The sequence below is a fragment of the Pseudomonas sp. IT-P171 genome, from assembly GCF_949767765.1.
GTDB lineage: Bacteria > Pseudomonadota > Gammaproteobacteria > Pseudomonadales > Pseudomonadaceae > Aquipseudomonas > Aquipseudomonas fluorescens_B.
This window is the reverse complement of the sequence record NZ_CATKQN010000015.1, coordinates 1-57,671: the sequence shown is the minus strand read 5'-3', so window position 1 is coordinate 57,671 and position 57,671 is coordinate 1. Positions and strand designations below refer to the sequence as shown.

The window sequence follows — 57,671 nt, the reverse complement described above, 5'->3', positions numbered from 1 at the left end:
CGTGACCCGCTGCTGATCGCTGTCGAACATCTGCTTAAACTGCCGGACAGTCGATTCCCCGTCAGCGAAATCCTCGACCTGCTGGATGTTCCGGCCCTGCGCACTCGCTTTGGTGTGGAGGAGCGAGACCTGCCGACCCTGCATCGCTGGATCGAAGGCGCTGGCATTCGTTGGGGTATGAACGCCGGGCAACGGGCAGGTTTGGGCCTGCCTCAGGAACTGGAACAGAACAGTTGGCGTTTCGGACTGCGTCGGATGCTGCTTGGCTACGCCGTGGGAAGCGGCAGCGCTTGCGAAGGCATCGAGCCCTACGACGAGATCGGTGGTCTGGATGCCGCACTCATCGGGCCACTGGTTGCTTTGTTGGACGCGCTGGAGATTGCCCATCAGGAGCTCTCGCGACCGGCGCCGCCCAAGCAATGGGGTGTACGGTTGCAGGCGCTGGTGCAGTTGTTTTTCCAGGCCAGCAATGAACATGACGACTACCTGCTGGCCCAGCTCGAGGAGTTGCGTGAAACCTGGCTTGAGACTTGCGAGTCCGTCGGTTTGCATGACGAGCTACCGTTGACGGTCGTTCGTGAAGCCTGGCTCGCCGGACTTGATCAAGGTCGATTGTCCCAGCGCTTTCTCGCCGGCGCAGTCAATTTCTGCACGTTGATGCCGATGCGCGCGATCCCGTTCAAACTGGTCTGTCTGCTCGGCATGAATGACGGCGATTATCCGCGCGCGCAACCGCCTTTGGACTTCGACCTCATGGGCAGCGATTATCGACCGGGTGACCGTTCGCGCCGAGAAGATGATCGCTATCTGCTGCTGGAGGCACTGCTGTCGGCATGTGACCAGCTCTATATCAGTTGGGTTGGCCGTAGCATTCGCGATAACAGCGAGCGTCCCGCATCCGTATTGATCGGTCAGTTGCGTGACCATCTGGCCAGTGGCTGGCGATTGCGCAATGCAGATGAAGATCTGCTTGAGGCCATGACTCAGGAACATCCGTTGCAACCGTTCAGCGCCCGTTACTTCCATGAAGGCGATAACCTGTTCAGCTTCGCCAACGAATGGCAGGTGCTTCATCAGTCTGGTGAGCCAGTTATCGATAACAACATCCTGGACGCTTACGTTCAGGAAGAGCCGTTGAGCCTCGGTCAGTTGCAGGATTTCCTGCGCAATCCTGTGCGACATTTCTTCAGCCAGCGATTGAAGGTGTTCTTCGAAGCCGCTGAAGTGCCGCTGGCCGATGAAGAGCCCTTTGTACTTGATGCGCTGCAACGCTATAGCCTCAGCGACAGTTTGCTCGGCGCCGCGCTGGCACAGCTTGAACGTGTGGATGAGGTGTTGGATGCGCATGCCAAACGCCTGCAAAACAGCGGTCTGCTGCCCATGGCCGGTTTTGGCGAATGCCTGCAACGAGAGTTGATCGAGCCGTTACCGGATCTGCTGCAACGCTATCAACAGCTACTGGCGTTATGGCCCACGCCACTCACCAGCGCTCTGCCGGTCAATCTCGAACTTCAAGGTCTGCGTCTGGAAGGATGGCTCAGCGGTCTGCATCAACGCGCAGACGGCGGATTGTTGTCGGTCACTACGATCCCCAACAGCATCGGTTCGATCAAATCCCGCAAGTGGCATCGTCTGACACGACCCTGGGTCAATCATCTGGTTGCCTGCGCCAGTGGTATGGAGATGACCACTGCACTGGTGGCCAGTGACGACAGTCTGTTACTCGGCCCGATTGAAAAAAATACCGCATCCCTAATCCTGGGCGACCTGTTGATGGCCTGGCAAACGGGCATGCGCCAGCCTCTGCCCATTGCGGTGAAAACTGCATTTGCCTGGCTCGCTCAGACCGACCTGGCCAAAGCCGATGCCGCTGGCCGCAAAGCTTATGAAGGCGATGGCATGACCACGGATGGCGAGCGTCGGGAAAGTCCCGCGCTCGCCCGACAGTTCGCTGACTACGACGCACTGATCGCCGACGAGACTTTCCCTGATTGGTGCAACGCTTTGTACAAACCGATGCTTGAAGCTCCGTGGCGCTCATTGAGCAGCGAGGAAGCACGCTCATGACCGCGAAAACACCGCTGGCCCTGGCATTCCCGCTGCGCGGCAGTCAACTGATCGAAGCCAGTGCCGGCACCGGGAAAACCTTCACTATTTCCGCGCTGTACCTACGCCTGGTCCTCGGCCACGGTGGCGAATCGAGTGGCTTCGGGCGTGAATTGTTACCGCCGCAAATCCTCGTCGTGACCTTCACTGACGCCGCGACCAAGGAGCTGCGCGAACGCATTCGAACGCGCCTGGCAGAAGCCGCGCGGTTTTTCCGCGATGAAACTCCGCCGCCGGATGCGCTGATCGCGGAGTTGCGTGATCAGTACCTTCCGGAGCAGTGGCCCGGATGCGCGAATCGTCTGGACATCGCTGCCCAGTGGATGGATGAAGCGGCTGTCTCGACCATCCACAGCTGGTGTCAGCGGATGTTGCGCGAGCATGCGTTCGACAGCGGCAGCCTGTTTACCCAGACCCTGGAAACCGATCACAGCGATTTGCTGGGCGAAGTCCTGCGCGATTACTGGCGATTGTTCTGCTACCCGATGCAAGGCGATGCGCTGAACTGGGTGCGTGGTACTTGGGGCGGTCCGGCGGCCCTGTTGCCACGCGTCCGTGGATTATTCGCCAGTGAGCGCGACAGCGTCGAAGGCAAAGAGCCGGCCGAGCTGATCAACGAATGTCTGCAGGAGCGCCGGGCAGCCTTGATCGAACTCAAAATGCCCTGGCGTCAGTGGGCCGACGAGTTGCTTGCGATCTGTCACGAGGGTGTTGCGAGCAAAAGCGTTGATGGGCGCAAGATGCAGGCGCGTTACTTCGAACCCTGGTTCGAAAAGTTGAAGGCCTGGGCCGAAGACGAATTGCTTGAGCAGTTGGATATTGGCACCGGCTTCACCCGCCTGACCCCTGAGGGCATGGCTGAAGCGTGGAAAAAAGGCGAAGTCCCCCACCATCCGGGACTGGACGCCATGCCGGGCCTCAAGGCCAGTCTCGATGGATTGCCGACTCCCGATGCCGCGGTTCTGCAACACGCCGCCCAGTGGGTGGGCGCACGGTTCGAGGCGGAAAAACGTCGTCGCGCGGAAATGGGCTTCGATGACATGTTGCTGCGCCTCGATGCCGCATTGCAATCCGAGGGTGGCGAACGCCTGGCGACCTTGATCCGCGAACAGTTTCCGGTGGCGTTGATCGACGAGTTCCAGGACACCGACCCGGTGCAGTACCGAATCTTCGAAAGCATCTATCGCATCGAAGACAACAACCCCGAATGCGGCCTGTTCCTGATCGGCGACCCAAAGCAGGCGATCTATGCCTTCCGTGGTGCCGATATCTATACCTACCTGCGCGCTCGTCAAGCCACCGCAGGCCGACTGCATACACTGGGGACCAACTTCCGTTCCAGCCATGGCATGGTCGGTGCGGTGAACCATGTGTTTGCGCGCGCCGAGTCGCGCGAGGCCGGTCGGGGTGCGTTCCTGTTTCGCGAACGGAATGGCGATAACCCCGTGCCGTTTCTGCCGGTCGCCTCCCAGGGACGCAAAGAAGTGTTGAGCATCGGGGGGCAGGTTGTACCCGCGCTGAACATCTGGCATTTGTCCGCCGACCAGCCCCTGTCGGGCGCGGTTTACCGACAGCAATTGGCTGCTGCTTGCGCCAGTGAAATTACCGCGTTGCTGAACGGCGGACAGCAAGGTAAGGCGGGTTTTATCCAGGACGGCAAGGACTTCAGGGGCCTGTTGCCGGCGGATATCGCAATTCTGGTGCGCGACGGTAAAGAAGCTCAGGCCGTACGCGCCGAACTCTCCGCCCGTGGTGTGCGCAGCGTTTATCTGTCGGACAAGGATTCCGTGTTCGCCGCCCAGGAAGCCCACGATCTGCTGACCTGGCTCAAGGCGTGTGCCGAGCCGGATGTCGAGCGTCCGTTGCGGGCCGCGCTGGCGAGCATCACGTTGAACCTGTCGCTGGCAGAACTTGAACGGTTGAATCAGGACGAGCTGGCCTGGGAAGCGCGGGTCATGCAGTTCCGTGGTTATCGCGAGCTCTGGCGCAAGCAAGGCGTGCTGCCCATGCTGCGTCGTTTGCTGCATGACTTCCAGCTGCCTCAGGCATTGATTGCGCGCAGTGACGGCGAGCGGGTGCTGACCAACTTGCTGCACCTGTCCGAGTTGCTGCAACAGGCGGCCGCCGAACTGGATGGCGAGCAAGCGTTGATCCGGCACTTGTCCGAACATCTGGCGCTGTCCGGTCAGGCGGGTGAGGAACAGATCCTGCGTCTTGAAAGTGACGAGCAACTGGTCAAGGTCGTGACCATTCACAAGTCCAAGGGGCTTGAGTATCCCTTGGTGTTTCTGCCATTCGTGTGTTCGGCGAAACCGGTGGACGGAAGCCGTTTGCCGCTGCATTACCACGATGAAGCGGGCAATGCTCGAGTGACCCTCAAGCCCACGCCCGAGTTGATCGCGCTGGCGGATGATGAGCGGCTGGCCGAGGATCTGCGTTTGCTTTATGTCGCCTTGACCCGGGCTCAACATGCCTGCTGGCTCGGTGTCACTGACCTCAAGCGCGGTAATAACAACAGCTCGGTGTTGCACCTCTCTGCGTTGGGTTATCTGTTGGGGGGCGGTGCTCCATTGGTGGAGTCGCAAGGTTTGAAGCGTTGGCTGGAAGACCTGCAGCAGGATTGTCCCGCGCTGAATTACAGTGAGATGCCTGAAAAGGCGGATGAGCATTACCATCCGCCGCAGAACGATGCGAGCTTGCTCGCCCCCCTGATCCCCAAGCGCAAAGCCAGCGAAAACTGGTGGATTGCCTCCTACAGCGCCCTTCGCATAGGCGACAGCCTGAGCGTGGGCAGTGATGAAGCACCGGAAAACCCGCAGGCGCAAAAGCTGTTCGACGACGAGCGCCTCGATCCTGAAGCGCCGCGCGAAGTGATCGCCGGCGGTGCCGATATCCATCGGTTCCCGCGTGGTCCGAATCCCGGCACCTTTCTTCATGGTTTGCTTGAGTGGGCGGGTGACGAAGGTTTTGCCGCCACGCCGCGGGCCGTGGAAGACGCGATTGCCCGTCGCTGCAACCGTCGTGGCTGGGAAGGCTGGATCACCACGCTGAGCGATTGGCTGCAGCACTTGCTCAAGTCGCCGCTGCACATCGGCGCTGGACAGGCGCCCGTGATTTTTGGGCAACTGAGACAATACCGTGTCGAGATGGAGTTCTGGTTCGCCAGCCATAAGGTCGATGTGCTCAAACTCGACGAGCTGGTCCGCCAACATACCCACAACGGCGTCGCCCGTGTTGCAGCCGAACCGGTACTGCTCAATGGCATGTTCAAAGGCTTCATCGACCTGACTTTCGAGCACGATGGTCGCTATTACGTCGCCGATTACAAATCCAACTGGCTGGGCGTCGATGACATGGCCTACACCGAGCAGGCGATGGAACAGTCGATCCTGGATAATCGCTACGACCTGCAATACGTGCTGTACCTGTTGGCCCTGCATCGTCAGCTCAAGGCGCGGCTTGCCGATTACGATTACGACCGGCATGTCGGAGGGGCGTTGTATCTGTTTCTGCGCGGCACGCGCTCATCCAGTCAGGGCGTGTATTTTGCCCGTCCGCCACGGGAACTGATCGAGCGTCTGGACCGGCTGTTCCAGGGCAAGCCGGAACCCAAAGCCGAACCGGCCTGGGAACAGGGAGTATTGCTATGAGCCGCACCTTTGCCGATGTGTTGCCCACGCCGTTGGCAGCCGAAAGCCTGGCAAGTCTGGCGCCGTTGAGTCGCGCCGATGATTTGCTGTCGTTGCTCACGCGCTGGGTCGAGCGCGGCTGGTTGCGAGCGCTGGACAAAGCCTTCGTTGCCTTTTTGCACGAACTCGCCCCCGACGATGATCCGCTGGTGCTGCTGGCGGCGGCATTGACCAGTCATCAACTGGGCCACGGTCACGTCTGCCTGGATCTGTTCGAGACGCTCAAGGCGCCGGATTTCGCCCTGTCGTTGCCGCCGGAAGGCGACCTGCAAAGTGGTGCGATGTTGCTGCCTTCGCAATTGCTTGAGACGCTGGACGGCGCCCACTGGTGCAAGGTCCTGGCCTCCAGCCGGCTGGTCGCATTGGCGGCCGATGGCAGCGAAACGGCGTTGCAAAGGCCGTTGGTGTTGTCGGGAAAGCGCCTGTACTTGCGCCGTTACTGGGTGTACGAGCGACGTATCGATAACGCGCTGCGCCTGCGTCTGGCAGAACACGAATCCACACCGAATGACTTGCCTCAACGCCTCACCGGTCTGTTCGGCCCGGCCCGGCCCGGCGAACTGATCGACTGGCAGAAACTCGCGTGTGCCTTGGCGACCCGCAGTGCATTCAGCATCGTCACTGGCGGTCCCGGAACCGGCAAGACCACCACGGTCGTGCGTTTGCTGGCGCTGTTGCAGGCACCGGCGGTGGAGGCTGGCAAACCACTGCGCATCCGTCTTGCGGCCCCCACCGGCAAAGCGGCGGCGCGGCTGACGGAATCCATCAGCCAGCAAGTCCGGACGCTGGAAGTGGCCGAGGCTGTACGAGAAAAAATTCCGTCAGACGTCACTACCGTGCACCGCCTGCTCGGCAGCCGTCCCGGTACCCGACACTTTCGGCACCACGCCGGTAATCGCTTGCCGCTGGATGTCCTAGTGGTCGACGAAGCCTCGATGATCGACCTGGAGATGATGGCCAATCTGCTCGACGCGATGCCGGCTCATGCACGACTGGTGCTGCTCGGTGACAAGGATCAACTGGCATCGGTGGAAGCCGGCGCCGTGCTGGGCGATTTGTGCCGCGACGCCGAGGCAGGTTGGTACGGCCCGCAGACCCGACAGTGGCTGGAAGCGGTCAGTGGTGAACACCTCGAAACCAGCGGTTTGCAGCAAGACACTCACGGGACTCATCCGCTGGCCCAGCAGGTCGTGATGCTGCGCCACTCGCGCCGGTTCGGCGAGGGCAGTGGCATAGGCCAACTGGCTCGCTGGGTCAATCAGCAACAACCCGAAGAAGCTCGCAAGTTGTTGGCGGCCGGAAACCACGATGATGTGTTTTCCCTGCCTCTCAAAGGTGAGCACGACAGGGCACTGGAGCGCTTGTTGCTCGAAGGCCATGGCGATGGACCGCAAGGGTATCGGCATTACCTGAGCCTGCTGCGCAGTCGGCGACCGTCGCTCGACAGCACCCTCGAGGATCCGCGCTGGACCGATTGGGCTCGCGACGTGTTGCAAGCCTTCGATGCCTTCCAGTTACTGTGCGCCGTGCGCAAGGGACCATGGGGCGTGGAAGGCCTGAATCAGCGAGTGACCGATGCGCTGCTCAAGGCCAGGCTGATCGACAGCAATCAACAGTGGTACGAAGGTCGGCCAGTGCTGATGACCCGCAACGACTATGGCCTGGGCTTGATGAACGGCGACATCGGCATTGCGCTCAAGCTGCCGGAGCGCGAGGGACCCGAGGCGGGGCGCCAAGTGCTGCGCGTGGCCTTCCCGCGTAACGACGGCCAGGGCGGCGTGCGCTTTGTCCTGCCGAGCCGGCTGAATGATGTCGAAACGGTGTACGCCATGACCGTGCACAAGTCCCAGGGCTCCGAGTTCGCCCATACGGCGCTGATTTTGCCGGACGCCCTGAACCCGGTTCTGACCAAGGAGCTGATCTACACCGGCATCACCCGCGCCAAACACTGGTTTACTTTGATCGAACCGCGTAGCGGCGTGTTTGAGGAGGCCGTGCGACGCAAGGTCAAGCGCCTGAGCGGGCTGATGCTGGAATTGGAAGAGGCCATACCGCCGGGGGATTGAGGACGGCAGCGCCAGACGACGGAAACTGTCCGAAGTGCCGTCTTGCGCGGCCTCGCGAGCGTTTCGACGCTATGCTATCGTTGCGGCATCATCCCGTTACGACCGAATGGAATCCCTGCATGAAAGTGGCTGTCTGGACGACAGAGCACATTGTTGCCTGCAAGCGAGTCATGCTGGCAGGCGTTCTCTGTTTGCTCAGTGGCCTCGTGTTCGCGCAAGCGCAAACGCCCCCCGGCATGGCCGATCAACGCGCCCAAGCCGTTACGCAGGTTGTACTCGGCATCCTCAGTTATGCCCGTTGGCCTGTCGAGCCAGCACAACTGCGTTTGTGCATAGTGGGCCCCACCGAATACACCGACGATCTGGTCAAGGGCACGACCCAGGCCACCGGCCGTCCTGTCACCGTGCGTCGGTTGCTGGCGGATAGCCCGTCGATTGTCGGTGAGTGCGACGCGGTGTACATCGGCAAACTGACCAGCGAGGAACGCAGCCGGCTCTTCGCTTCGCTGGCGGGGCGGCCGGTGCTGAGCATCAGCGAAAGCGACGACCAATGCACCGTCGGCAGCCTGTTCTGCCTGCGAGTCGGCGATGAGCAAGTGTCCTTCGAGGTCAACCTTGATTCCGTCGCCCGCAGCGGCGTGAGAATCCACCCCAGTGTGCTGCAACTGTCCCGCCGCAAGCCGGCGGCACCATGACGCTATTCAAACCGGATAGTCGTCCGACCTTGCGCTCCGTCATCGGTCGCGGTCATTTGATCGTCGCGCTGGTGGGCGTGGCCATGGCCAGTGTTTCGCTGACGTTGCTGGGCGTGCTGGCCTTGCGGGTTTACGCCGACCACAACCTGCACCTGATTGCACGCTCCATCAACTACACCGTGGAAGCGGCGGTGGTGTTCAATGACAAGGCAGCCGCCACGGAGGCGCTGGCATTGATCGCGTCCACCGAAGAAGTGGCTGATGCCCAGGTGCTGGACGAGCAAGGCAAGTTGTTGGCCCGTTGGCAGCGACCGGAAACCGGATTTTTCTCGGACCTGGAAATGCAGATGGCCAAGGCGTTTCTGGAAAAGCCGATCAGCATGCCGATTGTCCATCAGGGCCAGGAAATCGGCAGTGTCCAGCTCATTGGTCACGGTGGCAGCCTGATGCGTTTTTTGCTCAGCGGACTGGTGGGGATCGTTCTGTGTACCGCTGTCAGCGCCTGGGTGGCGCTGTATCTCGCACGCCGACAACTTCGCGGGATCACCGGCCCACTGCGCAGCCTGGCTTGCGTGGCTCACGCTGCACGCAGCGACCGTGCCTTCGACCGGCGTGTGCCACCCGCGGCCATTGCCGAACTCGACAACCTGGGCAACGACTTCAATGCCTTGCTCGATGAACTCGAATCCTGGCAGACCCACCTGCAAAGCGAAAATGAAACCCTGGCCCACCAGGCCAGCCATGACAGCCTCACCGGGCTACCGAACCGGGCGTTTTTCGAAGGCCGGCTGAGTCGTTCGCTGCGCAACGCCAACAAACTCAACGAGCGCGTGGCGGTGCTGTTTCTCGACAGCGACCGATTCAAGGAGATCAACGATAACTTCGGTCACGCCGCCGGCGATGCGGTGCTGGTGGCCGTGGCCAATCGGGTTCGTGCGCAGCTGCGCGAAGACGATCTGGTGGCGCGTCTGGGGGGCGATGAATTTGCCGTCCTGCTGACTCCGCTGCACATGACCGAAGACGCCGAGCGTATCGCCGACAAAATCCTAGAAAGCATGGAAATGCCGATCCCGTTGCCGGGGACCAGCCAGGTGCTGACCTCTCTCAGTATCGGCATCGCCGTGTACCCTGATCATGGAACGACACCGGGGGCGCTACTCAATGCTGCCGATGCGGCCATGTACCAAGCCAAGCGCCTCGCCAGGGGTGCTCAGCACACGTCAGGGTCGGAGCACCCTGTCGCCGATGTTCAAACCAGGAGCTAATGCCCGTGTTTTCACTCCCTCTGCGATTTTTCACGATGACCCTGTTCATGGCCGTGCTGGCATTGGCCGGTTGCCAGACGGCGCCGCAAAAAGGCCTGACCCCGGCGCAGGTCGCGGTGCTCAAACAACAAGGTTTCGAGTTGACCGACGAGGGCTGGGCGTTTGGGCTGTCCGGCAAAGTCTTGTTTGGCAGTGACGTCGAAAAACTCAATGCTCAGAGCACCGAGATCGTCGAGCGCATTGGCAAGGCGCTGTTGGGGGTCGGAATCGAGCGGGTACGGGTCGATGGTCACACCGACGCCTCGGGTAAAGAATCGTATAACGAACAGCTATCCGTGCGCCGCGCGAAAAGCGTTGGCATGGTTCTGACCTCGGTGGGCATGAACGAACAAAACATCCAGCTGCGTGGCTTCGGCAGCAGTCAGCCCGTCGCCTCCAACGACACCGCCGCTGGCCGAACCGAGAACCGCCGGGTGTCGATTGTGGTCAGCGCCGATTAGTCGGCGAACACCATGTCCCGTCGCTCACCCATCAACAGACCCTGATTCTGCTCAGTCACCTCCCGGATGTAATCCCACAACAGGGTAATCCGCTTGAGCTTGCGCAGGTCCTCGCGGCAGTACATCCAGAACTGCCGGGTGATGTTGATCTCTTCCGGCAACACCGGCAGCAGACGCGGATCCTGCGCGGCGAGGAAGCACGGCAGAATTGCCAGTGACCGCCCCTGCTGCGCCGCCACGAACTGTGCGATCACGCTGGTGCTGCGCAGATTGGCGCTGGCGCCGGGCAGCACGTTTGCCAGGTACAACAGCTCCGAGCTGAACGCCAGGTCGTCGACATAACTGATGAATGAATGCTTGCCCAAGTCTGCCGGGCGGCGGATGGGCGGGTGTTTGTCCAGGTAGTCCTGGGTCGCGTACAGCTGCAACTTGTAGTCGCAGAGTTTGCAGCAGACATAGGGACCATGCTCGGGGCGCTCCAGCGCAATGACGATGTCCGCCTCGCGCTTGGACAGGCTGATGAAGTGCGGCAATGGCAGGATGTCCACCGAGATCGCCGGATAGGCGTCGACGAAATGACTCAGTTGCGGGGTGATGAAAAAGCTGCCGAACCCTTCTGTGCAGCCCATCCGCACGTGCCCGGACAGCGCGACGCCAGAGCCTGATACTTGCTCGCAGGCCATGTGCAGGGTGCTTTCGATCGACTCGGCGTAACCGAGCAATCGCTGACCTTCAGCCGTCAGCACGAAACCGCTGGTCCGGGACTTTTCAAAAAGCAGCGTGCCCAACGCCGCTTCCAGCGAACTGATACGCCGCGACACAGTGGTGTAGTCCACCGCCAGGCGCTTGGCCGCGGTGCTGGCCTTGCGGGTGCGGGCGACTTCGAGGAAAAACTTGAGGTCATCCCAGTTCAGCGAGCCTAGGGACGTGATGTTTTTTTGCATGATGGACCGGCTTTTATGTGCGTTCTTATTAGAAGTTTGCACATCTATACTCCAAAAACAGTCCGATAACCAATTCGCGACACACGCCTCATCTCAAGGCGACTTTCTCGCCTTGGCTCCCTAGATAGCTCTCTAAATAAGAACAATGTCCCGGAGACCAACATGAACGCATCGCTCACGCCAAACGAAACCACTGTGCAAAAGGTCAAGCTGTTGATCGACGGCGAGTGGGTCGAGTCCCAGACCAGCGAATGGCACGACATCGTCAACCCGGCGACCCAACAAGTGCTTGCCAAGGTTCCGTTCGCCACGGCGCAGGAAGTCGACGCCGCGATCAGTGCCGCCCATCGCGCCTTCCAGACCTGGAAGCTGACCCCGATCGGCGCGCGCATGCGCATCATGCTCAAGCTCCAGGCGTTGATCCGCGAGCACTCCAAACGCATCGCCGTGGTGCTCAGCAACGAGCAGGGCAAAACCATTGCCGACGCTGAAGGCGACATTTTCCGTGGCCTGGAAGTGGTCGAACACGCCTGCTCCATCGGCAGCCTGCAAATGGGTGAATTCGCCGAGAACGTCGCGGGCGGCGTCGATACCTACACCCTGCGTCAGCCCATCGGCGTTTGCGCCGGCATCACCCCGTTCAACTTCCCGGCGATGATCCCGCTGTGGATGTTCCCGATGGCCATCGCCTGCGGCAACACCTTTGTGCTCAAGCCGTCCGAACAGGACCCGATGTCGACCATGCTGCTGGTGGAACTGGCAATCGAGGCCGGCGTTCCGGCAGGCGTGCTTAACGTGGTGCATGGCGGCAAGGACGTGGTGGACACGCTCTGCACGCATAAAGATATCAAGGCCGTTTCCTTCGTCGGTTCGACCGCCGTGGGTACTCATGTCTACGACCTGGCTGGCAAACATGGAAAGCGCGTGCAATCGATGATGGGCGCGAAAAACCACGCCGTGGTTCTGCCAGATGCCAATCGCGTACAAGCACTGAATGCGCTGGTCGGCGCCGGTTTCGGCGCAGCGGGCCAACGTTGTATGGCCACGTCCGTGGTGGTGCTGGTGGGCGCGGCCAAACAATGGTTGCCGGACCTGAAAGCGCTGGCGCAAAAACTCACCGTGAATGCCGGCAGCGAGCCGGGCACTGACGTTGGCCCGGTGATCTCGAAAAAAGCCAAACAGCGGATTCTCGATCTGATCGAGAGCGGCATCAAGGAAGGCGCCAAGCTGGAGCTGGATGGTCGCGACGTCACCGTTCCAGGCTTCGAGAAGGGCAACTTTGTCGGCCCGACCCTGTTCTCCGGCGTGACCACCGACATGCAGATCTACACCCAGGAAATTTTCGGCCCGGTGCTGGTAGTGCTGGAGGTCAACACGCTCGACGAGGCCATCGCACTGGTCAACGCCAACCCGTTCGGTAACGGCACCGGCCTGTTCACCCAAAGCGGTGCGGCGGCGCGCAAATTCCAGAGCGAAATCGATGTCGGCCAGGTCGGCATCAACATCCCGATTCCGGTGCCGGTCCCGTTCTTCAGCTTCACCGGTTCGCGCGGTTCCAAACTCGGCGACCTCGGCCCGTATGGCAAGCAAGTGGTGCAGTTCTACACTCAGACCAAGACAGTCACCAGTCGCTGGTTCGATGACGACAGCGTCAACGACGGTGTGAACACCACCATCAACTTGCGTTAAGGAGCCGGACATGAAAATCGCTTTTATCGGTCTCGGCAACATGGGCGCGCCGATGGCGCGCAACCTGATCAAGGCCGGCCATTCGCTGCGGCTGGTCGACCTGAACAAAACCGTTCTGGCCGAGCTGGAACAACTGGGCGGCAGCATCAGCGCGACAGCCCGTGAAGCCGCTCAAGGTGCAGAACTGGTGATCACCATGCTGCCCGCCGCTGTGCACGTGCGCAGTGTGTGGCTAGGTGAAGACGGCGTGCTGGCGGGGATCGCCAAAGGTGTGCCGGCCGTGGATTGCAGCACCATCGATCCGCAGACGGCGCGTGATGTGGCCGCTGCGGCAGCCAAACAGGGCGTGGCGATGGCCGACGCGCCGGTGTCTGGTGGCACTGGCGGCGCAGCGGCCGGGACGCTGACCTTCATGGTCGGCGCCACCCCCGAACTGTTTGCCACTCTGCAACCGGTACTGGCGCAGATGGGTCGCAACATCGTCCATTGCGGCGAAGTCGGCACCGGGCAAATCGCCAAGATCTGCAACAACCTGCTGCTGGCGATCTCCATGGTCGGCGTCAGCGAAGCCATGGCGCTGGGTGATGCGCTCGGAATCGACACCACGGTGCTCGCCGGGATCATCAACAGTTCCACGGGGCGTTGCTGGAGTTCTGAGATGTACAACCCGTGGCCGGGCATCGTCGAAACGGCGCCGGCCTCGCGTGGTTATACCGGTGGTTTTGGTGCCGAACTGATGCTCAAGGATCTGGGGCTGGCCACGGAAGCGGCCCGTCAGGCGCACCAACCGGTGGTGCTCGGCGCGGTGGCCCAGCAGTTGTATCAGGCGATGAGTCAGCGTGGGGAGGGTGGCAAGGACTTCTCGGCGATCATCAACAGCTATCGCAAACCCCAATAAGGGCTTTGGTGAGGGGCTTTGGTGGCGAGGGAGCTTGCTCCCGCTGGTTCGCGAAGCGGACCCGATCCAGGCTAATGCGGTGTATCGGTTAGGGCGCATTGGCTGACTGTACGACGGCTTCGCCGCCGAGCGGGAGCAAGCTCCCTCGCCACAGGTACTGCATGTACGCATCGACATTTACCGGGAAATCACGTCGGGTGATCTCCCGGTTTTTTTGCATCAGGCAAACACGAAATACTTGCGCACGGTTTCAACCACTTCCCACATGCCTTTCATGCCCGGCTCAATGACGAAAATATCACCGGCACGCAGATGGATCGGCTCCTTTCCTTCCGGGGTGATGATGCAGTAGCCCTCGCGGAAATCGCAGTATTCCCACTTCACGTATTCCACATACCACTTGCCCGGCGTGCAGATCCAGGTGCCCATGATCTTGCTGCCGTCTTCGCTGGTGTAGGCATTGAGGTTGACGGTGTGCGGGTCGCCTTCGAGTTTTTCCCATTTGCAGGCGTCGAGGACCGGCAGGGGATGGGTGTCGCGAAGAACGGTAATCGGTGCGGACATGATGACTCCGAGCGTGAGGGATAACTGAAGTCGCACCGTATAGGGCTTGTTGCGGCATCAGTTGTCTGTGCTCGACATCGGGGTGTCCAGAAACGCTCGTTCATGAGCGCGTCCCATAAAAAACGCCCCGGTATTCATCGAATGCCGGGGCGTTTTTTTATCAGTGTTTATTGCGCCAGTGGCAGGTTTCGATGCCGCGCCATGCGCAACCGGTAGCACCCGAAGATGACCAAGACCCACACCGGCATGGCGTACACCGAAGCGCGCACCGGTGGAATCATCCAGATGACACCGATGATCACGGCCATGAACGCCAGGCACAGGTAATTGGTGTACGGCGACCAGAAGGCCTTGAAGCCTGGCACGATGCCGCGCTGAACCATGGCCTTGCGAAACTTCAGGTGCGTGAGGCTGATCAGCGCCCAGTTGATCATCAGCGAGGCAACCACCAGGGCGAACAGCAACTCAAGCGCTTCATGCGGAGCAACGTAGTTGACCAGCACGGCCAGCATGGTGATCAGCGCCGACACGCCCAGTGCCAGCAACGGTACGCCTTGCTTGTTCAGCTTCATCAACACCTTGGGGGCATCGCCTTGTTCGGCCAGGCCGTAGAGCATGCGGCTGTTGCAGTAGACGCCGCTGTTGTAGACCGAGAGCGCGGCGGTGAGTACCACGAAGTTGAGGATTTGCGCGGCGGTGTCGCTACCGATCAAGGCAAAAATCTGCACGAACGGACTGCCGCTGTAGGCGTCGCCCGAAGCGCCCAGTGTTTGTAGCAGTTGGTCCCAGGGGTACAGCGACAGCAATACGGTGAGTGCGCCGACGTAGAAGATCAACACCCGATAAACCACCTGGTTGATGGCCTTGGGAATGACCTTTCTTGGCTCGCTGGCTTCAGCGGCGGTGATGCCGACCAGTTCCAGGCCGCCGAAGGAGAACATGATGAACGCCATCGCCATCAGTAGTCCGGTGGTGCCGTTGGGGAAGAAACCGCCGTGGCTCCACAGGTTGCTCACCGATGCTTGCGGGCCGCCGGTGCCGCTGAACAGCATGTAGCAGCCGAGGAGGATCATGCCGATGATGGCCACGACCTTGATGATCGCGAACCAGAATTCCATCTCGCCGAAGACTTTGACGTTCAAGGTGTTGATCAGGTTGACCAGCACGAAGAATACCGCCGCGCTGACCCAGGTCGGCACCTCCGGCCACCAGAACTGCACGTACTTGCCGACGGCTGTCAGCTCGGCCATGCCCACCAGCACATACAGCACCCAGTAGTTCCAGCCGGACAGGAAACCGGCAAAGCCGCCCCAGTAATTGTGAGCGAAGTGGCTGAACGAGCCGGCCACCGGTTCTTCGACAATCATCTCGCCCAGTTGGCGCATGATCAGGAACGCAATGAAACCGGCAATCGCGTAGCCGAGGATCATCGACGGTCCGGCGGACTTGAGCACTCCGGCAGAGCCCAGGAACAGCCCCGTACCAATGGCGCCGCCCAATGCGATCAGTTGAATGTGTCGATTTTTCAACCCCCGCTTGAGCGTTGCCGGTTGCAAGATTTCATCCGCCATCTGGTTCCCTTTTTGGTTGTTGTGGCCAGGCCTGATTTGAAGGGGCAGATATTACTCTGCGCGGCCTTCGTCATACAGGTGCCAGTTGGGCCAAACACTGGTTTTCAAGGCGCGCGTAACGCGTCGAGCAAGGCTCTCGCATAACCGGGCAGGCCAGTGAATGAACGTGCGCACAACAACAGTTTGCGCTGTGCCCAGTCTTCCTTCAGGGCGAAGCTCTTGAGCGGTTGATCGACGGCCCGGCGCTGGATCGCTGCCAGCGGCACAATCGCCAGCCCGGCGCCGCGAGCGACCATGCGCATCACACCGTCGAAACCTTCCGCACGGATGCGGATTTGCAGGCGCATCCCCGCGTGCAGCGCCTGTTCTTCGAGGTACACCGCCAGTGCACTGTTAGCGCTCAGGCCAACGTAATCGTGATGCAGGGTGTCGCTGAAGTTCGGTGTCACGCCGTTCGCCAGGGGATGGTCGGGCGGCATGATCAGCACCAGCGGATCATCGCGAAAGGGCAGGGTCTCGAGGGCGTGGGTGTCCACGGCGTCGGAGACGATGCCAAGGTCTGCAGCGCCCTGGCGCAGGGCGTGAGTGATACGGGCGCTGGGCAGCTCCTGCAGGTCAATGTCGAGGTTGGGATGACGGCACAGAAAGTCTGCCAGCACTTCCGGCAGGTGCTCGGTGATCGCTGTGGTGTTGCACAACAAGCGCACCTGGCCTTTGACGCCGTTGGCATATTCGGCCAGGTCCTGCTGCATGCGTTCGGCCTGTTGCAACAGGCGTCGGGCGTGTTGCGCCAGGGCTTTTCCGGCGGGCGTGGGGGTGACGCCGCGCCGACCGCGTTCGAGAAAATCGATTCCCAGCGATGACTCCATGGCGCGGATTCGTGCGCTTGCCGCCGCCAGGGATAAATGGCTGCGAGCGGCGCCGGCGGTGATGTTGCCGGTGTCGAGGATGTTCAGGTAGAGACGCAGGTCGGTCAGGTCGAAGTGCATTACAGCAACCTCAGAATATGTGTTGTCTGGACGGACGCCATCGCGAGCAGGCTCGCTCCCACATTTGTCCGCGTCAGACCGGACGACGCGTTTAACTGTGGGAGCGAGCCTGCTCGCGATGGCGTCAGTGGAAGCAATGAATTTTAAGCCTCTGAAAAAACAAGAGGCACCCTCAGTGTATGGCAGATTTTCACGCAGCCATTCCGGGCTCAGGATAAGCCCATGAATACACTCTCTGCGTTTTATCAAAACCTCGGCCTGGCCCTTTCCCTGCTGGTCATTGCGACCTTCCTGCTGGCCGGCATGATCAAGGGGGTCATCGGTCTCGGCCTGCCGACCATCGCCATGGGGCTGCTCGGTCTGGCTATGGCGCCGTCGCAGGCTGCGGCGTTGCTGATCATTCCCGCGACCCTGACCAACGTCTGGCAACTGGCATTCGGCGGGCATTTGCGTGGGCTGGTCAAACGGCTGTGGCCGATGCTGCTGGCGATCTTCATCGGTACCGGCGCCGGTACGTTGTGGATCGGCATGGCCGGCGGTCATTGGGTGGTGCGAGGCCTGGGCGCGGCGTTGCTGCTCTACGCGCTGAGCGGGTTGTTCCTGCCGACCTTGCGCATCGGCAACCAGGCCGAACGCTGGTCAGGGCCGCTGTGCGGCGTGCTGACCGGCGTCATCACCTCGGCTACCGGCGTCTTCGTGATTCCGGCGGTGCCGTACCTGCAAGCACTGGGTTTGAGCAAGGATGAACTGGTGCAGGCGCTGGGCCTGTCGTTCACGGTGTCGACCCTCGCACTCGCCGCTGGCCTGTTGTGGCGTGGGGCGTTGGGCAGTGGCGAGCTGAGCGCGTCATTGCTGGCACTGATCCCGGCCGTGCTGGGCATGTTGCTGGGCCAGTGGCTACGGCAGCGGATCAGCGCCCCCTTGTTCAAGCGCGTGTTTTTCATTGGCCTCGGTGTACTTGGCGGCCACTTGCTGGTCAGCGGGTAGCGGACGACGGGCTGAGCATCTCGATGGCGCGGATCTCGAAATCCCGCTCCAGGTATTCCTCGCGTTGCTCAAGGAACTGCTTCATGTGCGGCAGGTTCGAGTGCACATCGAGGTGGGCCTGGGATTGCCAGATCTCGAAGAAGATAAACAGCGTCGGGTCCTGTTTGTCGCGCAGCATGTGGTACTCGATGCAGCCGGGCTCGGCGCGGCTCGCTTCTACATAGCCACGGAAGAACGCTTCGAAGGCGTCGGATTTTTCCGGGCGGGTCTTGGCGTGCAGGATGAAGCCTTGCATTTCACTCATCAAAAATCTCCTCAAGTTCAGAATCGGCGCAAGTTTATGGCAACAATCGCCTGTTGATTCGTGCGTATGGGTCAAATGAGTTTTGTGAATTCAGGGCTTATTCCGCGCGAGGCGGGCCATTAACCTGCCGCCATCCAATTTCTGACCCTTCCGAGATTTCCCATGAAAAAAGTCCTGTTGCTCAATGGCGGCAAAAAGTTTGCTCACTCCGACGGCCGCTACAACGCCACCCTGCATGAAGCCGCGTTGAGCGTGCTGGATCGCGGCGGCGTTGACGTGAAGGCCACGTTCATCGACGAGGGTTACGACGTCGCCGAAGAAGTCGCCAAATTCCTCTGGGCAGACGTGATCATTTATCAGATGCCCGGCTGGTGGATGGGCGCGCCGTGGACGGTGAAGAAGTACATCGACGAAGTTTTCACCGAGGGCCACGGCAGCCTCTACGCCAGCGACGGTCGCACCCGTTCCGACGCCTCGCAAAAGTACGGCAGCGGCGGTCTGGTGCAGGGCAAGCAATACATGTTGTCGCTGACCTGGAACGCGCCGCAGCAAGCCTTCGACGACCCGACCGACTTCTTCGAAGCCAAGGGCGTGGACGCGGTGTACTTCCCGTTCCACAAGGCCAACGAGTTCATCGGCATGACAGGTTTGCCAACGTTCCTGTGCGTTGACGTGATGAAGCGCCCGAACATCGAAGCCGACGTGGCGCGTTATGAACAGCATTTGAAAGAGGTGTTTGGCCTCAAGGCTTAAGGCTCGGCTACTATCGATACCTGTAGCAGGCACTGAACTGTGACGAGGGCTTTTTTGTGGCGAGGGAGCTTGCTCTCGCTGGTGCGCGAAGCGGACCCCAAATCAGCGAACGCGGTGAATCAGGCGGACCCAGCAGGCTGATTCACGACGGCGCCGCCGCCGAGCGGGAGCAAGCTCCCTCGCCACATCAGGCTTCTTTTGCACAGTGAATTTGCGCCGGACTATCGATAAGGGACACATGTGAAAGCCAGATCCGATGAGTTGCAGATTTTCGTCTGCGTGATTGAGTGCGGTTCGATTTCGGCTGCGGCCGAGCAGGTCGGGCAAACGCCTTCGGCGGTCAGTCGCACGCTGTCGCGGCTGGAGGCCAAGCTCGACACCACACTTATCAACCGCACCACGCGACGCATGGACCTGACCGAGGAAGGGAAGTATTTCTTCGAGCACGCCAAGCTGATTCTCGATCAGATGGACGAACTCGAAGAGCGCCTCAACTCACGCCAGCAAACCCCGTCCGGGCGTCTGCGGATCAACGCCGCCTCGCCGTTCATGCTGCACGCCATCGTGCCGTACATCGATGAGTTCCGCCGGCTCTACCCGGACATTCAGCTGGAGCTCAACAGCAACGACCTGATCATCGACCTGCTCGAACAGAGTACCGACATCGCCATCCGCATCGGCACCCTGGCCGACTCGACCCTGCACGCCCGTTCGCTGGGTTGCAGCCCGCTGCACATCGTCGCCAGCCCGGCCTACCTTGAGCAACATGGCACACCGATGGTGGTCGAGGACCTGACGGGGCACGCGCTGCTGGGCTTTACGAATAACGAAGGGCTCAACCAATGGCCGTTGCGTTATGTGCATGGCGATCGCTGGCCGATTCAAGCGTCGATCAGCGCGTCCAGCGGCGAGACGATCAGGCACCTGGCGCTGGAGGGCCAGGGCATTGCCAGCCTCTCGCATTTCATGACCATCGACGACATCCGCGCCGGGCGCCTGAAGGTGCTGCTGGCGGATTTCAACAGCGGCTATCGCCAACCGATCAACGCGGTGTACTACCGCAACTCGCAACTGGCCTTGCGGATTCAATGCTTCCTGGACTTCATCCAGGGCAAATTGGCGGTCTACGCGAACTCGGATTTCAAGGGCTGATTCGTGATCCCTGCGCAAGAGTGAATTGGGTCAACGGGGATTTTTCGTCCGCGATGACTACTTGATACTCGTTGCATCACTTATTCACGCAGGGAGTTTCTCCATGAACGTATTCGTTACCGGCGCTGCCGGTTTTATCGGCGGCTCCATCGCCACGGGCCTGGTCCGCGCTGGCCACACAGTTACCGGCCTGGTGCGCAGCACCGAACAGGCCAATGAATTGCGCGCTTTGGGCATCACCCCGGTCATCGGTACTCTTGACGACAGCGCACTACTGGCTGAACAGGCCCGCGCTGCCGACGCCGTGATCAACGCCGCCAGCAGCGATCATCGCGGCGCGGTGGAAGCGTTGCTCAATGCCTTGCGCGGTTCCAACAAAGTGTTCCTGCACACCAGCGGTTCGAGCATCGTCGGCGATGCGTCGGGCGGTAAATCCAGCGACGTCATCTATGACGAAGACAGCTTGCCGGAGCCGACCGTCGACAAGGCTGCACGCGTGGCCATCGACAACCTGATCCTCGCCGCAGCGAAAGACGGCGTGAACTCGGCCGTGATCTGCAACACCCTGATCTACGGCCACAGCCTGGGCGTCAAGCGTGACAGCGTGCAGCTGCCGCGCCTGCTGAAACAGGCGCGCAAAAGTGGCGTGGTTCGTCATGTCGGCACGGGCCAGAACATCTGGTCCAACGTGCACATCGAAGACGTTGTTTCCCTGTACCTGCTGGCGCTGACCAAAAACGTACCGGGCACGTTCTACTTCGTTGAAAGCGGTGAAGCGTCGTTCATCGACATGACCACGGCGATTGCCGAAGCGTTGAAGCTGGGTGAGCCACAAGACTGGCCACTGAAGGATGCCGAGGCCGAGTGGGGTTATGAAATGGCCAACTATGGTTTGGGTTCCAACAGCCGTGTGCGCGGCAAGCATGCGCGGGAACTGCTGGGTTGGGCGCCGCAGCGGACGTCTGTGGTTGAGTGGATTCGGGACGAGATGGTTTGAGTTCGCTGTAGACCGCGTCATCGTTCATTGCGGGCAAGCCACGCTCCGCCAGGATTTGCGTCGTTCACACATTGGGTGAACGACGCAAATTCTGGCGGAGCGTGGCTTGCCCGCGATTGCTTTTTCAGCCGCACGGCAACTGGCCGGGCCAGGCTCAATTCCGTAACATCCGCCCCCTCTATCCCTGCTGTGTTCTGTTCCCATGAAAGCAAAACGTCTGCGCGCCGATCTCCTGGCCGGGCTCACCACCTCATTTGCCCTGCTTCCCGAATGCATCGCCTTCGCGCTGGTGGCCCACCTCAACCCGCTGATGGGGCTTTATGGAGCGTTCATCATTTGCACCCTGACTGCGCTGTTCGGCGGCCGGCCGGGCATGGTGTCGGGCGCGGCCGGTTCGATGGCCGTAGTGATCGTCGCGTTGGTGGTGCAGCACGGTGTGCAATATTTACTCGCGACGGTGTTGCTGGGTGGCCTGATCATGCTGGCGTTCGGGTTGCTGAAACTCGGCAAGCTGGTACGCATGGTGCCGCACCCGGTGATGCTCGGCTTCGTCAACGGCCTGGCGATCATCATTGCGTTGGCGCAACTCGAACACTTCAAGAGCGGTGACGCCTGGCTCAGCGGCACGCCGTTGTATGTGATGACGGGGCTGGTGGCGCTGACGATGGCGATTGTCTATCTGCTGCCGCGTCTGACGCGTGCGGTGCCACCGGCATTGGTGGCGATTCTTGGCGTGGGGCTGGCGGTTTATCTGCTCGGCCTGCCGACCCGCACGCTCGGCGACATGGCACACATCGCCGGCGGCTTGCCGACGTTTGCCTGGCCGGACATTCCATGGACGCTGGACACCCTGCGCATCATCGCGCCTTACGCGATCCTGATGGCGCTGGTCGGTCTGCTGGAAACCCTGCTGACCCTGAACCTCACCGATGAAATCACCGAAAGCCGTGGCTTTCCGGATCGCGAGTGCGTGGCGCTGGGCGCGGCCAACATGGTGTCCGGTGTGTTTGGCGGCATGGGTGGCTGCGCGATGATCGGCCAGACCGTGATCAACCTCAGTTCCGGAGGTCGTGGCCGGCTGTCCGGCGTGGTGTCCGGTGTGCTGATTCTGCTGTTCATCCTGTTTTTATCACCCTTGATCGAGCGCATCCCGCTGGCGGCACTGGTCGGGGTGATGTTCGTGGTGTCGCAGCAAACCTTCGCCTGGGCTTCGCTGCGGGTCGCGAACAAGGTGCCGTTGAATGACGTGCTGGTGATCGTCGCGGTGACGGTCATTACCGTGTTCACCGATCTGGCGACCGCCGTGCTGTGCGGGATCATCATTGCCGCGCTCAACTTCGCCTGGCAGCAGGCTCGCGAACTGTATGCCGACAGTCACCTCGAAGCTGACGGCAGCAAGCTTTACTTGCTGCATGGCACGCTGTTCTTCGCCTCGACGACGCCTTTTCTCAATCAGTTCGACCCGGCCAATGACCCGTCCGTGGTGACGATCGACTGCCGTCACCTGAGCTTCGTCGATTACTCAGCCATCGCGGCGCTCAAGACCCTGCGCGAACGCTACGCCAAGGCCGGCAAGCACCTGCGCGTGCTGCACCTGTCCGAGCGTTGCAAGAAGTTGCTCAAGCGTGCGCGGGTGAGTCACGACTGAGTAACATCGGGCAGGCGCGATGAAAATCCGCCTGCCCGATTTTCATATCCGCCGACCTCGCATGCCTCTGCGCGACAACCCTTACCCCTTTACGAAAATTACTTTCACCTCGTTTGAGTTTCACGCTTCGAAATGTTTTAAGAGTTTCACAAAACGTTCGACGTGACCCTTTCGAGGAGTACCGCATGACCCTGTCCTTCGGCTATTGGCTGCTGGTGTATGCCGCCATCGCCATCATTGCCCTGATCGTTCTGATCGCCCGTTACCGGCTTAATCCCTTCATCGTCATCACCCTGGTGTCCATCGGCCTCGCGCTGCTGGCCGGCATGCCGCCGTCCGGGGTGGTCGGTGCGTACGAGGCCGGCGTCGGCAAGACCCTGGGGCATATCGCGCTGGTGGTGGCGCTGGGCACGATGCTCGGCAAGATGATGGCCGAGTCCGGCGGTGCCGAGCAGGTGGCGCGCACCTTGATCGACCGTTTCGGCGAGAAGAACGCGCACTGGGCGATGGTCTGCATCGCGTTCCTGGTCGGGCTGCCGTTGTTCTTCGAGGTCGGTTTTGTGTTGCTGGTGCCGATCGCCTTTACCGTGGCGCGTCGCGTTGGCGTGTCGATCCTGATGGTCGGTTTGCCGATGGTGGCCGGGCTCTCGGTGGTGCATGCCCTGGTGCCGCCGCACCCGGCGGCGATGCTGGCGGTGCAGGTGTATGGGGCGTCGGTCGGGCAGACTTTGATGTACGCGATTCTGATCGGCATTCCGACCGCGATCATCGCCGGTCCGCTGTACGCCAGGTTCATCGTGCCGCGCATTCAATTGCCGGCGGAAAACCCGCTGGAGCGGCAGTTCCTCGAACGCGAACCACGCGACAGCCTGCCGGGTTTCGGCATCACCATGGCGACCATTCTGCTGCCGGTGGTGCTGATGCTGATCGGCGGCTGGGCCAACCTGATTTCCACGCCGGGCAGCGGCTTCAACCAGTTTCTGCTGTTCATCGGCAACTCGGTGATCGCCTTGTTGCTGGCAACCTTGCTGAGCTTCTGGACCCTCGGCATCGCCCAGGGCTTCAACCGCGAATCGATCCTCAAGTTCACCAACGAATGCCTGGCGCCGACCGCCAGCATCACCCTGCTGGTCGGCGCTGGCGGCGGGTTGAACCGGATTCTGGTGGACGCCGGGGTGACCGATCAGATCGTCAGCCTGGCCCATGAATTTCACCTGTCGCCGCTGCTGATGGGCTGGCTGTTCGCCGCGCTGATGCGCATTGCCACTGGCTCTGCCACCGTGGCCATGACCACCGCCTCGGGGATCGTCGCGCCGGTGGCCATTGGGCTGGGTTATCCGCATCCGGAGTTGCTGGTGCTGGCGACGGGCGCGGGGTCGGTGATCTTTTCCCACGTCAACGACGGCGGCTTCTGGTTGATCAAGGAATACTTCAACATGAGCGTCGCCCAGACCTTCAAGACCTGGACCGTGCTGGAGACCATCATTTCAGTGGTCGCCTTTGCGTTGACCGTAGGTCTTTCTTACCTGATTTAACCGGAGCCGCCTGCCATGGACATCCTCTATCAGATCCGCGCCCGTCAGGATTCCTTCAGCGCCGGCGAAGGACGCATCGCCCGGCTGATGCTCGACGACGTAGGGTTTGCCTCTGCCGCCAGCCTCGATGAGCTGGCGCTGAAAGCGGAAGTCAGCACCGCCACGCTGTCGCGTTTCGCCCGCACCGTGGGTTGCCGCGACTTGCGCGACCTGCGCCTGCAACTGGCTCAGGCCAGCGGCGTCGGCAGCCGTTTTCTCGACCCGGCGGGCACGCCCGATCAGTCGGCGTTCTACGGGCAGATCGTCGGCGATATCGAGTCCACTTTGCGCCAGCATCTGGCGGCGTTCGACGAGTCGCGTTTTGCTGATGCAGTCAAACTGCTGGGCAAGGCGCGGATGATTCACGCCTTCGGCATGGGCGGTTGCTCGACCTTGTGCAGCGATGAACTGCAAGTGCGGCTGGTGCGGTTCGGTTACCCGATTTCGGCGTGCCACGACCCGGTGATGATGCGCGTCACTGCGGCCAGCCTGGGCGCGGAACACGCGGTTATTGTGTGTTCGCTGACCGGCATCACTCCAGAATTGCTCGAAGCCGTCGCGCTGGCGCGCAACTACGGCGCACGGATTGTCGCCATCACCCGGGCCGACTCGCCGCTGGCGCAATTGGCCGATGTGCTGCTACCGCTGCAGGGCGTCGAAACCTCGTTCATCTACAAACCCACCGCGGCGCGCTACGGCATGCTGCTGGCCATCGACGTGCTTGCCACCGAACTGGCGCTGGCCAATCCTGAAGACAATCAAGAGCGTCTGCGGCGGATCAAACTTGCCCTGGACGATTACCGCGGCGGCGACGATCACTTGCCGCTGGGAGACTGACATGAAGTACGACACGCTGATTCGCAACGCTCTGATCATCGACGGCAGCAACGCCCCCGGTTACCCCGCCGACCTGGCGATTCTGAATGGCCGCGTCGAGCGCATCGGCGACTTGCACGACGCCACAGCCACTGAAGAAATCGACGCGGCAGGGAGGGTGCTGGCGCCAGGTTTCATCGATGTGCACACCCACGACGACACGGTGGTGATCCGCCAGCCGCAGATGCTGCCCAAGCTCAGCCAGGGCGTGACCACCGTCATTGTGGGCAACTGCGGGATCAGCGCTTCGCCGGTAAGTTTGAAAGGTGATCCACCCGACCCGATGAACTTGCTCGGGACCTCGGCGGCCTTCGTTTATCCGACCTTCCGCGACTACCGCACGGCGGTCGAGGCGGCGAACACCACATTGAACGTCGCCGCACTGGTGGGCCACACCGCGTTGCGCAGCAATCACCTCGACGACCTGTTCCGCACCGCCACGCCGGATGAAGTCAGTGCGATGCGTGAGCAACTGCGCGAAAGCCTTGAAGCGGGCGCTTTGGGCTTATCCACAGGCCTGGCCTACGCCAGCGCCTTCTCGGCCTCCACCGATGAAGTGATGCAACTGACCGAAGAACTGACCGCGTTCGGTGCGGTGTACACCACCCATTTGCGCAGCGAATTCGAGCCGGTGCTGGAAGCCATGGACGAGGCGTTCAAGATCGGTCGCCATGCGAAGTCACCGGTGATCATTTCCCACCTCAAATGTGCCGGCGCTGGTAACTGGGGGCGGAGTCCGCAACTGTTGGCATCGCTTGAAGAAGCGGCGAAAACCCACCCGGTGGGCTGCGATTGTTATCCCTACGCGGCGAGCTCTTCGACCCTGGACCTCAAGCAAGTCACCGACGCCCATCGCATCACCATCACCTGGTCCACACCACACCCGGAATTGGGCGGTCGCGACCTGCTGGACATTGCTGCGGAATGGAGCGTGCCATTACTCGAAGCTGCTCGCCGACTGCAACCGGCCGGCGCGGTGTATTACGGAATGGACGAGAACGATGTGCGAAGAATCCTCGCGCATCCGCTGTCGATGGTCGGCTCTGACGGACTGCCGGAAGACCCGTTTCCGCATCCGCGGCTGTGGGGCGCATTCCCTCGCGTGCTCGGACATTTCAGTCGCGATGTCGGGCTGTTTCCGCTGCACACGGCGGTGCACAAAATGACCGGATTGTCCGCGGCGCGATTCGGCTTGAAACAGCGCGGCGAAATCCGTGAAGGGCATTGGGCGGACCTGGTGTTGTTCAATCCTGCAACCATTCGCGATGTCGCCGATTTCAGTGACCCGCAACGCGCGGCAGAAGGCATCGACGGCGTGTGGGTCAACGGGGTGTTGAGTTACAGCGAAGGGCAGGCAAACGGCAGAAGGGAAGGGCGGTTTCTGGCGCGGGAAGGGGATTTGCGTGACGGGTTTCAGTAAGCATTTCGAGTGCTGCGTCACAGTGGTGGCACATTGCAATTAAAGAAAGCCCTCGCCAAGCCGAAGCGCTGACACTAGCCCGGCTACACTCTGGGCCTTTCCAGTCTGGGAGCAACTTTATGAGCTGCGGCAAAACCACCCCGATCCTGCGGATTTTCGACGAAAACAAAGCCGTGGAGTTCTACGTCGACTTCCTCGGTTTCAAGATCGACTGGCAGCATCGTTTCGAGTCGGATTTTCCGTTGTACCTGCAAGTGTCCCGTGGCGAATGCGTGCTGCATTTGTCCGAGCACCACGGCGACAGCACACCGGGTTCGGCGCTGCGCATCGAGACCGATGAACTGGAAGCGTTCCAGCAGCAATTACTCGCCAAGGAATACAAGTTTTCGCACCCACAGATCCAGGCCATGCCGTGGGGCAGCCAGGACATGACCATCGCCGACCCGTTCGGCAATCGGTTGGTGTTTACCAATGCGATCAGTGTGTAACGCGGCGGGGTCGAGTCAGATCTGCCTTGGCGCCAGATAGAGCGGTGAATACCAGGCCGGGCGGATCCGAATTATCTGTTGCTTGTCGAAAGCCATCGCGGGCTTGCCCGCGATGGGGTCAGTGATTCAATGCTGACTGAATGTCAGACGCGGAAATGGCTGACCATCATCTGCAACTGATTACCCAACCGTGCCAGTTCAACACTGGACTTGGCCGTTTCGTCGCTGGCCGCGGCGGTCTGTTCGGACACGTCGCGCACATTGATGATGCTGCGGCTGATCTCTTCGGCCACGGCGCTTTGCTGTTCGGCAGCCGCGGCGATCTGCTGGTTCATCGACTGGATGTTGGACACTGTGCGGGTGATGTTTTCCAGTGACACACCGGCCTTGCGGGTCAGGGCGACGCTGCTGTCGGTGAGGGCGCGGCTGTTGTTCATCACCGTCGACACTTGTTGCGTGCCGTTTTGCAGACCCGCCACCAGGCCTTCGATTTCCTCGGTGGATTTCTGCGTGCGCTGGGCCAGGCCACGAACCTCGTCGGCCACCACCGCAAAACCACGACCGGCTTCACCGGCACGGGCGGCTTCGATGGCAGCGTTGAGCGCCAGCAGGTTGGTCTGCTCGGCGACGGCCTTGATCACGTCCATGACGCTGCCGATCTTGTCGCTTTCCTGTTGCAACACGCTCATGGCTTCGGTGGAACGCGCCACTTCGCTGGCCAGGCGTTCGATCTGGGCGATGGCTTCGTTGACCACCTTGTCGCCTTCGCGGGCTTCGCCGTCGGCAGCGGCTGCGGCTTGCGAGGCTTCTTCGGCGTTGCGTGCGACTTCCTGCACGGTGGCCGTCATTTCGTGCATGGCGGTGGCCACCTGATCGGTCTCGATCTTCTGGCTGTTCACGCCGGCGCTGGTCTGCCCGGTCACGGCCGACAGTTCTTCGGCAGCGCTGGCGATCTGGGTCACGCCGTCGCGGATGCCGCTGATCAAGTCGCGCAGGGTCACGCCCATGCGTGCGATGCCTTGCTGCAACACACCGAGTTCATCGCGGCGAGTGACCTTGACGTCCTGAGACAGGTCGCCGCTGGCGATGCGTTCAACCACGGCCAGCGTGTCGCGCAGCGGGCCGGTGATCTGACGGGTGATGATCACGGCGGCAATGACGCCCACCAGCAACGCCAGCAAGGTACTGATCAGTTGCAGGGTGCGGGCCTGTGCGCTTTCGGCGTCACGACGGTCGAGCTGGATCTGATACAGCTGCTCGCTGAGGCTCACGATGGCGCCGCCCTGGTCGGTCATCTCCTTGCGTGCCTGCACCGCATCGACGCTCGCGGTCTTATAGGCCTGCAAAGCGCTGCGGTAATTGTGCAGCGCGGTTTCCAGTTGACGCAGGGCGTCCTGCTGAGAGTCGGCGAAATGCACATTCAGTTGTTTCAGGCTGGCGATGGCCGCGTCCAGTTGGCCGACGGCTTTCTGCTCGGTCTCGGCGTTGGTGGTCGCGGTGTAGCCGCGCACTTCGTAGCGGGCCAGCATGAACGCTTCCTTGGCGGCGGTGATGGCCTGGAATTGTTCGAAGCGCTGATCGCTCAGTGGCATTTGCTGTACGTGGGTGTTGATGGCGTTGATCAGCGAGTACGCGTTTTCCGCATTGGCGCCCATGGCGTCGCGTGCGCTGTTGCCGGTGCGGTAGGCGCTGCGCATTTTGTTCAGGGACGTTTTGTACGCCTCAATCTGCGTGCCTTGCTCTTTGAGCAGCTTGATGTTTTCCGGGCTCTTGAATTTCACCAGCAGCGCTTGTTGCTGAGCGGCAAATGCATCCAGGGTGGTCTGTACATTCTGTGCGGCGGTTTCATCGCCGTTGGTCAGCATGTATTGCAGGCGAACCACACGCAGTTTGGTCAGGCCGGCATTGAGCTGGGTGATGTCGCTCATCCAGTTGCTGCGGTCAATCAAGCCGCCCAGGCTTGTCCAGCCGGTGAGGGCGAGGATGCAGGTCAGTGCCAGGACCAGGCCAAACCCCAGGCCCAGTTTCATGTTCACGCTGATGTTGCCGAACCAGCTATTCATCAAATTCCTCCAGGAACGTTGCGCTTTTTGGTCGTCGGTTGGCTGGAAGATTGTTGTTTTTGGTAGCCAAGGATATGTAGCAGGTCTGTATCGGCAGCAAGCACGAGAGCTGAAAGGATTTTGTTGGAGCGATGTGTAACAAGGTTTTTGAGGGTGAATTAAGCTTTTTTTCACATCGGTTTCACCCCTAGCGGACGCCAGGCTCCCTACCCTCTCGGCATCGAATCAAGGGATGCATGCCGGTGAGGCGGCCTGATGTGGAACTGAGACTGAATCTGTTCGGGGTAACGCGCTCGATTGATCTGAGCCGTTTGACCCGCTATCGAAATACTGCGGTAGTGCTGGCCTCTGTGCTGTTGGTGATTCCGCTGACAGTCTGGCTGTTGCGGCCCGCCGCGGTGCCAGACCTGGCCCACGGCAATGTCGCCGGCGCCCAGGCGTTACTGAGCGGCTGGGCCAAGGGGGACCTGATTGTGCTGGTGCGTCATGTCGAGCGCTGCGATCACTCCAAAGCCGCGTGCCTGAGTGGCAATGACGGCATTACCGATCGCTCCCGCAGTGTCGCGGTGAGTGTCGGTGCGCAGTTCGAACAGTTGGGACTGGAAAAGGCAGACATCTACAACAGCCCGATGATTCGTACCGCACAGACCGCCGGCTATATGTTCAACAAGGTGAGCGCCAATGAAGACTGGCTGATCAGCTGCAAGGGCACGATGCTGCGCGACGCGCTGGCGCACAAAGTGGCAGGTCGCAATCTGATTCTGGTGACTCACAGCGAATGCATGGCGCAGATTGAGAAAGACCTCAAGTTACCGGCTGCCACCCTCGGTTACGGTGCCTCTTTGTTTATCTCCGCCGCCACACCACAAACACCGCAAATGCTCGGTTTCATCGAAGCTTCCGACTGGCGCACGGTGACCTCCCAATGAGTAAGTCCCTACGCTTTTACGGCTTCAATTTCGGTATTCCGCTGGCCTGTGCGGCGATGGTTTTCCTGTTGTTCGACATGACGAAAATCGACATCGCGTTCAGCAATCTGTTTTTTGATCCGGTGACCCAGACGTTTCCGCTCGACCAGGTTCACTTCTTTGAAAAGCTCACCCACAAGTGGGCGCGCATCATTCCGAACTGGACCGGTGAACTCGCGTTGATCGGCGCGATGTTGTCGTTTGTCTGGCCGCTGACCAACCCGCAGAAGCATCCGCGCCTTGGCCGTTTTCTGGTGCGGAGCAAAGCCGCTTCGGTGCTGCGATTTGCCCACGACCATCGTCGGGACTTTCTGTTTGTAGTGTTCGCGTTTGCCATTTGCACCGGTGTGATTCATTTCCTCAAGTCGCACACCAGCGTGTATTGCCCGATTGAAACGACCCTCTACGGCGGAAAAATTGCCCATATGGAGTGGTACAGCAACTTCCAGTTGTTCAGGGAGGCCGGCGATGGCCGCTGCTGGCCGGGCGGGCATGCTTCGGGCGGGTTCACCATGCTTGCGTTGTACTTTGTTGCGCGCCGTTACCGCTGGCGCCATTCGAAAGCGCTGATGTACGGCTCGCTGTTCCTCGGTTTCGTCTACGGCACGACTCGGGTTCTGCAAGGCTGGCATTACATGTCCCACACCCTCTGGGCCGGGATCTTCGTCTGGCTGGCGTGCTTGCTGACCGCGTTGGCTTTTTATGGGCGAGCGCGCCTGGAGTTGCCCGTGCTGCAAAAGCACAAAGAGCCGCTGGTTTTAATCCAGTCGACCAGTGTTTCCTGAAGGCAAAAAAAAGCCCGCGGGAGGGCGGGCAAACCGTAGTTTCTTGAATGAGCGAGGGCAATGTACCGGTTGGCGAGGTGTGTTGGGGTGAAGAAAAATTTATGTGGCGCAATGGCCTTGTGCTGCGAAAGGTTATTGGCTTTTTTATAAACACACCATAAATGCCATGCCACTCCCCCGACGTCACCGTGTGCCTGACATGATGCTCCCACCGCCGCACGCCCAATCCCTCCCGCCGATCCAGCGACGCCCGACCGTCAGGTCCATGATCAGCGTCGGTTGCGACCCCGCGTCAAGCAGCGCACCCCCCGCCGTCAGGCAACGGATCCCGGCCTGAAGTCCGCACACCAGCACGTGTCCCACTTGCAAACTGGACAGATAATCTATGGCCATCAGGCGATGGCGCGTAGCCATGCCTGATGAAAATGCGATCAGCCTGGATCAGGTTTTCATCGTCCGGTGTGGGGGGGCGCCGAGTTATTTCTCGAAAAGTGGTTCCAGAGGCGGTGTCGCCTGAGTCATTGGATGTCGATATGTCATTTATTAATGTCGTCAATAAAATGGCGAATAATCGTTGTCGAGAGCCGTATGGCGGCTCAATGGACAAACTATTGACAGTTCGTCGCCGATCTCACATTATCTGCGCCGCATTAATGGCCTTGCGCCATAAAATCGACGTTGCCGGACAATGCCGACAGAACCTTTGAGATTGAGAAGATGTCGCAGTCTCAGGCGTTAGAGGCTAAGTGCCATCAGCTCGAATCAATGATCTACAGAGTCACCGTTTGGCGGACTTTACATACGAAGTGTCCGTGTGAATCTTCAGGAATAAACTTCATGCTTGATGGGCGAATACTGGTTACCGGCGGTGCAGGATTTATTGGGTCACACCTTGTGGAAGCGTTGCTTGGCAAAGGCTACAAGGTTCGCGTACTGGATAATTTGTCGACCGGAAAGGTCGGTAATCTGCCGGTGGGTAACGCCAATCTGAACCTGGTCGTCGGCGATGTAGCGGACGATGCCGCGGTAGAACAAGCCATGCGTGATTGCACCGCAGTCGTGCACCTGGCGGCGGTGGCCTCGGTACAAGCCTCGGTAGATGATCCGGTCAGCACCCATCAAAGCAACTTCGTTGGCACGCTCAACGTGTGTGAGCACATGATGAAGGCCGGTATCAAGCGCGTGGTATTCGCGTCCAGCGCGGCCATCTACGGCAACAATGGCGAAGGCTCTGCGATCGACGAGGACACCCCCAAGTCCCCGCTCACGCCTTATGCCAGCGACAAACTGGCCAGCGAGTATTACCTGGACTTCTACCGCCGTGAACATGGCCTGGAGCCGGTGGTCCTGAGGTTCTTCAATATCTTCGGCCCGCGCCAGGACCCTTCGTCGCCGTACTCCGGCGTGATCAGCATTTTCACCGAACGGGCCATGGCCCGGCAGCCTGTGGCGATTTTCGGCGACGGTGAACAGACCCGTGACTTTGTCTACGTCCAGGACCTGGTAAGCATCCTCGTCCAGGCCGTGGAAGCCAACGAACCGAGCCCCGGCGCGTTGAATGTCGGGCTCAGTCGTTCCACCAGCCTCAACGATCTGATCACTGAACTGGGGAACGCCACCGGCAACCCTCTGACGGTGACTTATCAGGCGCCGCGTCAAGGCGATATTCGCCATTCACGCGCTAATAACGCTCGCCTGCTCGAGCGTTTTACGCTGGCGACACCGACCTCCATTGGTGACGGTTTAGCACAGCTTTTGCGCAGTTTGTAACCCGCCCGTTCCACCCATTGGTGTGCAGGCAGTCTCGGTCCAGTTCCTTTCAAGAGTGAATTATGGAAATCGTTTTTCGCAGGACGCGTGTCCGCTTAGTCGCCAGGCGTCTATTCGCTGCCGTGGCACTCTTCGTGAGCGGACCAGCCGTCCAGGCTGCAGCGGTACAGTCTCCATCCAGTGTGGCTTTCTGGTATGCCGAACAGCCACCGCTGTCTGAACTGGCTCAGTTCGAATGGTCTGTAGTCGAGCCGGGTCACATGACGGCCAACGATGTCAAAACCTTGCGCAAATTAGGCAGCCAGCCGTTTGCATATGTGTCCGTCGGCGAGTTCGATGGCAACAAGGCTGAAATCGACAAGGCGGGGCTGGGCAAGGCGGTCACGTCGGTGCGAAACGACTCCTGGGACAGTCAGGTCATGGACCTCACTGCGCCAGCCTGGCGGGAGCACTTGCTCGGCCGCGCCAAAGCGCTGCAAGCGCAAGGGTATGCCGGTCTGTTTCTGGACACCCTCGACAGTTTTCAGTTATTGCCAGAAGCGTCGCAGCAAGCCCAGCGTGTTGCCCTTGCCAGTTTCCTGCGCGAACTGCACAGCCGTCAGCCAACGCTGAAGCTGTTTTTCAATCGTGGATTTGAAGTGTTGCCCGAGCTTGATGGCGTGGCGGCAGCAGTGGCTTTTGAATCCCTGTACGCCGGCTGGGATCCTGCCGCCAAGCGTTATCGGCCGGTCCCGGAAGCTGATCGCCAGTGGCTGATGGGTGAGTTGCAACCCCTGCGCGCCAAAGGCATACCGCTGGTTGCGATCGACTATCTGCCGCCGGAGCGTCGTGAAGAAGCACGCAAGCTGGCCAAACGCCTGCGCGATGAGGGTTTCATTCCCTTCATCAGCACGCCTGAATTGGACTCGATGGGTATCAGTAACATCGAAGTCCAGCCGCGGCGGATCGCAATGATCTACGATCCGCGTGAAGATGAACTGACCAGCAACGCCGGCCACACAATGCTCGGCGGTCTGATCGAATACCTGGGATACCGGGTTGATTACCTGGCTGTGGACAGCTTGCCGGAGCATCGTTTCAGCGGTCTGTACGCGGGCATTATCACCTGGATGGCCAGTGGTACTCCGCAGGACAGCGCCGGGTTCAACCGTTGGCTCAACAAGCGCCTCGACGAGAAGGTGCCGTTAGCGTTTTTCGCCAGCCTGCCAATTGAAGACAAAGTGTTGCTCAAGCGTCTGGGGTTGAATCTGTCCAGCCCGCCGGGCACTCAAACCTTGAACATCACTTATCAGGACAAGTCGTTGATCGGGGCCTTCGAAGCACCGGTACAAGCCCGATCCCGCGACCTGAGCGCTATTTCCGTACTGCCCCAGGGGCCAAAACCCGCGCTGTTGCTGACGGGCAAAAACGGCCAGACGTTCGCGCCGGTGGCGGTTGGCGAGTGGGGCGGTCTGGCACTTTCTCCGTATGTCCTGGAAACGAACAGCGAACGCAGCCGCTGGATCATCGACCCGTTCGCCTTTCTCCAGGCGGCCCTGCACTTGCCGGAGCAGCCTCGTCCGGACACCACCACGGAAAACGGTCGGCGAATCGCGACGGTGCATATCGATGGCGATGGTTTCCCTTCGCGCGCCGAAGTGCGTGGTTCGCCGTATGCCGGCAAGCAAGTGCTCGACGATTTCATTCGGCCCAACCCGTTTCTGACCTCGGTATCGATCATTGAGGGGGAGATTTCGCCGCGCGGCATGTTCCCGCATCTGGCTCGTGAGCTGGAGCCGATTGCGCGTGAGTTGTTCGCCAGCCCTAAAGTCGAAGTCGCCACGCACACCTTCAGCCATCCGTTTTTCATGCAACCGGAACAAGCCCGGAAACGGGAGGACTTTAACCCTGAATACGGCTTGAAAATGGCCATCCCGGGTTATGACACGATCGATTTTCGCCGCGAGATCTTCGGTTCGCGCGACTACATCAACCAACGTCTCACCACCCCGGAAAAACCGGTAAAGATGGTCTTCTGGCCGGGCGATGCCTTGCCGTCGGCAGCCACCATAAAACTGGCCTACGACGCTGGCCTGAAAAACGTCAACGGCGCCTCGACCATGCTGACCAAGGCCAAGCCATCGCTGACCGGGTTGTATCCGCTGTTGCGTCCCACCGAAGGTGGCTTGCAGTACTACGCGCCGATCATCAATGAGAACGTCTACACCAATCTCTGGAAAGGCCCGTATTACGGCTTCCGCGAAGTGATCGAGACCTTTGAACTGACCGACAGCCCGCGCCGATTGCGCGGTCTGCACCTCTATTACCACTTCTACTCGGGCACCAAGCAGGCCTCGATCAAAGCCATGAACGACATCTATGCGTTCATGAAAGACCAGCAGCCGATGTCATTGTGGATGAGCGATTACATCGATCGGTTGCACGGCCTGTACCAGTCGAGTCTGGCGCGTACGGCCGAAGGCGCCTGGCAGGTTCGAGGGATGGATGCATTGCGCACTGTGCGGCTTGACCCGCAAATGGGTTGGCCGGATCTGCTGCGCTCCCAAGGTGTCGCCGGGGTGCGTGATTTGCCTCAGGGACGCTATGTGCATTTGAGCAGTGACCAGGCGCTGTTGGTCTTGCGTCCTGACCGGGATGACAGACCTGCGCTGGAGGAGGCCAATCTGCCGTTGGTGGACTGGCGTTATCTGGATGATCGGCGCGTGAGCTTTTCGTTTGCCGGAGAATTCGATCTGAGCTTCTCGGTTCGCTCCTCGAGCGCTTGCCGGGTGGAAGTGGATGGCCAGCGTTTCACGGGCAAGGCATCCGCCGGTCTGTGGACTTTTCAGTTACCCATGAAGCAGGTGAGTAATGCTCAACTCCTCTGCAACTAACTCCTCGGTAACTAAAAGCGGCCGTCTGCTCAATCCCTGGGCATTGGCGGCGGTAGCGGTCGCAGTGGGGGGAATACTGTGGGCGACTTTCCAGCGTGAGGAAGTGTTCCAGCCCGATGGTCGAGAGCCGGATGCAGTGTCGGCCAACTATGCCGAGTTGCTGCTGGCGGCCCACCCGTCGGACGACCACCTGCGCCTGCAACTGGTCGATCTGTTGATTCGTCTCGGTGACTACACGAAGGCGCGCCAGTATCTGGAGAGTTGGCCTGATCCTGCGCCGGAGGTACAGGCGTACTACCGGCTTGAGCTGGATACATTGGTGGCGGTGAACAGCGAAGATCCTGCTGTGCGGCTGGCGCTGGTGGAGCGGCTCAAAAGCTTGGACCATCGCAAGTTGTCACTGCCGCAATTACAGAACCTGGCCCGCCTGGCGTTGTCGTTGCAGGCACCCGCCATGGCGGCCAGCGTCTATGAAGAAATCGCCGACCGTGACCCCACGCTGCGTACCGAGGCGTTGAGGTCTGCTGCCCAGTGGCATTTGGCGGGCGAGCAGCCGGGCCTGGCGGCAGACATCTATCTGCGGCTGAAAAGAGACAGCGTGCAGCCCGCTGAACGTCGAGAGTTTGCCCAATTGGCGTTCAACAGTCTGCTGGCTGATGGTCGCGGCGAACAGGCAACGCAAGTACTGGCCGATGAACTCGGTGGGCTCAAGGATCCGCAAGGCGATTCGGTCTGGCTGGAGCAGGGCGTTGACGTCGCGGTTGCGAACAACCGCTTCGACCTGGCTCAGCTGTTCCTCGAGCAGTGGCGCGTTTTTCAGCCGGACAATACGCAACGCCTCAGAAAAGAATTCAGCCTGCGTCTGGCATTGAACGAACTCAACGGCGCGTGGGAGAGCGGCCAGCAATTGCTCGTCAGTTTTCCCGATGAGCAGGCATTGCTGGAACAAATGGCGCACCTGGGCGAATGGCGTGGCGACAACCGCGCGGCACTGGATTACTGGATTCGTTTGCTCGAGCTCAACGAAACGGCGCCAGTCCGTGAGCACGCCTGGCGTCTGGCAAGCCAGGAGTTCGATTTTGACCGGTCGATTCCATTGCTTGAAGAAATCATGGACCAGCGAGCGCTGACCGACATCGAGCTGGATGCCCTGATCTATGGCCATGAGTCGCGGGGTACACCGCAGCAGGCCGAATCATGGCTGCGCCAATACCTACGCAAATACCCGGCCCATCGTCTGGCCTGGACACGATTGCTGCAAAATCTTGAAAACACCGGGCAGTTTGCGAAAAAGACCGAGGTTTATCAGGACATGTCGAAACGTTTCACGCTGACTGGCGCCGAACGGGTCGAATGGGCTCATACCTACCTTCTGCTGTTTGACAATCGCCAGGCCTGGGAAGTCGTTAAGGCGAATGACCCCGCCATCTCCGATCAGGATTACTGGCGTGTGCGGGCCTTCCTGGCCTGGGAGCTGGAGCGTGACGATGAGTTGCAGTTGTCCATGGAGAAACTGCTGACCCTCAAAGGTGCGCTGGACAGTAACGAGGAGACTCAGTTGATCTCCAGTTATCGCATCAGCAATCCACAGCGCGCGCTGCAATTGACCGTGGCCAGTTGGGAGCGCACCCACAATCCGCTGCGGCTGGTCGACGCGCTGCTGATGGCTCAGGAGTTGGAGGATTGGCCACTGGTAGAGACGTTGCTCAAGGACGCCAGCCAGAATCCGGAGATTGACGAGCAGGCTCAGGTGCTGGCGGTGCGCGCCGCCCTGGCCGTGCAGCAGGGGCAATACGAAGAGGCAGAGCGCTTGTACCTGTCGGGTTTATCGCGTTATCCCAATGACAATCTGTTTCGCGAGCGTCTGATGTGGCTTTACATCGACCGAGGTAACACGGCGGCGCTCAAGCCGCTGCTGACCCGGTGGCGGAGTCAGGCGCGGAACGACCAGACCCTTTGGCTGGCGTTTGCCAGTGCCAGCCAGATATTCGGTCGCGACAGCGAAGCGTTGGCCTGGTATCGCATGTACCTCAAGAACAACTCGCAGGATTGGCTGGTTCAGGCGGCTTATGCCGATGCGCTTTACAGCGCCGGGTATCAGGATGCGGCCCAGCGTCTGCGCTTGAAGCTGTTGCGCAGCCCAGAGGGTGAAAACCTTCAGCCATCGTCTCAGCGCTACACGACCTGGCTGCGCCTGATGGCCAGCAGTTATTCGCCACGGGCGGCACAGCGAGAAGTGTTGAAGTGGAAAGATGGTTCGCCGGCCATGTTGCAATTATGGTTCGAACGCCTGTTGGCGCGTCTGGATGCGACAAACCAGGAGGCGCAAAAAGACGAGTGGCTGGCGTGGGCGCAGAGCCAGGGCCTGAAGGTCGAGCGTTACGAGCAGATTCAACAGGCCCTGCGCAGCCGTAACAAAGCCCAGGTCGAAACACTGTTGGCCGGTAGCGATCTGAACCCGGCCCAGCGGGCCCAGGCTTTGACCCGTCTGGGGCGTCTGGGTGAAGCTCTCGACACCAGCCTCTCTGCGCTGGGTGACGATCAGCCTGCCGACGTGCGTGAGCAACTGCGCAATCAGGCGGTAGAACTGCAGGAGCGCACGCCTCAGGGTATGTTGTTGTCCTGGCAGGCGCAGAACTTCGGCGGTGTGCAATTTGATGCCCCGACGTTGCAGATCGCGCACAACCTGGGTGATCACTGGTACGCCGATCTCGAATTGGAACAGGGTTCGTACAACGACGAAGATATCGAGTCATCCAAGCTCGGCCAGGAGCGTAACGCCGCCCTGACCCTGCAACGCTCGGTTGAAGACGGCAGTTACAAACTGTTCGCCGACACCAGTCAGCGCAAGGACGATGACCGTAATGGCCTGGGGCTGTCGCGCACCTGGGAATTGGGCGTGAGTGATGAACTGGAAACGGGTGTGGGCTGGCATCGCAAGAGCGAGGACAGCGGGCTGATGCGCGCTTTCGGTCAGCAGGACAGCGTTTGGCTGGGCGGTCGTCACAGCCTGACGGCCCGCGACCAGCTCAGTTGGGAAGTCTCGCAGCGTTCGTTTTCAACGCGGGCGGGCGACAGCCTCGGCGATGGTCACGCCCTGAAAATGGAGTTGAACCACACGCTGGAGTTCGCCGGTCCCAACTGGACCGTGCGCAGCGGTGTCGACTATCAGAAAAACCGGGTCAAGAACACCAATCTGGACTACCTGTCGAGTAACTATGGCGGCGCGATAAAACAGTTGGCGCCTGAAGTGGTCATCGATGAGGACACCGGTTTGCCCGAGCCGATCGATCCACTCGACATCGAAACGGTCACCGCCAAGGACCTGCTGCAAAGCCGCTACGGCCAACTGTATGTCGGCAGCACCTGGCGTCGCGGTATACCGGGCGCGCTGGTGCGCACCAAGCCGCAATACACCTGGCTGGTGGACGCGACGGCCGGTTGGCAATGGACCGATCAAACCTTCAATTACGGCCTCAACACCGGCATCGGTTTTGAAGTGCTGGGTGACGACGAACTGGCCCTGACCATCGGTTACCAGTCCGCGCCACAAGGCGGGGATGGTAAATCGGGCGGAACACTGGGTGTGAGCTACGGCGTGCGGTTTGGACGCTGATCATGGAATGTCTACGGAGAAAAACTATGCAAGCAATTCGTAATCTGGGCCTGGCCCTCGCCGTCCTGTTCGTCGCCGGTTGCGCCAGCTTCACCGATGAATCCAGCCCGAACCTGCCGCGCAACGCGCAATGGGGCATCGTGCCGATGGTCAACTATTCGCAGACGCCGCAGGCCGGTGAGCGCAGCGAGCAGATCCTGCTCAGTGTCCTCAGCAGTCACGGTCTGCAACCCCAGGTTTACCCGGCCAGCACCCAGGGCGAACAAGCGCTGATGGATGACAACGAGCGTCTGGCCGGAGCCCTGGAATGGGCGCGCGAGCAGAAACTCGATTATGTGATCGCCGGCAGCGTGGAAGAGTGGCAGTACAAGAACGGTCTGGACGGCGAGCCGGCGGTGGGCATCAGCCTGCGCGTACTCGAAGGCAGCAGCGGTCGCGTACTCTGGAGCAAGAGTGGCGCACGTGCCGGTTGGTCCCGTGAAAGCCTCGCGGGCACCGCTCAAACGGTGCTCGACAAACTTGTCGGCGCCCTTCGGTTCGAGTGATTGCAATGAATTCTCCCCACATGGATTACAGCCTGGCGCCTCAAGCCAGCGGCCCGGTGTCTTGGCTGGAAACGTTTCTGGTCACCGGCGCGGCGATCGGCCTGGGCTTGTGGCTGACCCCTGAAGACCCGTTGCAGGTACACGGCGGGTTCCCCTGGCCGATTCTGGCGCCGCTGTTGTTGGGCGTGCGTTACGGTTTTGTGCGTGGTCTGTTCAGCGCCAGCCTGTTGGTCCTGGCGATGTTTGCCCTGCGCTACAGCGGTCTTGAAGGCTACGCCCGGATCGATCCGTCATTCATTGTCGGCGTGCTGGTTTGCGGGATGCTGGTGGGTGAGGTTCGCGATCTGTGGATGCGGCGTCTGGAGCGGCTGCAGATGGCCAACGAATATCGTCAGTACCGTCTCGACGAGTTCACCCGGTCGCACCAGATTCTGCGGGTCTCCCACGACTTGCTCGAACAGCGCGTGGCCGGTAGCGACCAGAGCCTGCGCAGCTCCTTGCTGGGCTTGCGCGAAAAGTTGAGGGTGATGCCGGACGCGGGCGATGCATTGATCGCGCTGGCAGATCCGATCGTGGCGATGCTTGGGCAATACGGTGCATTGCGCGTGGCCGGTCTGTACCGCGTTGACGAGCGTGAAGAAAATGTCTTGCCTGACGCGTTGGCAACGATCGGCGTGATGGGGCCGTTGGGCACCGAGGACGGCCTGGTCAAGCTCTGCCTGGAGCGCGGCGAACTGGTGAGCGTACGTCAGGAGTTGATCGATTCCGGCACCTCGGCGCAGTTCTCGTCGTTGCAGGCGTGCATCCCGTTGATCGATGCCGAGGGTCGTCTGCTGGCAATTCTGGCGGTTCGGCAGATGCCGTTCTTTGCCTTCCAGGATCGCACCCTGAGCCTGTTGGCGCTGCTCGCCGGGCACATCGCCGACCTGTTGCGCCGTGACCCGCAAGTGCTGCAACTGCCCGACGCCGATGCGCAGCAGTTCACCCTGCAGCTCAAACGCTCGCTGGTGGATGTCGAGAAACACAAATTGCCGGCCGGTTTGTTTGCCTTTGAAATGACCCGCCCCAACGACGAGCTGACGCGTCTGCTGGAACGCAGCCAGCGCGGCCTCGATTTGCACTTGCCGGCGCGCAACAATCGCGATCATCAACTGTTGCTGGTGCTCTTGCCGTTGACCAGTCCGCAGGGCACCGAAGGTTATCTGGCGCGGATCAGCCTGTTGTTGCATGAGCACTTTGGTATTGAAAGTGACATGGCGAGCCTGGGTGTGCGGGTGATGCCTTTCAATCTGGAGCCTGGCTGTGAACGCGACGGGCTGCGTAATTTCCTGTTCAACGAGTGTGGCCTGAATGATCAGCAAGTGGCTGTTTAGCGGAGCCTTGTTGTTTGAGGCGGGCAGTTGGGCCAGTTTGTGGCTCGCGGCGCCCGAGTTGCAACAATTGCTGGTATTCACCCTCAGCCATGGTCTGGCATGCGTGCTGCTGTGCGCCGCGGTGTGGCTGTTGTTGCCGGCACGCTACCGTGCGCCGTTGCCCTGGAGCCCGCTGTTCATTTTCAGCCTGGCGTTCTTTGTGCCGGTGATCGGCATGGTCGGTGTGGTCGTGTCGATCTTTCCAGCCCTGTACCTGCCGCGCAAACGCGACAAACAAGCCTGGCAGGCTGTCGGTATTCCGAGCCTGCCGTATCGCGCGCAGCTGCAATTGCATTCGCCGATCTTTGCCGACGGCGGTTTGCAGGATGTGCTGCGCCATGCGCCCGATCCGGACCAGCGTCTGGCCGCATTGCTGGCCACGCGACGCATGCCGGGCAAGGAAGCGGTGCCGATCCTCAAACTGGCGCTGGGTGATCCCAGCGACGACGTGCGGCTACTGGCGTACTCGATGCTCGACAAGCAGGAAAGCGACATCAACCTGCGCATCCAGATCGCCCTCGGGCAACTCAGCGGCGCCAATGCCAAAACCGCGGGTGCGCTGCATGGCACGCTGGCGCGCTGGTATTGGGAGCTGGCGTACCTCGGCCTGGCGCAAGGCAGTGTGCTCGAGCACGTGCTCGACCAGGCCAGCGAACACGCCGAGCAAGGGCTTGAAGCGGGCGAGGGCGGCGAGCTGTTCTTGCTGGCCGGACGCATTGCGCTGGAGCGCGGTGATATCGAGCGCGCCGAAGTGCTCTTGCATCAGGCCCAGGACAACGGCATGGGCGCAGCGCAGGTTCTGCCGTTCCGCGCTGAACTGGCGTTCGAGGCCGGTCGTTATCACGAAATTCCCGGGTTGCTCGAGAAACTGCCCGAGAAAACCCGTCAGCGGCCACCGTTCGCTGAACTGGTGAGGAGCTGGTCATGAATCACAAGGAAGCGGCGCCGACGGCCGACATCTGTCTGCTGCTCGAAGGCACCTGGCCTTACGTGCGCGGCGGCGTGTCGAGCTGGATTCATCAGATGATTCTCGGCCTGCCGGAGCTGACCTTCTCGGTGATGTTCATCGGCGGCCAGCGTTCGGCCTACCCGTCGCGACGCTATGAAGTCCCTTCGAATGTGCTGCACATCGAAGAGGTGTTTCTCGAGGATGCGACCCATCCGGCCAACACGCGCGGAACGCCGCGAGAGGCCGACCCGCAGCAGTTGCTGGACCTGTATCGCTTCCTGCACCACCCGGATGCGCCGGAGCCTGAGCTGGGCGAACGCCTGCTCGACTGCATCGCGCAGGGCCGCATGACCCTCGACGACGTGCTGCGCAGCCGCGCCAGCTGGGAAGCGTTGAGCGAAGGGTATCGGCTGCATTGCGCCGACCCCTCCTTCGTCAATTATTTCTGGACCCTGCGTTCGATGCAGTCGCCGTTGCTGATGCTCGCCGAAGCGTCGCGGAAAATGCCGCGAGCACGGATGCTGCATTCGATTTCCACCGGTTACGCCGGGCTGCTGGGGTGCATTCTCAAGCAACGCTGGAACTGCACCTACCTGCTCAGCGAGCACGGGATTTACACCAAGGAACGCAAGATCGACCTGGCCCAGGCCAGCTGGATCGCCGAGAGTTCCGGCCAGGCGCTCAATCGCAGCCTCGACGCCGGCTCGGGTTACATCCGCACGTTGTGGATACGCTTCTTCGAACGCATTGGCCAGCTGACTTACAACAGCGCCGACAACATCATCGCGTTGTATGACGGCAACCGTCAGCGGCAGATCAAGGACGGCGCCGACCCGGCCCGCACGCAGGTCATTCCGAACGGCATCGACCTGCCGCAGTGGACCGCGGCACTGGAGTCCCGTGCGCCCGGTATCACACCCGTGGTGGGCTTGATCGGGCGTGTGGTGCCGATCAAGGACGTGAAAACCTTCCTGCGGGCCATGCGCGGTGTGATCAGCGCCATGCCGGAGGCCGAAGGCTGGATCGTCGGTCCCGAAGAGGAAGACCCGGAATACGTCAGCGAATGCCGCAGCCTGATGGCCAGCCTGGGGCTGGAGGGCAAGGTGCATTTCCTGGGCTTCCAGCGCATCCAGGACATCCTGCCGAAACTCGGCCTGATGGTGCTGACCTCGATCAGCGAGGCGCAACCACTGGTGATCCTCGAAGCCTGGGCCGCCGGTACGCCGGTGGTCAGCAGTGATGTGGGCTCGTGTCGTGAATTGATCGAAGGCGGCAGCGCCGAGGACCGCGACCTCGGCCTGGCCGGCAAAGTGGTGGCGATTGCCGATCCACAAGCCACCTGCGCCGCGATCCTCGAACTGCTGCGCAGCCCGCAACGCTGGCAGGCCGCACAGGCCAGCGGCTTGTTGCGGGTCAATCGTTATTACACGGAAGCCTTGATGCTGCAGCGTTATCGCGACTTGTATCAAGCAGCCATGGAGAACAGTTAAATGGCCGGCATTGGCTTCGAACTGCGCAAGATCCTTTCGCGCGACTCCTACACCGCGACCTTACACGCTTATGTGTATGCCGGCCTGATCAGCTCCGGGCCCTGGGTGTTATCGATCATCAGCGTGATGCTGGTGGGGATCATCAGTCTGGGGCTTGTGATACCCAACACGCTGGTGGGGCAGTTTCTGGTGACGGTGACCTACCTGATGGCCACCTCGCTGATTCTCACGGGAGGCTTGCAGCTGTTTTTCACCCGGTTCGTGTCCGACCGTTTGTTCGAGCACAAATACGAACAGATCCTGCCCAACTTGCTGGGCATCCTGTTGCTGGTCACGCTCGCGGCCGGCGTGCTGGGCATCATCGTGCTGGCCGTGTTGTTCGATCAACCACTGATCTACCGGGTGCTGGTGCTGTCGAATTTCGTGGTGCTGTGCAACTTGTGGCTGGTGATCATCTTCCTGTCGGGGATGAAGGCCTATAACCGCATTCTGCTGGTGATGCTGGTGGGCTACACGTTGATGGTGGCAAGCGCCTATGTGCTGGCTTTCCTGCAGATACCGGGCCTGCTGCTGGCACTGTTGATCGGGCACAGCACGCTGCTGTTCCTGTTCCTCTATGACATCTTGCGCGAGTACCGTGCGGAGAAACTGATCGCCTTCGATTTCCTTGATCGTCGCCACGTCTTTCTCAGCCTGCTCGCCACCGGTTTCTTCTACAACTTCGGTATCTGGATCGACAAGTTCCTGTTCTGGTTCAACCCCGGCACCTCGAACATCGTCATCGGTCCGCTGCGTGCGTCGATCCTGTATGACCTGCCGATCTTCCTTGCCTACCTGGCGATCATCCCGGGGATGGCGGTGTTCCTAGTGCGCATCGAAACCGATTTCGCCGAATGGTATGACCGTCTGTTCCGGGCGATCCGCGAGGGCGAAACCCTGCAGCACATCGGTTCGCTGAAAACCGAGATGACCTTGTCGATCCGTCAGGGGCTGCTGGAAATCTGCAAGGTGCAGGGGCTGACGGTGGTGCTGCTGTTCCTGTTCGCGCCGCGTCTGCTGGATTGGCTGGGTATTTCCAGCTACTACCTGCCGTTGTTCTACATCGACCTGATCGGCGTCAGTATCCAGGTGGTGTTCATGGCGTTGCTCAACGTGTTCTTCTACCTGGACAAGCGCACCGTGGTGCTGGAATTGTGTGTGCTGTTCGCGGTGTTGAACGGGGCGCTGACGATGTTGAGCATGTACCTTGGCCCAAGCTTCTTTGGCTACGGGTTCACCCTGTCGTTGCTGGTCTGTGTGCTGCTGGGGCTGCACCGACTGTCCACGGCGCTGGAAGACCTGGAGTACGACACGTTCATGCTGTCATCGCGCTGACCGGTTGTTGCCGGTATAAAAAAGGCACTGGCGATCATCGCCCAGTGCCTTTTTTTTCGCCTGATGGCTTCCGACTGACGTCACTTGAAAGGCCAGGTTGCGCTGCTAACCTTGATCATTCGGAGCTGCCGACGACAGACGATCTGTTCCGGGCTACTTCTTGATGCGAGTGCCACTCGATCGATCAAGCCGTCCCCGCCCCCTCCCATCGACTCCTGCGATATCTCCGACACGTGTCTTTCGATAGCGCTCTGGAGATGCCACATGAAACTACAGTTGCTGAGTTCTGCGCTCATGCTCGCCGCAATGGCGACGGCCAGTCTGACCTTCGCCGGTGAGACGGCCCCAGCCACCCCCTCGAAATCTGCCACCCCCGCCGTCAAACAGGAGATCAAACTCACGCGTGTCACGCCCGAGTACTGGCGCGTCACGTTCCACAATCCGCCGTACAACATCTACGGCCCGGAAACCATGCCGCAATTGAACGAGGTCATCACCGCGCTCGAGACTGATCCGAAGGTCAAGGTGGTGGTGTTCGACAGCGATGTTCCGGATTTTTTCCTTACCCACTATGACTTCGTGCCGCCACTGACGGACACGACGAGCCTCCCCAACGGCCCCACCGGCTTGCCTCCGCTGCCGGACATGCTGGTTCGCCTGAGCAAGGCGCCGGTCGTATCGATTGTGTCGATTCGCGGTCGCGCCACCGGTGTCGGCAGTGAGCTGTCACTGGCCAGCGACATGCGCTTTGCCAGTCGCGAAAAGGCCATCCTGTCGCAATGGGAGATCGGCGCTGCCCTGGTGCCAGGCGGTGGCCCCATGGCTCGATTGCCGCGGCTGATGGGGCGTGGGCGCGCACTGGAAGTGCTGTTGACCGGTAACGACATCGATGGCGACCTGGCTGAACGCTATGGCTACGTCAATCGTGCGCTGCCCGACGCCGAACTCGACGCGTTCGTCGACACCATGGCCCGCCGAATTGCCCGGTTCGACAAACAGTCGATCACCGACATCAAACGCCTCGTCGACGCTTCAAGCCTGCCACCGAACGACGCCATCGCTGCCGAATGGGACGGGTTCATCGGCTCGGTGAAACGTCCGGCGGCACAGCAACGGATCAAACAGTTGATGGAGCTTGGCTTGCAGAAGAATGCGGATGTTGAAAAGCGCCTGGCGCATCACACGGGCACTCTCGGGGACTGATCAAAAAGACCCTCACCTATCAGGAGTTACTGTCATGAGCACTGCACTGGAAACCGTTCTGTACACCGCAAAAACCCACACTGTCGGCGGCCGCACGGGCACCGGAAAATCCAGCGATGGCGAGCTGGACGTGAAATTCAGCTCACCGGGCTCGGGCAAACCGGGGACCAATCCGGAGCAGCTGTTTGCACTGGGGTATTCAGCCTGCTTTATCGGTGCAATCCAGGTGGCGGCGGGCAAAATGAAAATCAAACTACCGGAAGACACATCGGTGGACGCCGAAGTGGACCTGGGCAAAACCGGTGGTGGGGATTTTCAGTTGGCGGTCAGGCTCAACGTCAACATTCCCGGCCTGGAGGAGGGCGTGAAACGGGAATTGGCAGAGGCTGCGCATCAGATCTGCCCGTATTCGCGGATGACGCGGGGGCATGTGGCAGTGGAGTTGAAAGTCGTTTGATCGCCGGATAAAAAATCAAGGCAAAAAAAAGCCGTGAAGCTTCGATTTCTCGATGCTTTACGGCTTGGTTTTACTGACTCAGGCAGGCCATGGCCTTGGTGATAAGGTGGCGCGATTGAGTCCTCCCACTCTGGTGATCAAGTCAGACGGGGCCAGCACAAATTGTTCGTTGTTAACCAATACGCCTACAACTTGAACGTATCTACGACGTTTCTGAGTCGCCCAGCTTCTGAATCCAATGCTGCACAGGCTCTGAGGGTAGAGCCCAGATTGTCAGTGGTCTGGCGATTCAACTGGCTGATCTCATGCACATCCCTTGTCAGTTGATCGACGGCTGTTGTTTGCTCTTCAGTCGCGGCAGCGACCGTAAGGCACATCTCATCGATCTCACCGATTTTCGAGACGACGTTCACAAGGCTGGCCCCAGCCTGTTTCGCGACGAGCACGCTTTGGCTGCCGATTTCATTGCTGTGCAGCATGGTTCGGGAAGCCTGGGCGCCGCCGGCCTGTAACGCTTCGATGACCTGGCGAATTTCTTCGGTCGCATTCTGGGTATGGTGGGCAAGGTTTCTCACTTCGTCCGCCACGACGGCAAAGCCGCGTCCCGCCTCTCCGGCTCTGGCCGCCTCGATAGCCGCATTCAGGGCCAGCAGATTGGTCTTTGCGGAAATCGTCGAAATGACCTCCAGGACTGTTCCGATGTTGATGGTTTTGGCGTTGAGGTCTTCGATCTGCGAGCGGGTCAGTTCGATATTTGCCTGCAGGTCGCTCATGGCTGTGACTGTGTTCTCGACCAGTTCGCAGGTCGACTCGATCTGCAACCTGGCGCTGGAAGCACCTTTGGACGCCGCCGAGGCGCTGGAAGCGATCTCCTGCGCCGCTGCACCCAACTGTTCGATTGCGGCAGCCACGCTCGTGGTGTAACCCGACTGGTGTTCCGACTTTTCCACCGAGGAGTCGGACGCCGACAGTACCCGCCGCGTCGCTTCACCCAAGGCATCCGTCGTCGAGGATACTTCGCTGATAGAAGCGTGGATACGATCGCTGAAGCGGTTGAAGCTCATGGCCAGTTGCCCGAATTCGTCCTTCGACAGGATCGACAATCTACGGGTCAAGTCGGCATCGCCTTGGGCGATATCTTCCATCGCGTGGCTGATCGAATGCAGGGGCCTCATCAGCACGCGAATCAGCAGCCCGAGCAGCAGCAAAGTGGCCAGGCCCGCAACCGCCGTCGCGATGATCGCGGAGTTGCGGAACGCGGAGACACTGGCCAGGGCCGCTTGTTTGTCGAGCACGATACCGATGTACCAATCCTGCGAAGGCAGGCCGTTGACCGGTGAGAACAGGGTGAATTTGCTGCCATCAACCGACGTGGCTTCGACCAGCCGGTCGCTCAGGGTCAAGGTGTTGCCCGGAAACAGATCGGCCACGCTTTTACCTATCAGCGCCTGGTCAGGGTGAACCAGGATCTTGCCCTCCTTGCTCACCAGAAAGGCGTAGCCGTTGCCATCGAACGCCTGGGCATTGAGTGTTTGCGAGATCGTTTCGATTTTCAGGCTGGCGCCCAGTACCCCGAGTGTTTGCTGCCCGGAAGGGATGGCGACCGCCTGGGTAATGATCCGGTAATCGATCCCTGCGCCTACGTAAGGTTCGGTCATCGCGGCTCCGTTGGCGATGGCGTCCTTGTACCACTGGCGCTGTCGGGCGTCGTAGTCCGCAGGCATTTCCCGTGGCGGATAGATCTGAAACTTGCCGTCACGGGTGCCGGCATACGTGGCAATGAACTGCTCCATCAGCACTTGGTTTTGTAATGTGGCCAGGACGTTTTCGGCCGTAGGGTTGTGCCCGATAAACTCGGCGACGCTTTTCATCAGAATCAGCCGGCCGGTCAGCCAGCTCTGGATGTCATGCGCCATGGAGGCGGCGAGGGCGCGTGTGTTTTGTTCGATTTTCTGCGCGTTGTCTTCGCGCAGGCGAATGTCATTCAACACGGAAAATGCGCAAAACACCGTCATGATCACCAAGGAGGCGATCAGCAATATCTTCTGATTAAATTTGAGATGTCCCATCGTTCACTCTCCGGGTTTGAATCGGTACACCACGTATTCAGGCTGAGGATTCCGGGGTTGGATTATCAACCCCGGGACCTTGTTACTTGCGAACGCAATTGCCTCCTTGTAAAAACGGAGCTGTCAGTTATCCGAAGTTTGCTTTGTTGTACCTGTTAAAACATCGCGTCAGGATAAAAGCGCCCCTGCGGCAGCCAATTTCATGGCGAGCCAGATACTTTGACTTGCGCTATTGATTGGTAAATTTGTAAGGCGTCCAGCACAGGTTGTGGCTGAAAGTTGTCTGGGTGTTTTGCCGTTACCACAATGCCAAGGTGTAACTAAGGATCAGGCGTGTTTCATCCAGATCATTACCAAAGTTTGACCTGACGGTTGCGTTTCTGACTTTCAGTCCGACGTTTTTCAGCGAGCCTGACTGTATGACATAACCAATGTCGGTGTTGCGCTCCCACTCTTTACCGGTGTTGTTGCCGGCGACCAACGCGTTGTCTCCCTGGACATAACGACTCATGAACGTTAGCCCCGGGAGGCCCAGCGCGGCGAAGTTGTAGTCATAGCGCAGCTGCCAGGAGCGTTCCTGGGTATTGGCGAAGTCATTGATCTGGACGAAGTTGACCAGGTACGGATCGCTATTGGCAATGTAGGGGAAGGGGTCGTCACCGCTCATGCGTTGATAGGCTGCGGTGAATACGTTGGAGCCCAGGGTGTAGGCCACCAGGCCGTTCGCTGCCCGGTTATCGAGGGGGCGAAAGTTGCCGTCGTCGGTGCTTTTCGAATAGCGCAGGTCGAACTTCAGCGACTGTTGCTCGGCGAGGGGGATCTCGTAGACCACGCCGCCAAAGTACTGCCGATAGACGTTTTCCAGGTTGCCGTAGTACAGGCTGGTGCTCAGGGCCTTGTTGAAACTGTAGGTGCCGCCGGCAAAGCGAAAGTCATCGCTGACGCCGCCAATACGGTTACCCGTGAAGTCTTGATAATTTGAAGAGCTGTTGAACTTGATTTGCTCCAGCTTGCCGCCTTGCAACATGAGCTTGTCGATGTCCTTCGACGTCAGCAGTGCGCCTTCGAATGTCGACGGCAGTAAGCGCGTGTCATTGCTCGAGACCACGGGCGTACGGAAGGCGAGTGAACCGACCTTCAGAATGGTTTCCGATACCTTCGCCTTGGCCGTCAGCTCGAGTTTGGAGTATTCGTCCTGTGAGCCTCGGCCGTTTTTCGAACCAAGGTCCGCCGGCAGCAGGCCCGTGCCGCCGGAACCATCACCGCCGTCAAGCTTGATACCGAGCATGCCGACAGCGTCGACGCCCAGGCCCAGAGTACCTGCGGTATAACCCGACTCGAATCGCAACATGGCTCCCTGCGCCCACTCCGCCGCAGAGTCACGTTGGGTGGTGGGAGGTCCGTTACGAAAGTCACGGTTGAAGTAGAAGTTGCGCAGCTCAACGCTAGCCTTGCTGTCGGCAATAAAATCTGCAGATGCCGGAAATGGGAAAACCAACGCGCAAGTACCCGCGACAGCGAAAGTCGTTTTGATCAACATGCTCTTTATGCTCCAGATAACGGCAGATTTATTGGTTGAGTTTTTATCGTTATTTTGAATGCGCAGTTACATCTACAGTTTTCTGCAGGCAGCACGCGGCAACGGAGTTATTACCCCGTTGTGCGTACTACCGGCGAAAAGAAGAGTGTTTAAATCAATTAATGGTCTTGATGCGGCCAATCACGGAGCCGGCTTCAAAATAGTCACCGGCCTGTTTGGCGATCTGCACCTGACCTTCACAAGGTGCCAGGACCGAGGTTTCCATTTTCATGGCTTCTACAACCGCGATCACTTGCCCGACGCTCACCGACTCGCCGTCTTCGACGACCCAGGTATGCAGATTCCCCGCTACGGGTGTCAGTATCGCCTGAGGATCAGAGACTTCGGAGGGGGCCGTGCTTTCGCTGACGGTGTCCGCTGCGTTCAGGCTGACGCCTCGCAGCAGCGCAGCCGGAAGGCCGAGTTCGTGGCGCTTGCCGTCGATCTCGACAAACGTGCGCAGGATGCCAGGGTCGGCCGATACAACGGCACGGGGGGCGAGAGTGATCTGTTCGGCGAAATCGGTCTCGATCCAGCGCGTGTGTACGGCGAATTTCTCGGCACCGGTGAAGTCGTCATGGTCCATCACGGCTCGGTGGAACGGCAACACCGAGGCGATGCCCTCAATGTTGAACTCAGCCAGCGCGCGCCGGGCGCGGACGATGGCCTGTTCGCGGGTGGCGCCGGTGACGATCAGTTTGGCCATCATCGAATCGAAGGTACTGGGCACTCGCGAGCCGCTTATCACGCCGCTGTCCAGACGCACACCCGGGCCAGACGGTGGCAGGAAATCAGTAATCTGACCGGGGGTGGGCAGGAAGCCCTTGCCCGGGTCTTCCGCGTTGATGCGAAATTCGAAGCTGTGGCCACGCGGGGTCGGCGTCTCACTGAAGGACAACGGGAAACCGTCGGCGATCCGCAGTTGTTCGATCACCAGATCTACCCCAGTGGTCTCTTCGGTCACCGGGTGCTCGACCTGCAAACGGGTATTGACCTCAAGGAACGACAGGGTGCCATCCTGGCTCAGCAGGAACTCCACCGTGCCTGCACCGACATAGCCGGCTTTGGCGCAGATATCCTGCGCAGATTGATGAATACGCTGGCGCTGTTCGTCGCTGATAAAGGGCGCTGGCGCTTCCTCCACCAGCTTCTGATTGCGCCGCTGCAAGGAGCAGTCCCGCGTGCCGACGACGACGACCTTGCCGTGCTTGTCGGCAAGGATCTGCGCTTCGATGTGCCGAGGACGGTCGAGGAACTGTTCGACATAGCATTCGCCACGACCAAAGGCTGCTTCCGCTTCGCGCACGGCGGAGGCGAACAATTCGGCCACTTCATCCATGCGCCAGGCGACTTTCATGCCGCGTCCGCCGCCGCCAAAGGCCGCCTTGATGGCAATTGGCAGGCCATGCTGTTCGGCAAAGGCCAGTACTTCGGCGGCGCTTTCCACCGGGCCAGGCGTACCGGCCACCAGAGGCGCACCGACCAGTTGGGCAATTTTCCGCGCCTCGACCTTGTCGCCGAGCACGTCGATGGTCTCCGGGTTGGGACCGACCCAGATCAACCCTGCGTCGATCACCGCCCGGGCGAAGTCGGCCCGTTCAGACAAAAAACCATAGCCGGGGTGCACGGCATCGGCGCCGCTGCGTTTGGCAACGGCGATCAGTTTGCCGATATCCAGGTAGGTCTCGGCCGGGCGCTGGCCATTCAGTGAGTAGGCTTCGTCGGCTTGGCGCACATGCAGGGCGTCGATGTCCGCGTCGGCATAGACCGCGACAGACTGCACGCCGTAGTCGCGGCAGGCGCGGGCGATGCGGACGGCAATTTCACCACGGTTGGCAATCAGTAATTTTTTCATGGAAGTTTTTTCACATCGGCAGTTGAAGAAGAGGCTTCCGTAATGGCTTGGATCTCTTTGAAGCCGTCCAAAGGGTTGAAGCGAATCTGCGCATTGACAGGTATCTGGCCAGCCAGGTCGAGATGGTAGCTGGCGACTGCGGCGATCACCGGATAGCCACCGGTCAACGGGTGATCGGCGAGAAACAGAACCGGTTGGCCGCTGGCCGGAACCTGAATGGCTCCGACGGAAGTGCCTTCGCTGGGCAACTCTTGGTGGTTGGTGCGCTCCAGCGGGGTTTCACCGGCCAGACGAATACCGACGCGGTTGGACTGTGAGGTGACGCGCCAGAGTTGGCTGCTCAGGCGCTGGATAGCTTCTTCGGTAAACCAGTCGGTGCGCGGCCCCATCACCACGTCAAGGGTGACGATGTTTGCCGCCGTCGGTAGTTCAAAGGCCGGGGCTTCGTTCAGCGATACGCTGGTGCCGGTGGTCAGTGTGGCAAAGCCCAGTCGGTCGCCGACGGCGAGCGCCGGGGGGCCAACCTGGGCCAGTGTGTCTGTGGACAGGCTGCCGAGCACCGGCGTGACCTCAAAGCCACCTCGAATCGCCAGGTAGCTGCGCAGCCCCGCCAGCGGTGAGCCCAGGCTGACACGGTCACCCACATCCAGCTCGATGGGCTGGTAGTTGCTTGCCTGCCATTGCAGGCCACTCGCGTTGGTGATGGTGACCGGGGTTTGCGCACCGGTGACGGCGATCATCGCACGGCCATGGCAAACGAAGCTCAGGCCGCCGAGTACCGATTCCACACAGGCCATGTCCGAGCGGTTGCCGACCGCGCGGTTGGCTGCCCGCAGGGCGCCCAGGTCCAGCGCGCCGGAACGGGATACGCCTTGGCCGGTCTGGCCGGGACGGCCCATATCCTGCAGTACGCTGTGCAAACCAGGGGTCATGATTTCCAGATAGGCACCGGTGGGCGTAGCGGCACTTGCCGGTACCGAGGGGGCAGGCAGGCCGCCCGCCGGGAGCGGGCCAGCATCGGTGAACCGCACTTTATAGCCTGGGCGCAGCAAGGCCGATTCAGCGCGGTTCAGGTCCCACATTTGCAAAGGCGTTACGCCGATGATCTGCCAACCACCGGGGCTGGCTTGCGGATAAACACCGCTGAATTCCCCCGCCAGAGCAACCGCACCTGCGGGTATGCGGGTGCGTGGCGTTTGTCTGCGAGGCACCTGGAAATCGGCACCGCCGGTGAGGTAGGCGAAGCCCGGAGCGAATCCGCAAAAGGCCACGCTGTAGTCCTGGGCGGTGTGGCGTCGGACCACCTCGGCGCGGCTGATCCCCAGCAGCGTGGCGACCTCGTCGAGGTCTTCACCATTGTAGTGGACGGGAATTTCCACCCGGCGATGCTCGATCGCGCGGCGCTGGCTCAGGTCCTGGCCAGCGATACAATCAACGAGCGCCTGCTGCGTAATGGCGCTGGGGCGAAACTGGATCAGCAGGGTCCGTGCGGCAGGAATGATTTCTTCCACGCCCGCAATAGACTCCGCGATCAGGGCGTCGAACAACGCCAGGGTCTCGTCCAGGTCTTTCAATTCGACGAGCAGGGCGTCCAGGTTGACCGGTAGAAAGCGCACGGGAGACTCCTAGACGTGGTAAGTGCTGTCGGGCACATCGGTGATGAACATGTGGCCGGGCGCATGCGTGATCGCAAAGGGCACACCCGAAGCCGCTACCGCAGCCTGTGGCGTCACACCGCAGGCCCAGAAAACTGGAACCTCGCCAGGCTCAATGCGCACGGCGTCGCCAAAATCGGGTCGGCTCAGGTCCTGTATGCCCAGCAGCGCAGGCTCACCGATGTGCACCGGGGCGCCGTGAACGGAGGGATAACGCCCGGAGATTCCACTGGCCTCTGCCACGCGATCGGGCGGGATCGGGCGCATGGACACGACCATTTCACCCTGAAGGCGTCCCGCCGGACGGCAGGCGCGATTGGTGCGGTACATGGGCACGTTGCAGCCATCTGCGATATGCCGCACTTCGATGCCCGCTTCTTGCAAGGCGGTTTCAAAGGTAAAGCTGCAACCAATCAAAAACGCCACCATATCGTCGTGCTCAGCCCAGGCTTGGGTGGCGTCGCTGACTTCCTCGACCATTTTTCCGTTCCTCCAGATGCGATACAGGGGGATATCGGTGCGCAGGTCTGCGCCTTCAGCCAGCACTGTTCTCGGACTGCCCGCATCGCTGACGTCGAGGACCGGACAAGCTTTCGGATTGCGCTGGGCATATAGCAGAAAGTCATAGGCCCATTCGCGCGGCAAGGCGATCAGGTTGGCCTGGGTCATGCCCGGGGCGATACCGGCTGTGGGGGTTACCAGTCCGCCACGATAGGTTTTGCGTGCTTCCTGGGCGGCGGCAATGGCCGACTGGCGGGCGCGGGCGAAAGCATTCATGGACGATCTCCTGCAAAAGGCCGCAGGGACAGGTTGGCGTGCTCCAGAACTCGGCGCAGTTCGCGAGCCATTTCCACGGCAGCGGGGCTGTCGCCATGAACACAGATTGAGTCAGCCTGGATTCGGGTTCGACTGCCATCAATGGCCTCGATGGTGCCGTCTTCGACCAGGCGGAGCATGCGTTGGGCCACTAGCTGGGGATCGTGCAACACAGCCCCCGGCTCGCGTCGTGAAACCAGGGTGCCTTGCGGTGTATAGGCACGGTCGGCGAAGGCCTCCGCGACACACTGCAAGCCCTCGTTACGCGCCAACTCAATCAGATCGGAGCCGGCCAACGCCACCAGTATCAGCGTGGGGTCGATGGCGCGGATAGCGGCGATCACCGCCAGCGCCTGGCGGCGGTCGTGGGCGATGGTGTTGTACAGGGCGCCGTGGGGCTTCACATAGCGCACCGAGGTGCCCGCGGCCTTGGCCAGGCTTTGCAGCGCGCCGATCTGGTAGATCACGTCGGCAGTCAGCTCATCGCTGGCCAGGTCCATGTTTCGTCGGCCAAAGCCCACTTTGTCCGGGTACGCGACATGGGCGCCAATGGTGACGTTTTTGGCTGCTGCGGCTTTCAGTGTCCGCAGGATGCCCGCCGGGTCTCCGGCGTGAAAACCGCAGGCGACATTGGCGCTGGTCACGATATCGAGCATCGCGTCATCGTCGCCCATGCTCCAGGCGCCGAAGCTTTCGCCCAGGTCACTATTGATATCTATCGTTGGCATTCACGTGACTCCTTTTTCGTTATCAGGCTCAGACGACGTTGAGGAAGGCAAAGATCGGCCCGACGGATTTGATTGCCATGTACCAGGTCAGCATGCAGGTCAGGGCGCCCAGCACCAGGAGCCAGCGTGGGTAATGGTAACCGTCCATGAGGTCGGATCGGCGCCAGCCGACGTAGATGAAGATGCTCAGGCCGATTGGCAATATCAGGCCGTTGAAACCGCCTGCGAAGAGCAGCAGTGCGGCAGGAGCAGTACCCATCAGGACAAAGATCAGCAGCGATAGGGCGATGAACACTGTGGTGGCGCGGTTGCGCCCCTGCTCAGTGATGTTCGGCTTGAACACGGTGATAAAGGAGATGGAGGTGTAAGCGGCGCCGATCACGCTGGTGATACTGGCGGCCCAGAGGATGAGACCGAAGACGCGCAGGCCGATCTGCCCGGCCGCTGCCTGGAAGGCTTGTGCGGCCGGATTGGCGCCCTGACCCGAGGTGTCGATGATTACGCCGCTGGCAACCACGCCGAGGATGGCGAGAAACAGGATGTAGCGCATGAGGCCGGTGACCAGGATGCCGCTCAGGGCTGCTTTGGTCACTGCCTGGAGATTTTCTACCCCGGTAGTGCCGCGATCCAGCAGTTTGTGAGCCCCCGCATAGGTGATGTAACCACCCACCGTACCTCCGACAATGGTGGTAATGGTGGCGAAGTTGATCTGGTCCGGAAGAACGGTCTGGTAGAGGGCTTCACCCAGTGGCGGGTTAGAGGCAAAGGCTACGAACAGCGTCAGGCCAATCATCACCAGGCCCAGCACGACGATCAGCCGGTCGACCGCCAATCCGGCGCGGTGGGAGAGGAAGATGCCGATGGCCAGCAGGGCGCTCAGACTGCCGCCCCATTTTGCATCAAGCCCCAGCAGCGCGTTCAGACCCAGCCCGGCACCGGCGATGTTGCCGACGTTGAATACCAGCCCGCCGAAGATCACCAGCACCGCTAGCAGGTAACCACTGCCTGGAATCGCTTTGTTGGCCACATCTGCGGCCCGCATTCGGGTCAGGGAGACGATACGCCATACGTTAAGTTGAACCACGAAGTCGATCAGAATCGACGCCAGGATACCGAACGCAAATGCCGCCCCCATCTTGGCTGTGAACGTGGCGGTCTGGGTGATGAATCCAGGACCGATGGCAGAAGTCGCCATCATGAAAATCGCGGCGATCAAAGAAGCGCGCCGAGCTTTTGTAAACTCTTGAGTGGTCTGTGTCACGGCATCCACGGCATCATTCCTACGGTGAGAGATACCTTGACAGAGCAATGAGCATGCCAAGAGTCAAGCAAACACCACGCAATGTAGGTAGATCAATGCTTCTTTGTTGAACAATCAAATTCTGATGGTTGAGATATCGGCACCAAATTGTTACCTCGCCCTATAAAAGTGCTACTTAATGAAGCGCACTACACGTTTCGTCCTTGTGCCATGCACTGAGCTCTGATGGAATAATGGAGCGGTTTTTCTCACCCTGGATTTTTTATGAATGACGCCTCTCCCGCTCTTCCTCGAACACTGGGAGAATCCATCACCCAAGAAATACGCAGAATGCTGGTCGAGGGTGAACTCGTGCCCGGCCAACGCCTTTCAGAAGCCGCACTGGCCGAAAACCTGGACATTTCGCGGAACACCTTGAGAGAGGCATTCAGAGTCCTGACGCGTGAAGGGTTGCTCAAACACGAACCCAACCGTGGCGTAACAGTTGCGGAGCCTGACATGTCGTCGATTATCGACATCTACAGGGTGCGCCGTTTCATCGAATGCAAGGCGATCGCCCAAGGTTACCCCCAACACCCAGGCACCCTGCACATGCAAGAGGCGGTCGAATTAGGCGTCCGCGCGCGCGAAGCGAAAGACTGGGTAGCGGTCGGCACTGCTAACATGATGTTCCACAAATCAATCGTCGAACTGGCCGACAGTCCACGCCTGCTCGTTTTTTATGGACAGATATCGGCTGAATTGCGGCTGGCCTTCGGATTGCTCAACGATCCCCAATTCCTGCATTTGCCGTTTCTCGATATGAATGCTTCGATACTTCGATGCGTTGAGGAAGGCCGCTCGGACGAGGCGACTATTATGCTGGATGCCTACCTGGTCCAATCGGAGCGAACTGTCTTGGCAGCCTATGAGCGCAGCAGGAACCGATAGTCGACTTGATGTGCGGTGCAGGTAGGCCTGAAACACCTGTATTCACTGGATTTCAGGCACAAAAAAAGACGTCCGTGGACGTCTTTTTTTGTTGAAGT

The 57,671-nt window shown here is 60.3% G+C and carries 43 protein-coding genes and 2 pseudogenes (1 of these 45 running past the window's edge); 30 read left to right on the top strand and 15 right to left on the bottom strand.

Features of this window, described 5'->3' with window-relative positions:
* From recC to ACM6I5_RS13945, 6 genes are all read left to right on the top strand, one after another.
* Positions 1-2,067 carry the 3' portion of an exodeoxyribonuclease V subunit gamma gene (gene recC, locus ACM6I5_RS13970; RefSeq protein ID WP_414884085.1) on the top strand. The gene continues 1,386 nt to the left of window position 1, outside the view, so 2,067 of the gene's 3,453 nt are visible here — the last part of the coding sequence; its start codon lies off the left edge, out of view; the stop codon is at positions 2,065-2,067.
* Complete coding sequence (gene recB, locus ACM6I5_RS13965; RefSeq protein ID WP_414884084.1) at positions 2,064-5,756, top strand: exodeoxyribonuclease V subunit beta; 3,693 nt, start codon at positions 2,064-2,066, stop codon at positions 5,754-5,756. Before recC ends, recB begins: the two co-directional genes overlap by 4 nt.
* Positions 5,753-7,861: an exodeoxyribonuclease V subunit alpha gene (gene recD, locus ACM6I5_RS13960; RefSeq protein WP_414884083.1), complete on the top strand. Its 2,109-nt coding sequence runs from the start codon at positions 5,753-5,755 to the stop codon at positions 7,859-7,861. Before recB ends, recD begins: the two co-directional genes overlap by 4 nt.
* A 119-nt stretch (positions 7,862-7,980) precedes the next feature.
* Positions 7,981-8,556 carry a YfiR family protein gene (locus ACM6I5_RS13955; RefSeq protein WP_414879316.1) on the top strand — a complete coding sequence of 192 codons (576 nt, stop codon included), beginning with the start codon at positions 7,981-7,983 and terminating at the stop codon, positions 8,554-8,556.
* A complete protein-coding gene (locus ACM6I5_RS13950) occupies positions 8,553-9,821 on the top strand; it encodes a diguanylate cyclase domain-containing protein (RefSeq protein WP_414879317.1) in 1,269 nt (422 codons plus the stop codon). The genes ACM6I5_RS13955 and ACM6I5_RS13950 overlap by 4 nt, the downstream gene beginning before the upstream one ends.
* Positions 9,821-10,321 (top strand): OmpA family protein, encoded by a 501-nt coding sequence (locus tag ACM6I5_RS13945; protein ID WP_017336411.1) that lies wholly within the window; start codon positions 9,821-9,823, stop codon positions 10,319-10,321. Before ACM6I5_RS13950 ends, ACM6I5_RS13945 begins: the two co-directional genes overlap by 1 nt.
* Here the strand turns inward: ACM6I5_RS13945 and ACM6I5_RS13940 are convergent.
* On the bottom strand, positions 10,318-11,265 hold the full coding sequence (locus ACM6I5_RS13940) for a LysR family transcriptional regulator (RefSeq protein WP_017336412.1): 948 nt from the start codon (positions 11,263-11,265) through the stop codon (positions 10,318-10,320). The genes ACM6I5_RS13945 and ACM6I5_RS13940 overlap by 4 nt on opposite strands.
* Positions 11,266-11,427: 162 nt before the next feature.
* Here ACM6I5_RS13940 and ACM6I5_RS13935 point away from each other — a divergent pair, with 162 nt between their 5' ends.
* Both ACM6I5_RS13935 and mmsB read left to right on the top strand, forming a co-directional pair.
* Complete coding sequence (locus ACM6I5_RS13935) at positions 11,428-12,954, top strand: CoA-acylating methylmalonate-semialdehyde dehydrogenase (RefSeq protein ID WP_414884082.1); 1,527 nt, start codon at positions 11,428-11,430, stop codon at positions 12,952-12,954.
* A gap of 10 nt (positions 12,955-12,964) precedes the next feature.
* On the top strand, positions 12,965-13,852 hold the full coding sequence (mmsB, locus tag ACM6I5_RS13930) for a 3-hydroxyisobutyrate dehydrogenase (protein ID WP_017336414.1): 888 nt from the start codon (positions 12,965-12,967) through the stop codon (positions 13,850-13,852).
* Positions 13,853-14,071: 219 nt separating this feature from the next.
* Here mmsB and ACM6I5_RS13925 read toward each other — a convergent pair whose 3' ends face one another.
* The 3 genes from ACM6I5_RS13925 to ACM6I5_RS13915 form a co-directional block, all read right to left on the bottom strand.
* On the bottom strand, positions 14,072-14,416 hold the full coding sequence (locus tag ACM6I5_RS13925) for a cupin domain-containing protein (RefSeq protein ID WP_414884081.1): 345 nt from the start codon (positions 14,414-14,416) through the stop codon (positions 14,072-14,074).
* Between the two features lie 167 nt (positions 14,417-14,583).
* Positions 14,584-15,987: an amino acid permease gene (locus tag ACM6I5_RS13920; RefSeq protein WP_414884080.1), complete on the bottom strand. Its 1,404-nt coding sequence runs from the start codon at positions 15,985-15,987 to the stop codon at positions 14,584-14,586.
* 104 nt (positions 15,988-16,091) lie between these two features.
* A complete protein-coding gene (locus ACM6I5_RS13915; protein ID WP_414884079.1) occupies positions 16,092-16,976 on the bottom strand; it encodes a LysR substrate-binding domain-containing protein in 885 nt (294 codons plus the stop codon).
* A gap of 222 nt (positions 16,977-17,198) precedes the next feature.
* Between ACM6I5_RS13915 and ACM6I5_RS13910 the strand changes: the two genes are divergently transcribed.
* Entirely contained in the window at positions 17,199-17,963 is a 765-nt protein-coding gene (locus ACM6I5_RS13910; RefSeq protein ID WP_017336417.1) for a sulfite exporter TauE/SafE family protein, read from the top strand.
* Here ACM6I5_RS13910 and ACM6I5_RS13905 read toward each other — a convergent pair.
* Entirely contained in the window at positions 17,953-18,267 is a 315-nt protein-coding gene (locus ACM6I5_RS13905; protein ID WP_017336418.1) for a putative quinol monooxygenase, read from the bottom strand. The genes ACM6I5_RS13910 and ACM6I5_RS13905 overlap by 11 nt on opposite strands.
* 162 nt (positions 18,268-18,429) lie before the next feature.
* On the opposite strand from ACM6I5_RS13905, the gene ACM6I5_RS13900 reads away from it, so the two are divergent.
* From ACM6I5_RS13900 to ACM6I5_RS13865, 8 genes are all read left to right on the top strand, one after another.
* On the top strand, positions 18,430-19,020 hold the full coding sequence (locus ACM6I5_RS13900; protein WP_017336419.1) for an NAD(P)H-dependent oxidoreductase: 591 nt from the start codon (positions 18,430-18,432) through the stop codon (positions 19,018-19,020).
* 240 nt (positions 19,021-19,260) lie between these two features.
* A complete protein-coding gene (locus ACM6I5_RS13895) occupies positions 19,261-20,172 on the top strand; it encodes a LysR family transcriptional regulator (RefSeq protein WP_084323566.1) in 912 nt (303 codons plus the stop codon).
* Between the two features lie 103 nt (positions 20,173-20,275).
* Positions 20,276-21,169 carry an NAD-dependent epimerase/dehydratase family protein gene (locus tag ACM6I5_RS13890; protein WP_017336421.1) on the top strand — a complete coding sequence of 298 codons (894 nt, stop codon included), beginning with the start codon at positions 20,276-20,278 and terminating at the stop codon, positions 21,167-21,169.
* Between the two features lie 202 nt (positions 21,170-21,371).
* On the top strand, positions 21,372-22,817 hold the full coding sequence (locus ACM6I5_RS13885; RefSeq protein WP_414884078.1) for a SulP family inorganic anion transporter: 1,446 nt from the start codon (positions 21,372-21,374) through the stop codon (positions 22,815-22,817).
* A 185-nt stretch (positions 22,818-23,002) separates the two neighbouring features.
* Entirely contained in the window at positions 23,003-24,352 is a 1,350-nt protein-coding gene (locus ACM6I5_RS13880) for a gluconate:H+ symporter (protein ID WP_052909684.1), read from the top strand.
* A 15-nt stretch (positions 24,353-24,367) separates the two neighbouring features.
* A complete protein-coding gene (locus ACM6I5_RS13875; RefSeq protein ID WP_414879324.1) occupies positions 24,368-25,228 on the top strand; it encodes a MurR/RpiR family transcriptional regulator in 861 nt (286 codons plus the stop codon).
* A gap of 1 nt (position 25,229) precedes the next feature.
* Positions 25,230-26,687, top strand: coding sequence for an N-acyl-D-amino-acid deacylase family protein (locus ACM6I5_RS13870; RefSeq protein ID WP_414884077.1), 1,458 nt, complete (start codon positions 25,230-25,232; stop codon positions 26,685-26,687).
* A gap of 119 nt (positions 26,688-26,806) precedes the next feature.
* On the top strand, positions 26,807-27,175 hold the full coding sequence (locus ACM6I5_RS13865; protein ID WP_017336425.1) for a glyoxalase superfamily protein: 369 nt from the start codon (positions 26,807-26,809) through the stop codon (positions 27,173-27,175).
* Between the two features lie 143 nt (positions 27,176-27,318).
* Here the strand turns inward: ACM6I5_RS13865 and ACM6I5_RS13860 are convergent, their stop codons facing one another.
* Together ACM6I5_RS13860 and ACM6I5_RS13855 are read right to left on the bottom strand one after the other, a co-directional pair.
* Positions 27,319-28,023 (bottom strand): methyl-accepting chemotaxis protein, encoded by a 705-nt coding sequence (locus ACM6I5_RS13860; RefSeq protein ID WP_414884086.1) that lies wholly within the window; start codon positions 28,021-28,023, stop codon positions 27,319-27,321.
* A 201-nt stretch (positions 28,024-28,224) separates the two neighbouring features.
* Positions 28,225-29,103 (bottom strand): annotated as a pseudogene (locus ACM6I5_RS13855) (methyl-accepting chemotaxis protein); the annotation flags it as partial.
* A gap of 392 nt (positions 29,104-29,495) precedes the next feature.
* On the opposite strand from ACM6I5_RS13855, the gene ACM6I5_RS13850 reads away from it, so the two are divergent.
* Together ACM6I5_RS13850 and ACM6I5_RS13845 are read left to right on the top strand one after the other, a co-directional pair.
* The gene (locus ACM6I5_RS13850) at positions 29,496-30,167 is read left to right on the top strand and encodes a histidine phosphatase family protein (RefSeq protein WP_017336427.1); all 672 of its coding nucleotides are present in this window, start codon (positions 29,496-29,498) and stop codon (positions 30,165-30,167) included.
* On the top strand, positions 30,164-30,991 hold the full coding sequence (locus tag ACM6I5_RS13845; RefSeq protein ID WP_414884076.1) for a phosphatase PAP2 family protein: 828 nt from the start codon (positions 30,164-30,166) through the stop codon (positions 30,989-30,991). The genes ACM6I5_RS13850 and ACM6I5_RS13845 overlap by 4 nt, the downstream gene beginning before the upstream one ends.
* 172 nt (positions 30,992-31,163) lie before the next feature.
* Here ACM6I5_RS13845 and ACM6I5_RS13840 read toward each other — a convergent pair.
* Positions 31,164-31,457, bottom strand: a pseudogene (locus ACM6I5_RS13840) (hydrolase); the annotation flags it as partial.
* A gap of 371 nt (positions 31,458-31,828) precedes the next feature.
* Between ACM6I5_RS13840 and ACM6I5_RS13835 the strand changes: the two are divergent.
* The 10 genes from ACM6I5_RS13835 (at position 31,829) to ACM6I5_RS13790 (ending at position 46,680) form a co-directional block, all read left to right on the top strand.
* On the top strand, positions 31,829-32,761 hold the full coding sequence (locus ACM6I5_RS13835) for an NAD-dependent epimerase/dehydratase family protein (RefSeq protein WP_414884075.1): 933 nt from the start codon (positions 31,829-31,831) through the stop codon (positions 32,759-32,761).
* Between the two features lie 62 nt (positions 32,762-32,823).
* On the top strand, positions 32,824-35,634 hold the full coding sequence (locus ACM6I5_RS13830) for a bifunctional glycoside hydrolase 114/ polysaccharide deacetylase family protein (RefSeq protein WP_414884074.1): 2,811 nt from the start codon (positions 32,824-32,826) through the stop codon (positions 35,632-35,634).
* The gene (locus tag ACM6I5_RS13825; RefSeq protein ID WP_017336431.1) at positions 35,612-39,250 is read left to right on the top strand and encodes a tetratricopeptide repeat protein; all 3,639 of its coding nucleotides are present in this window, start codon (positions 35,612-35,614) and stop codon (positions 39,248-39,250) included. The genes ACM6I5_RS13830 and ACM6I5_RS13825 overlap by 23 nt, the downstream gene beginning before the upstream one ends.
* Before the next feature lie 26 nt (positions 39,251-39,276).
* Positions 39,277-39,795, top strand: coding sequence for a hypothetical protein (locus tag ACM6I5_RS13820; protein WP_017336432.1), 519 nt, complete (start codon positions 39,277-39,279; stop codon positions 39,793-39,795).
* 5 nt (positions 39,796-39,800) lie between these two features.
* Positions 39,801-41,168, top strand: coding sequence for a PelD GGDEF domain-containing protein (locus ACM6I5_RS13815; protein WP_017336433.1), 1,368 nt, complete (start codon positions 39,801-39,803; stop codon positions 41,166-41,168).
* Positions 41,146-42,135, top strand: coding sequence for a tetratricopeptide repeat protein (locus ACM6I5_RS13810; RefSeq protein ID WP_017336434.1), 990 nt, complete (start codon positions 41,146-41,148; stop codon positions 42,133-42,135). The genes ACM6I5_RS13815 and ACM6I5_RS13810 overlap by 23 nt, the downstream gene beginning before the upstream one ends.
* Entirely contained in the window at positions 42,132-43,646 is a 1,515-nt protein-coding gene (pelF, locus tag ACM6I5_RS13805; protein ID WP_017336435.1) for a GT4 family glycosyltransferase PelF, read from the top strand. Before ACM6I5_RS13810 ends, pelF begins: the two co-directional genes overlap by 4 nt.
* A complete protein-coding gene (gene pelG / locus ACM6I5_RS13800) occupies positions 43,647-45,020 on the top strand; it encodes an exopolysaccharide Pel transporter PelG (protein WP_017336436.1) in 1,374 nt (457 codons plus the stop codon).
* Between the two features lie 264 nt (positions 45,021-45,284).
* Positions 45,285-46,223: an enoyl-CoA hydratase/isomerase family protein gene (locus ACM6I5_RS13795; protein ID WP_017336438.1), complete on the top strand. Its 939-nt coding sequence runs from the start codon at positions 45,285-45,287 to the stop codon at positions 46,221-46,223.
* Positions 46,224-46,257: 34 nt separating this feature from the next.
* A complete protein-coding gene (locus tag ACM6I5_RS13790; protein WP_017336439.1) occupies positions 46,258-46,680 on the top strand; it encodes an organic hydroperoxide resistance protein in 423 nt (140 codons plus the stop codon).
* Positions 46,681-46,865: 185 nt separating this feature from the next.
* Here ACM6I5_RS13790 and ACM6I5_RS13785 read toward each other — a convergent pair whose 3' ends face one another.
* From ACM6I5_RS13785 to ACM6I5_RS13755, 7 genes are all read right to left on the bottom strand, one after another.
* Complete coding sequence (locus tag ACM6I5_RS13785) at positions 46,866-48,749, bottom strand: methyl-accepting chemotaxis protein (protein WP_414884073.1); 1,884 nt, start codon at positions 48,747-48,749, stop codon at positions 46,866-46,868.
* A gap of 298 nt (positions 48,750-49,047) precedes the next feature.
* Positions 49,048-50,289 (bottom strand): OprD family porin, encoded by a 1,242-nt coding sequence (locus ACM6I5_RS13780; RefSeq protein WP_017336441.1) that lies wholly within the window; start codon positions 50,287-50,289, stop codon positions 49,048-49,050.
* A gap of 154 nt (positions 50,290-50,443) precedes the next feature.
* Complete coding sequence (locus ACM6I5_RS13775; protein WP_414884072.1) at positions 50,444-52,183, bottom strand: acetyl/propionyl/methylcrotonyl-CoA carboxylase subunit alpha; 1,740 nt, start codon at positions 52,181-52,183, stop codon at positions 50,444-50,446.
* Complete coding sequence (locus tag ACM6I5_RS13770) at positions 52,180-53,799, bottom strand: 5-oxoprolinase/urea amidolyase family protein (RefSeq protein WP_414884071.1); 1,620 nt, start codon at positions 53,797-53,799, stop codon at positions 52,180-52,182. Before ACM6I5_RS13770 ends, ACM6I5_RS13775 begins: the two co-directional genes overlap by 4 nt.
* Before the next feature lie 9 nt (positions 53,800-53,808).
* Positions 53,809-54,615, bottom strand: coding sequence for a putative hydro-lyase (locus ACM6I5_RS13765; RefSeq protein WP_414884070.1), 807 nt, complete (start codon positions 54,613-54,615; stop codon positions 53,809-53,811).
* On the bottom strand, positions 54,612-55,382 hold the full coding sequence (locus tag ACM6I5_RS13760) for a LamB/YcsF family protein (RefSeq protein WP_150634199.1): 771 nt from the start codon (positions 55,380-55,382) through the stop codon (positions 54,612-54,614). Before ACM6I5_RS13760 ends, ACM6I5_RS13765 begins: the two co-directional genes overlap by 4 nt.
* Positions 55,383-55,410: 28 nt before the next feature.
* Positions 55,411-56,643, bottom strand: coding sequence for an NRAMP family divalent metal transporter (locus ACM6I5_RS13755; protein ID WP_031318365.1), 1,233 nt, complete (start codon positions 56,641-56,643; stop codon positions 55,411-55,413).
* Between the two features lie 264 nt (positions 56,644-56,907).
* Between ACM6I5_RS13755 and ACM6I5_RS13750 the strand changes: the two genes are divergently transcribed.
* Complete coding sequence (locus tag ACM6I5_RS13750; RefSeq protein WP_080995107.1) at positions 56,908-57,573, top strand: GntR family transcriptional regulator; 666 nt, start codon at positions 56,908-56,910, stop codon at positions 57,571-57,573.
* The last annotated feature ends 98 nt before the right edge of the window (positions 57,574-57,671 follow it).

Excerpts from the sequence above, each read along its gene's own strand:
- recB (WP_414884084.1), top strand. The coding sequence starts at position 2,064 with ATGACCGCGAAAACACCGCTGGCCCTGGCATTCCCGCTGCGCGGCAGT.
- recD (WP_414884083.1), top strand. The coding sequence starts at position 5,753 with ATGAGCCGCACCTTTGCCGATGTGTTGCCCACGCCGTTGGCAGCCGAA.
- ACM6I5_RS13955 (WP_414879316.1), top strand. The coding sequence starts at position 7,981 with ATGAAAGTGGCTGTCTGGACGACAGAGCACATTGTTGCCTGCAAGCGA.
- ACM6I5_RS13950 (WP_414879317.1), top strand. The coding sequence starts at position 8,553 with ATGACGCTATTCAAACCGGATAGTCGTCCGACCTTGCGCTCCGTCATC.
- ACM6I5_RS13945 (WP_017336411.1), top strand. The coding sequence starts at position 9,821 with ATGCCCGTGTTTTCACTCCCTCTGCGATTTTTCACGATGACCCTGTTC.
- ACM6I5_RS13940 (WP_017336412.1), bottom strand. The coding sequence starts at position 11,265 with ATGCAAAAAAACATCACGTCCCTAGGCTCGCTGAACTGGGATGACCTC.
- ACM6I5_RS13935 (WP_414884082.1), top strand. The coding sequence starts at position 11,428 with ATGAACGCATCGCTCACGCCAAACGAAACCACTGTGCAAAAGGTCAAG.
- mmsB (WP_017336414.1), top strand. The coding sequence starts at position 12,965 with ATGAAAATCGCTTTTATCGGTCTCGGCAACATGGGCGCGCCGATGGCG.
- ACM6I5_RS13925 (WP_414884081.1), bottom strand. The coding sequence starts at position 14,416 with ATGTCCGCACCGATTACCGTTCTTCGCGACACCCATCCCCTGCCGGTC.
- ACM6I5_RS13920 (WP_414884080.1), bottom strand. The coding sequence starts at position 15,987 with ATGGCGGATGAAATCTTGCAACCGGCAACGCTCAAGCGGGGGTTGAAA.
- ACM6I5_RS13915 (WP_414884079.1), bottom strand. The coding sequence starts at position 16,976 with ATGCACTTCGACCTGACCGACCTGCGTCTCTACCTGAACATCCTCGAC.
- ACM6I5_RS13910 (WP_017336417.1), top strand. The coding sequence starts at position 17,199 with ATGAATACACTCTCTGCGTTTTATCAAAACCTCGGCCTGGCCCTTTCC.
- ACM6I5_RS13905 (WP_017336418.1), bottom strand. The coding sequence starts at position 18,267 with ATGAGTGAAATGCAAGGCTTCATCCTGCACGCCAAGACCCGCCCGGAA.
- ACM6I5_RS13900 (WP_017336419.1), top strand. The coding sequence starts at position 18,430 with ATGAAAAAAGTCCTGTTGCTCAATGGCGGCAAAAAGTTTGCTCACTCC.
- ACM6I5_RS13890 (WP_017336421.1), top strand. The coding sequence starts at position 20,276 with ATGAACGTATTCGTTACCGGCGCTGCCGGTTTTATCGGCGGCTCCATC.
- ACM6I5_RS13885 (WP_414884078.1), top strand. The coding sequence starts at position 21,372 with ATGAAAGCAAAACGTCTGCGCGCCGATCTCCTGGCCGGGCTCACCACC.
- ACM6I5_RS13880 (WP_052909684.1), top strand. The coding sequence starts at position 23,003 with ATGACCCTGTCCTTCGGCTATTGGCTGCTGGTGTATGCCGCCATCGCC.
- ACM6I5_RS13875 (WP_414879324.1), top strand. The coding sequence starts at position 24,368 with ATGGACATCCTCTATCAGATCCGCGCCCGTCAGGATTCCTTCAGCGCC.
- ACM6I5_RS13870 (WP_414884077.1), top strand. The coding sequence starts at position 25,230 with ATGAAGTACGACACGCTGATTCGCAACGCTCTGATCATCGACGGCAGC.
- ACM6I5_RS13865 (WP_017336425.1), top strand. The coding sequence starts at position 26,807 with ATGAGCTGCGGCAAAACCACCCCGATCCTGCGGATTTTCGACGAAAAC.
- ACM6I5_RS13860 (WP_414884086.1), bottom strand. The coding sequence starts at position 28,023 with ATGACGGCCACCGTGCAGGAAGTCGCACGCAACGCCGAAGAAGCCTCG.
- ACM6I5_RS13845 (WP_414884076.1), top strand. The coding sequence starts at position 30,164 with ATGAGTAAGTCCCTACGCTTTTACGGCTTCAATTTCGGTATTCCGCTG.
- ACM6I5_RS13835 (WP_414884075.1), top strand. The coding sequence starts at position 31,829 with ATGCTTGATGGGCGAATACTGGTTACCGGCGGTGCAGGATTTATTGGG.
- ACM6I5_RS13830 (WP_414884074.1), top strand. The coding sequence starts at position 32,824 with ATGGAAATCGTTTTTCGCAGGACGCGTGTCCGCTTAGTCGCCAGGCGT.
- ACM6I5_RS13825 (WP_017336431.1), top strand. The coding sequence starts at position 35,612 with ATGCTCAACTCCTCTGCAACTAACTCCTCGGTAACTAAAAGCGGCCGT.
- ACM6I5_RS13820 (WP_017336432.1), top strand. The coding sequence starts at position 39,277 with ATGCAAGCAATTCGTAATCTGGGCCTGGCCCTCGCCGTCCTGTTCGTC.
- ACM6I5_RS13815 (WP_017336433.1), top strand. The coding sequence starts at position 39,801 with ATGAATTCTCCCCACATGGATTACAGCCTGGCGCCTCAAGCCAGCGGC.
- ACM6I5_RS13810 (WP_017336434.1), top strand. The coding sequence starts at position 41,146 with ATGATCAGCAAGTGGCTGTTTAGCGGAGCCTTGTTGTTTGAGGCGGGC.
- pelF (WP_017336435.1), top strand. The coding sequence starts at position 42,132 with ATGAATCACAAGGAAGCGGCGCCGACGGCCGACATCTGTCTGCTGCTC.
- pelG (WP_017336436.1), top strand. The coding sequence starts at position 43,647 with ATGGCCGGCATTGGCTTCGAACTGCGCAAGATCCTTTCGCGCGACTCC.
- ACM6I5_RS13795 (WP_017336438.1), top strand. The coding sequence starts at position 45,285 with ATGAAACTACAGTTGCTGAGTTCTGCGCTCATGCTCGCCGCAATGGCG.
- ACM6I5_RS13790 (WP_017336439.1), top strand. The coding sequence starts at position 46,258 with ATGAGCACTGCACTGGAAACCGTTCTGTACACCGCAAAAACCCACACT.
- ACM6I5_RS13785 (WP_414884073.1), bottom strand. The coding sequence starts at position 48,749 with ATGGGACATCTCAAATTTAATCAGAAGATATTGCTGATCGCCTCCTTG.
- ACM6I5_RS13780 (WP_017336441.1), bottom strand. The coding sequence starts at position 50,289 with ATGTTGATCAAAACGACTTTCGCTGTCGCGGGTACTTGCGCGTTGGTT.
- ACM6I5_RS13775 (WP_414884072.1), bottom strand. The coding sequence starts at position 52,183 with ATGAAAAAATTACTGATTGCCAACCGTGGTGAAATTGCCGTCCGCATC.
- ACM6I5_RS13765 (WP_414884070.1), bottom strand. The coding sequence starts at position 54,615 with ATGAATGCTTTCGCCCGCGCCCGCCAGTCGGCCATTGCCGCCGCCCAG.
- ACM6I5_RS13760 (WP_150634199.1), bottom strand. The coding sequence starts at position 55,382 with ATGCCAACGATAGATATCAATAGTGACCTGGGCGAAAGCTTCGGCGCC.
- ACM6I5_RS13750 (WP_080995107.1), top strand. The coding sequence starts at position 56,908 with ATGAATGACGCCTCTCCCGCTCTTCCTCGAACACTGGGAGAATCCATC.